Below are 57,671 nucleotides of genomic sequence, written 5' to 3' on the forward strand. Positions count from 1 at the left end.
ATCTCTTCTCGAGGAGGACGCGGGCTGGGACAGGGCGTCCGGCGCGTGCGGCATCTTGCGCGCGAAGGACAGCAGGACGCCGACGGCGGCGAGGGTGAAGGTGAGGGCCGATCCGCCGTAGGAGATGAAGGGCAGCGGCACGCCGATGACCGGGAGCAGTCCCGTGACCATGCCGATGTTGACGAAGGCCTGCCCGATCAGCCAGACGAGGATCGAGCCCATGAGGATGCGCACGAACGGGTCGGTGTAGCGGAGCGCCACGCGGATGGTGGCCACGGCGAGGATGCCGAACAGGAGGATGACCACGGACGTACCGAGGAGCCCGAACTCCTCGCCGATGATCGCGAAGATGAAGTCGTTGTGGGCTTCGGGGATCCAGTTCCACTTCTGCCGGCTCTGGCCGATCCCCACCCCGAACCACCCGCCCGACGCCATGGCGAAGAGCCCGTTGTCGGACTGCAGGCACAGGTCGGCGCCGTCGTCGCAGTTCAGGCCGAGCCATGCGCTGATGCGCCCGCCCCGGTTGGAACTGGTCGCGACCATCAGGAGCGACCCGGCCAGCGCGGCGAGACCCGCGAGGCTGAACAGCTTGAGCGGCGCTCCGGCGAAGAACAGGGCCGCTCCGGCGATCATCATGAGCACCAGGCCGGTGCCGAGGTCCCCGCCGATCAGGACGAGCCCGATAGGCAGCCCGCCGAGCGGCAGGGCCGGGATCATGGCGTGCTTCCAGTCCCGGATGAGCGCCTTCTTGCGTTCGAGCACGGAGGCGAACCACAGGGCCAGGGCGAGCTTCGTCGGCTCCGACGGCTGGAAGGTCTGGCTGCCGATCTGGATCCAGTTCTTGTTGCCGTTGATCTCGACGCCGATCACGAGTACGAGGATCAGCAGCACGATGGCGATCCCGAGGCTCGGCCAGGCCAGCGCCTTGTACGCGCGGGGGCCGAGCCGCGAGAGCACGAGCATCAGCACGAGTCCGGCGCTGGCCCAGACGGCCTGCTTCAGGAAGAGGTCGAACGTGTCCTTGCCCTCGGAGATGGCCTCCACCGAGGACGCCGAGAGGACCATCATGAGCCCGATGGCGGTGAGCGCGAGGGCTGCGCCGAGGATGAGGTAGTAGCTGGACCCCGAGGGGGCGCGGTCGGAGCCCTCCAGGAACACCCAGCCCCGCCTGAGGCGCGCCCGCAGGCTCTTCGCGGACCGGTCCTCGGGTGCCGTGGCACGCGGGACGGCCGTCGTGCTGCCGGCCTTGACGGTGTGGGCCTTGGCTGCGGCACTCGTCGCGGCGGGCACGCGACCGGCCCCGGTGGACGGCCCGACGGGGCGGCCGGCCTCGGAGGTACGCGCCGGCCGGACGGAGGGCTTGCGTCCTCCCGGACGGGTGGGCGTAGTCGCCATCAGGACTCCTTCGGGGTCGTCCCCTGGCCGCCGCGTGCTCCGACGGCAGCCATGAAGGCGGCTCCACGGTGCGCGTAGGAGGAGAACTGGTCCATCGATGCGGCGGCCGGCGCCATCAGCACGGTGTCACCGTCCCGGGCGAGGCGCGAGGCCTCGGCGACGGCCCACTGCATCAGGGCGTCGCCGGTGACCGGGTCGGGTGACCCGCCGTCGTGCCCGTGTCCAGTCTGGGTGCTGGGGTGCAGGGAGACCGGGACGTCGGGTGCGTGTCGGCCGAGTGCGCCCTGGAGCGGCGTCGGGTCCGCGCCGAGCAGGACGACGGCCCGGAGCCGCTGCGCATGGTCGGTGACGAGCTCGTCGTAGGAGACGCCCTTGGACAGTCCGCCCGCGATCCACACGACCGACTGGAAGGAGGCGAGGGACGCGGAGGCCGCGTGCGGGTTGGTGGCCTTCGAATCGTTGATCCAGAGCACGCCGTCCTCGTTCGCGACCACCTGGATGCGGTGGTCCCCGGGCTGGAAGGCGCGGATGCCGTCGCGCACCGCCGCTGCCGGGATGCCGGCTGCGCGGACGAGGGCCGCCGCGGCCAGGGCATTGGCGACCAGGTGGCGCGGGACGACCTCACCGAGTTCGCTGATGGACGCGAGTTCGGCGGCGGAGTCCTTGCGCTGTTCGATGAAGGCGCGGTCGACGAGCAGGTCCTCGACGACGCCCATCATGCTGACGGACGGCATGCCGGTGGTGAAGCCGACGGCGCGGCAGCCCTCGACGACGTCGGCCTCCTCGACCATGGCCTCGGTCTCGCGCTGCTCGACGTTGTAGACGCAGGCGACCCTCGTCCTCTCGTAGACCGACGCCTTCGCCGCGAGGTACGCCTCGTAGCTGCCGTGCCAGTCGACGTGGTCCTCGGCGATGTTGAGGCAGACGCTCGCGAGGGGGGAGACGGAGTGCGCCCAGTGCAGCTGGAAGCTGGACAGCTCGACCGCGAGGAAGTCGTAGCCCTGCGGGTCGCGGATGACGTCGAGGATGGGCGTGCCGACGTTGCCCGCGGCGACCGCCCGCTTGCCCGCGGCGAGGAGCATCGACTCGGTGAGGCCGACGGTGGTGGTCTTCCCGTTCGTCCCGGTGATCGTCAGCCACTCGGCGGTGGGGCGTCCTTCGCGGATGCGCACGCGCCACGCCAGTTCGACGTCGCCCCAGATCGGCACCCCGGAGGCAGCGGCCTCGGCGAGCAGCGGCTGGGTGGGACGCCACCCGGGCGAGGTCACGACGAGGTCGGGCCGCTCGCCGTCGACGAGCGGCAGGACGGCGGCGTGCCCGGCGCCGAGCAGGACGTCCCGGGCGCCGACGATCCGCAGCGTGTCCGCCTTCGCCTCGTTCTCCGGCGTCGCACCGGCGTCGACGACGACGACGGCGGCGCCGAGTTCGATCAGGGTGTCCGCGGCGGAGAAGCCGGAGGCTCCGATGCCGGCGACGACGACCCTCAGGTCCGCCCAGTCGGAGTCCCAGGTGGTCAGGTCCCTCAGGCGGGGGGTCTCCCACGTGTTGGCGGCCACGCCGTCCGTGCCGCTCATCCCACGACCCATTCCGCGTAGAAGATCCCGAGGGCCGCGGCCACGAAGAGTCCGGCGAGGATCCAGAACCGGACGACGACCGTGACCTCCTGCCAGCCCTTGAGTTCGAAGTGGTGCTGCAGCGGCGCCATCTTGAAGACGCGCTTGCCGCCGGAGAGCTTGAAGTAGCCCACCTGGATGATGACGGAGAGCGTGATCATCACGAACAGCCCGGCCAGGATCACGAGGAGCAGTTCGGTGCGGGAGAGGATCGCGAAACCGGCGATTGCCCCGCCGATCGCGAGGGATCCGGTGTCGCCCATGAAGATCTTCGCGGGCGACGTGTTCCACCACAGGAAGCCGACGAGGGCGCCGCTCATCGCCCCGGCGATCAGCGCCAGGTCCAGGGGGTCGCGAACCTCGTAGCAGACGCTCCCGGCCCCGGGCGCGCCGCAGCTCTGGTTGCTCTGCCAGATGCCGATGAGCATGTACGCGCCGAAGACGAGGATGGACGCGCCGGCGGCGAGTCCGTCCAGGCCGTCGGCGAGATTCACGCCGTTGCTGGCACCGGTGATGATCAGGTTGGACCAGATGACGAAGAGGATGGCACCGAGGACGGTCCCCGCGAAGGCGAGGTCGATCGGCGTGTCACGGATGAAGGAGATGGCCGTCGACGCCGGCGTCCTCCCCTCCCCGTTCGGGAACCGGAGCGCGAGGACACCGAAGATCACGCCGACGGCGGTCTGCCCCGTGATCTTGGCCGGCGCGCTCAGGCCGAGGCTGCGCTGCTTGGAGATCTTGATGTAGTCGTCCGCGAACCCCACGAGCCCCATGCCCGTGGCGAGGAAGAGCAGCAGCAGGCCGGAGGCGCTGGGCCCGCCGACGGGCGATCCGACAGCCATCATCAGCAGGTGCGTCAGGAAGTAGGCGATCACCACCGATCCGACGATCACGGCACCACCCATGGTCGGCGTCCCGCGCTTGGTGTGGTGGGCGGTGGGCCCGTCGTCGCGGATGAACTGGCCGTAGCCCTTGTTCACGAGGAGCCGGATGAACAGGGGGGTGCCGGCGAAGGCGAGGATGAGCGCCGTGGCCGAGCCTATGAGGATTGCTATCACGGCTGCTGGGCCTTTCCGGAGGCGTCGGGTCCGCTGCCCGCCTCGAGATCTGCGGGAGGGTGGCCCGAGGGGCCGCGGGGCGCATCGGGGAGGGCGCCCTCGGGCGCTTCGGGTGACTGGTTCCGGGCGACCCGGTCGCCGAGGAAACGCAGGCCGGCGCCGTTCGAGGACTTGAAGAGCACGATGTCGTCGGGCGCGAGCTCCGCCCGGAGCATCAGCTCCGCGGCCTCGACGTCGTCCACGTGCGTGGCCTCGCTCCCCCAGGAGCCCTCGAGCACGGCGCCGTTGAACAGCGCGCGCGTGTTGGGTCCGACGCAGACGAGCTTCGAGATGTTGAGCCGGACCACGACGCGGCCGAGGAGGTCGTGCTCCTCGATCGAGCGCTCACCCAGCTCGAGCATCTCGCCGAGGACCGCCCAGGTGCGGCGGGAGCCCGAGCGCCCGAGTTCCGCGAGCGTCCGCAGGGCGGCGCGCATGGATTCGGGATTGGCGTTGTAGGCGTCGTTGATGACGGTCACGCCGTCGGCGCGTTCGGTGCGTTCCATCCGCCAGCGGCTCGCGGCCGCCTGCGTGCGGAGGCTGGCGGCGATGACCGAGGGTGCGCAGCCGACCTCGTACGCGGCGGTCGCCGCGGCCAGCAGGTTGGTGGTGTGGTGCAGGCCGAGCAGCGGCGAGACGACGTCGTGCTCGCTGCCGTCCGGGAAGACGAGGGTGAAGGACGGGCTTCCCTCCGCCGTCGTCGTGCTGTTGCGCGCGCGCACCACGTCGGCGCCGTCCGCCGTGAAATCGTCCGACGACGTGAAGAACGCCCTCCGCGCGACCGTGCGGCCCTGCATGGCGAGCACGCGCTCGTCGTCGGCGTTGATGATCGCGGTGCCGGCGCCGGACAGCGCCTCGACGAGTTCGCCCTTGGCCCGGGCGATGTTCTCGACCCCGCCGAACTCGCCGGCGTGGGCCGAACCGACACCGAGGACGACGCCGACGTCGGGCTGCACGAGCGACGCGAGGTAGGCGATGTGGCCGGGCTTGGTGGCGCCCATCTCGATGACGAGGTACCGGGTGTCCCACCCGGCCTCGAAGACGGTCAGGGGGACGCCGACCTCGCCGTTGTAGGAGCCGCGGGGCGCGACCGTGGGCCCCTCGGCGGCGAGGATGCCGGCGAGGAGGTCCTTGGTGGTCGTCTTGCCTGCCGAGCCGGTGATGCCGATGACGGTCAGCTCGCCCGAGGCGCGGAGCCGGCGGACGGTCTCGGCTGCGAGGGCGCCCATGGCGAGGACGGCGTCCGGGACGACGACGGAGGGGAACGGGCTGCCGTCCGGTCCCGTGACCTCGTGCTCGGCCAGCGCGAGGACGGCGCCGCGCTCGAAGGCGGGACCGATGAACAGGTGCCCGTCGGACTCCTCGCCGGGCTTGGCGACGAAGAGGGACCCGGGCACGCACTCCCGCGAGTCGGTCGCCGCGGAGGTGACGGTGGTGGCCGGGAGGGACGGATCGGTGCCGACGAGGACACCGCCTGTGAGTGCCGCGATCTCGGCTGCGCGAAATTCAATCATGACGGTTCAGGACTCTATCCCGGCCGGTGAAAGCCCAGAGAATCCGTGCCTTGTCAACGCGGATCGCAGCTCCACGCGGTCGTCGAGGGACAGGTTGACGCCCTTCACTTCCTGCCAGACCTCGTGGCCGCGGCCCGCGATGATGACGGTGTCGGAGGGACGCGCCAGGGCGACGGCGCGGTCGATCGCCTCCGCCCGCGGGAAGACCTCCAGTACCTCGCAGGCCAGTCCCTCGTCCCGGACCGCCGCGTCGGCGCCCTCACGGACGGCGCGGCGGATGACGGCGTCGTCCTCGTCGTGGGGGTCGTCGTCGGTCACGATGAGGATGTCGGCCAGGCGTGCTCCCACGGCCCCCATGACGGGGCGCTTGGACTCGTCGCGCTGCCCGGTCGCGCCGAACACCGCGATGACCCGGCCACCGGGACGCCGTACCGAGGCCAGCGTGCGTTCGAGCGCATCGGGGTTGTGGGCGAAGTCCACGATCGCGGCGGGCTCCTCCCCGATGAGCTGCATGCGGCCGGGGACCTCGGTGGTGAACGGGTCGGACGCGTCGAGTGCGCGCTGGACGTCCGCCACGGGGACACCCGAGGCGAGGACCATGACGGTCGCGAGGGCCGCGTTGGACACGTTGAACGTGCCCGGCAGGCCGCTGCGGACCCGCAGCTCCTCGCCGGTGCGTCCGCGGAGCACGAACACGTGACCGAGCCCGCTGGGTTCGACGTCGCGGACCGTCCAGTCCGCGGGTACGCCGCCGGGGGGATCGGAGGAGACGGACGGCCCGGAGGAGGCTGCTGCGTCGGTGCTCAGGGTGAGGACGGGCACGTCGGCGGAGTCCGCGAGCCTGCGCCCCCAGACGTCGTCGACGAGGACGACGGCACGGCGGCAGCGAGCCGCGGTGAAGAGCGTCTCCTTGACCGCGAAGTAGTCCTCCATGGTGCCGTGGAGGTCGAGGTGGTCCTGGGTCAGGTTGGTGAACCCGGCGACGTCGAACCGGACGCCGTCGACGCGCCCGAACTCGAGTGCGTGGGAGGAGACCTCCATCGAGGCCGCGCCGAGGCCGCGCTCGCGCATCAGGGCGAGGAGCGAGTGCACCTGCGGCGATTCCGGCGTGGTGAGCGCGCTGGGGATGGCCTCGCGGCCCGCCCGGATCTCGATCGTGCCGATGAGTCCGGTGGACCGGCCGAGAGCCTCGAGGAGGGCGTTCACGAAGTAGGTGGACGTCGTCTTGCCGTTCGTCCCGGTGATCCCGAACAGGGTCGGCGCCGGGGTGCCCTCCTCGGGCTGGCTGTCGAAGATGACGCGCGCGAGGGGGCCCACGGCGCGGCGGGGATCCGGCACGACGACGACGGGGGGAAGGGCCTGGCCTGCCGCTGCCGCGCTGTCGGTCGCACGAAGCGCGCCGGCGGCGTCCGTCAGGATCGCGGTCGCACCCGCCCGGACCGCCTGCCCGGCGAAGTCGGCACCGTGCCGTGCCGCGCCGGGCAGGGCTGCGTACACGTCACCGGCGAGCACCGCGCGCGAGTCGAGGGTGATGCCGGTGACGGTGGGGAGGTCCGGGGGGACGGAGGGTCCGGCCGGCGCACCGATGGCGGCGAGGGCCGCCGACAGGCTGATCGGGTGGGGGGCATGCGGCCGCATCAGGGAAGCGGGGCTCCCCTGCGGCGTGTTCGGGTGCACGGTGCTCTGGCCTCCGGGTCAGTATTCGACCGGGTAGATGTCCGGCTTGGTCGTCGAGGCGGGGACGTTGTTGGAGTTGAGGACCTGCTTCATGACCTTCTGGAAGGACTCGCCCGGAATCAAGTAGTACAGGTCTCCCTTGGGCCGCTGGAGCGTGATGACCACGACGTACTTCGGGTCCTCGATGGGCGCGATCCCGGCGTAGGACAGAGTGTAGCCGTCGTATCCGCCCGTGGCGCTGGGGGCTTCGGCCGTCCCGGTCTTTGATCCGACGCGGTACTGCTCGAGCTCTCCCGACTTGCCCGAGCCCTCCTCCGTCACGGTCTCGAGCATCTTCCGCATCTCGGCCGCCGTCCCGTCGGAGACGACCTCGGTGCCCTCGTCCTGGGGCACCTCGTGCTCCGTGCCGTCCGGGTCGATGTAGGCGTCGATGAGGCGGGGCTCGAGGCGCACGCCGTCGTTCGCGATCGTCTGGTAGACCATCGCGGTGTGCAGGGCGGTCTGGGTGAGGCCCTGCCCGAAGAGGACCGTGTACTGCTGGCGTTCGTCCCACTTGTCAGGGGTCGTGAGGAGCCCCTGATTCTCCTCGCCGAGGCCCGTGCCGAGCGGCTCCCCGATGCCGAACTTCTTGAGCCAGTCGTAGCGCTCCTGCTTCGTCAGCTTCTGGCCGATCTGCACGGTGCCGGTGTTCATCGACTTGGCCAGGACGCCGGCCGCGGTGCGGTGCTCGGTGCCGTGCTCGGAGGAGTCCTTGAAGGTCTGGTCGTCGACCGTGTACCGGTTCTCCAGGACGAACCTGGAGGTGGGCTCGATGAGGTCCTGCTCGAGCGCACCGGCCAGGGTGATGACCTTCGTCGTCGACCCGGGCTCGAAGGACGCGCTCACGGAGTTCGGGCTGCGCCTGTCGGCGGGCGTCGCCTCCGGGTCGTTCGGGTCGAGGGTCGTGGATTCCGCCATGGCGCGGATGGCGCCGGTCTTCGCCTCGACGACGACGATATTGCCCCACTCGGCGTTGTAGTCCTTCACCTGCGAGGCGATGGTCTGCTGCGCGAACCACTGCAGGTCCTGGTCGATGGTGAGCCGGACGCCCTGGCCGTCGACGGCCGGGACGTCCTCGTTGGTCGCGTACGGGATCCGGATGCCGTCACCGCCGATCTCGAAGGTGCGGCTTCCCGCCTCGCCGGTCAGCTGGTCGTCGAGGGACACCTCGAGGCCGGACCGCGGCTGGCCGTCGGTGCCCACGTAGCCGATGATCGATCCGGCCACGGGCCCTGCCGGGTAGGTGCGGACGCTCGTCTCGTCGGCGTACACGCCGGGGACCTTCACGGCCAGCGCGCGGTTCTTCACGTCCGGCGTCACGGACTTCACCACGTAGTTGAACGTCTTCTCGCCCAGCACCGACGCCCTGAGCGTCTCCTCGTCGAGATCGAGGACGGCGGCCAGTTCGGAGAGTCCCTGGTCCATGGGGATGATCTCCCACTCCTCCGTCTCCTCGTTGTAGCGCCGGAAGTCGTCGACGGCGCTCAACCGCTGGTCCACCACCACGTCGTAGCGCTCGACGCTCCGGGCGAAGTACTTGCCGTTCATGTCGACGATCGAGCCCCGGACGGGCTGCACCGCCGTGGTGGTGAGTCGCTTCGACAGCCCGGCCTGCGCCATGCCGTTGAGGTCGAGTGCCTGGAGCTGGAACAGGCGGACGCCGAGGACCATCAGCAGCACCAGGACGAAGGCGAGGCCCACACGGAGCCGGGTCGAGCCGAGGGCCAGGCGGAGGCTGTCGGGGCTGCCGGTGCGTGCAGGGGTCACGGAGGATTCCTTGTCGATCAGAACATGCGGGGACGAGGCGGGCGCGGGGCGACCGCCTGCTACCGGTCGGAGCCGAGCTGCTCCGGTGCGGGGATGGTCGCCGCAGCGGCGTCCTCCGGGCCGTCCGCGGCCACGTCACCGGGGACAGCGGCCTCCTCCGCCGGGGCGGCCGGCTCCTCGACGACGTCGACGGGAGGAGCGACGACGGCAGCGGGGGCGGGCTGCTCGGTGACGAGGCGGGGGGCGGAGATGAGGACCTCGGGCTTGGGCCCTTCCGTCGCGGGCTCCGGGGTGCCCGTCACCTTCCTCGCATCCAGCTCGATGGTCCCGAACGTCGGGGAGGAGACCATGCCGAGTTTCGTGGCGGCGGCCGCGAGGTTCTGCGGTGCCTCCTTGCCCTCGATCTCGAGCACCAGGGCATCGTTCTGCTGGCTCAGTGCGACCTGCTGGTTGCGGAGCTGCACGAGTTCGTACTGGGTCCCCGACACGGAGATGTTCAGCATCAGCACGGCGGCGAGCGCGGCCCCGAGGAGGAGCAGACTGAAGACGGCGAAGGGCACCCGACGGCGGGCGGGCCGCGCGGGGACCACGGAGAGCGGCGTGCGCGGCTTCTGCAGGGCCCCGGCATCCCCGGGCGTGCCTCCTACCAGCCGGTCCGGGGCGACGGCGAGGGCGCCGTGCCCGGCGAAGGCAGTGGCGCGGTGTCGCTTCTCAGCAGTCAATACCTGGCTCATCTGGTCTTCCTGTCGACGGGTCCTGCTGTGATGCGTTCAACCGCGCGGAGCTTGGCGGATGCTGCGCGGGGGTTCTCTTCGATCTCCGCTGCGGTCGGCGCTTCGGTGCCGCGCGTCAGCGAGCGGAGGTACGCCTTGTGCTGGTCGAGTTCCACAGGGAACCCGACGGGTGCCGAGGATTTCGTGCCCGCGGTGAAGGCGGCCTTCACGATGCGGTCCTCGAGGGAGTGGTAGGACATCGCGACGACCCGGCCGCCCACGACGACGGCGTCGATGGCGGCGGGTACGGCCCGCTCCAGGACGGAGAGCTCCTGGTTGACCTCGATCCGCAGGGCCTGGAACGTCCGCTTGGCGGGGTGTCCCCCGGTCCGGGCCGCTGCCGCCGGCACCACGCCGCGGATGACCTCGACGAGCTGGGAGGTGGTGTGCAGGGGTGCCGCCTCGCGAGCGCGCACGATCGCCGAGGCGATCCGTCCGGCGAACTTCTCCTCGCCCCAGGTGCGGATGATGCGCAGGAGGTCGTCGGAGGTGTAGGTGTTGACCACGTCGGCGGCCGTGATGCCGCTGCTGGTGTCCATGCGCATGTCGAGGGGCGCGTCGTAGGAGTAGGCGAAACCGCGGTCCCGCTCGTCGAGCTGCAGGGAGGAGACACCCAGATCGAACAGGACGCCGTCGACGCCCTCGATGCCGAGGTCGTCGAGCACCTCCGGCAGTTCGTCGTACACGGCGTGGACCAGGTCCATGCGGTCCGCGTAGGGGGCGAGGCGCTCCCCCGCGAGCCCGAGCGCCTCGGTGTCGCGGTCGATCCCAACGAGGTGGGCGCCCGGGAAGCGCTCGAGCATGGTCTCGGCGTGCCCGCCCATGCCGAGCGTGGCGTCGATGACGACGGGACGCCGTCCTGCGGCCTCGGCCGAAGCGACGGACGGGGCGATGAGGGAGACGCAGCGTTCGCGGAGGACGGGAACATGTCGCTCACCCGTCGGCCGGTCTCCGCCCATGCGTCCTCTCCCTCCTGCAGTTCGCCATACATCGTCTCGGTGTTCCTGCAGGCTGGCGGGCGGGGGTGTCATGCTCTTGAGTCAGACCCCCATCCGGCCGGATGGTCCTCGCCTGGCTCCGGGGAAGTGGAGCCAGGAGGCGGACCGTGTCCGGCGGCTGGAGATCTCATCCAAGAGATGGCGCCCACCCGCGTCGTACGTTCTGCTTCTTCGTGCCTGTCGTGCTGGTGCTGCTCGGTTCAGATGATGCCCGGGAACGCGTCCTCGTCCGTCTCGGAGAAGGCGGTCTCCTTCTCCGTCAGGTAGGACTCCCAGGCGTCGGCCGCCCAGATCTCGGCGCGGCTTCCCGCACCGATGACCGCGAGCTCCCGATCCAGACCCGCGTAGGTCCTGAGCGCCGGCGGGATCGTGATCCTGCCCTGCTTGTCGGGGACCTCGTCCGAGGCTCCCGACAGGAAGATGCGGTTGTAGTCCCTCGCCTGGCGTGACGAGATGGGCGCCGCCCGCATCTGTTCGTGCACTCTTTCGAACTCGGTCATGCTGAACACGTAGATGCAGCGTTCCTGGCCCCTTGTGAGGACCAGCCCCTCACTCAATTCCTCACGGAATTTCGCAGGGAGAATGAGCCTGCCTTTTTCGTCGAGGCGGGGAGTGTGAGTTCCGAGGAACATCCCTGACCGCCTGTTCTGAGTCCGCCAAGCCCAGCTTCTGCTGCCTTGCTCTTATGTTCCCCACTTTACTCCACAACTCTCCCCGGTCAATGCAACCGGGGCGCGGCGCGCCGTACCCGAGGGTGTGTCGGGGAGCCGGAGCCCGCGCCATTACTGGGGATATGCACCCTGCAGGATGCGGGGAGCGAAGTGGAGGGTGAACGGCCGCTCTCCGGCATGGGCCCTCCCGGTGCGGAGCGCGGGAAAAGGCAGGCCGAATGTACCGCGGCGGGATGACGGGCCATCGTGGCCCGCCGTCGACGGCAATCAATTGCCTTCAAGACGGCAGTTAATTGCCCTTAACGGGAAAGGAACCCGCCGTGGCGGGTTCCTTTCCTTCGACTGCCGGGTCCGGTCCGTCCGGTCCCGCAGGGAAATCTAGGTCTGGTCGCGCTTGCGCTCGTCCCACTTGTCCTCGAGGCTCGACATGAATCCGCTCTTCCCGGCAGGAGGGGCCTTCGACGGCTTGCCCTGCGGCTGGCCGGCGTCGGCCTGCCTGGACTTCGTGGTGGCGAAGTACACCCCGGCTCCCATGATCAGGAACCCGGCCACACCGACGATGGTGAGCTGGTAGACGATGCCCGCGAGGAGGACGAGGATGCCCGCGATCGTGATGAGCGAGCCGATGACCAGCCGTCGGGTGGACATCGATTTCCGGGTGTCCGAGGCCATCGAGTGCGCGAACTTGGGATCGTCGGCGTGCAGCTGCTGTTCGAGCTGATCAAGCAACCTCTGCTCGTGTTCCGAGAGTGCCATGACCGCCTCCTTGATGTGGATACCAACGTTCCCGTACCCGACCAACGACCAGCACGCGGACCGGGTTCCCGGCGGAGGGGTCGTGAACCTCGGGCTCCGGAGGACGGAATGACGTACAGGACGGCAGGCGGGCTGCCTGATTAAAGACTAGTTTGCTACGCGGTGCGTGCAAAGTCACAATGCGGAGTTGATCGGGCTGTTCGCCGGATGCTACCCGGCCCGGATCACCGACCGGACCGGTCGTGCGGGAAGGGCGCGCCGCGGCCCCCCGGCGTCCCGGGACGCCCCGGTGGACCTCCGCGGTCGCCGGTGTCAGGGCCCCTCCCCGGCGGTTCTCCCCCGCCGGTCCCCTGCCGGTCGGGGCGGGCCCCGGCCTTCGGGCGGAGCAGGCCCGCGGGCACCACACCCGCGTCGCCGAACTTCCGGTTCACGTCGTCGAGCGCCCGCTCGGCGATCCGCCAGTTGTCGTCCCTGCGGTCGATGGTCAGCTGCGTCGAACCGTCCCCGCCCGTCTCGAGGGACTCGGCCCGGAGCCCGATGAGCCGGACGGCCATGGGGCGATCACCGAGCGCCGACAGGAGCGCCGTCGCGGCCTGGTACAGGGCGTTCGCGCTGTCGACGGGCTCGTCGAGCTTCTTCGACCGGGTCAGCGTGGAGAAGTCCGCGTAGCGGAGCTTCAGGGCCACTCCCCCGGCGCGGTGGCCCGAGGCGCGCAGCCGGGTCGCCGTGCGGTGGGCCAGCCTCAGCAGTTCCCGGCGGAGGACCTCGGAGTCGTCGATGTCCCGGGAGAAGGTCTCCTCCGCACCGATGCTCTTCTCCGCCCGGGAGACGACCACGCGCCGGGGATCCCGGCCCCAGGCCAGGTGATGGACGTGCTCGCCCGATGTCCCGAGCAGCTTCCTGAGTGTGGCGACCGGCGTGTGCGCGACATCCTCGACGGTCTGGATACCGACCCGGGCCAGGACCTCCTGCGTCTTGGCGCCGACACCCCACAGGGCCGACACCGGCAGGGTGTGGAGATAGGCGACGGTCTGCTCGCCGGGGATGAGCAGGAGTCCGTCGGGCTTCGCCCTGGTGGACGCGATCTTCGCGACGAACTTCGTGGTCGCTGCGCCCACGCTCGCGGTGATGCCGAGGGTCGCATGGATCTCGGCGCGTACCTGCTCGCCGATGTCGCGCGGGCCACCGAGCCGGCGCATGGACCCGGCGACGTCGAGGAAGGCTTCGTCCACGCTCAACTGCTCCACATCGGGCGTGACCGAGCGGAAGATCCTCATCACCTCCCGCGACACCTCCGCGTACCGCCGCTGGTGGGGAGGCAGGATCACGGCCGTGGGACACCGGCGCATGGCGACCGACATCGGCATCGCCGACCGCACACCGAAGCGGCGCGCCTCGTAGGAGGCGGACAGGACCACCGACCGCCCCGACGGGGACCCGACGACGACGGGGACGCCGCGCAGGTGGGGATGGTCCAGCAGTTCGACGGAGACGAAGAAGGCGTCCATGTCGATGTGGAGGATATGGCACTCCGCATGCTCGACCGTCTTCGACCCCTCGTCCCACGACACGCACATATCGTACGCAGTGCCACCGACGTCGGGGGGCCCGTCCCCCGGGCACCGGACGGCGTCGGGCCGTCGTCCGGCGTCGGACGGCGCCGGGCCGTCGTCCGGCGGGCGCGCCCCGGCCGCCGGATAGAGTGGGAGCCTCACGTCCAGTCGACCCGCCCGGGAGATCCATGCTGTCCGCACCCGCCACCCCCGATCAGGACGGCTCCGTTCCCGGGGCGATCTCCGGGGAGCAGGACCGGTTCCGGTCCGCGCTCACCCGCAGCATCGAGGCCTTCCTCGCGGAGCAGCGCGACGTCCTGGCGGACATCTCGGCCGAGTCCCTGCCCCTCATCTCGAGCATCGCCACGCTGACGAGCGGCGGCAAGAGGATGCGCGCCCTCCTGTGCTACTGGGGCTGGCGGGCGGCGGGCGGATCGGCGGCGGCGACGGCGCCCGTCACCGCGGGGACGGCGCTCGAGTTCTTCCAGGCCGCGGCACTCATCCACGACGACATCATCGACCGTTCGGACACCCGCCGCGGACGCCCGAGCGTCCACCGGCAGTTCACGGCCCGGCACGCGGATGCGGGCTGGCATCTGGACCCCGAACGCTTCGGGATCGCCGCAGCCATCCTCGCGGGGGACCTCTGCCTCGCCTTCAGCGAGGAGCTCTTCACGGCGGCGTGCTCCGGCGCCACGGGTACCGCGGCCCGCACCATCTTCAACCGCATGCGCACGGAGGTCATGGCGGGCCAGTACCTGGACCTGCTGGAGGAAGCCGTCGGGCCCGACCAGACGCCCGAGGTCGCCGCGGAACGTGCGCTCAACATCCTCCGCTTCAAGTCCGCGAAGTACTCGATGGAACGGCCCCTCATGCTCGGCGGCGCACTGGCCGGCGCAGACGACCGGCTGCTGTCCGCGTACTCCGCCTTCGCGCTTCCGCTGGGAGAGGCGTTCCAGCTCCGCGACGACGTGCTGGGTGTCTTCGGAGACCCGGAGGTCACCGGCAAACCGGCCGGCGACGACCTCCGCGAGGGCAAGCGCACCTTCCTCATCGCCCGGGCCCTCGGCTCGGGCCGCGACGGCGTCCGCGCCAAGATCAACGCCATGCTCGGCGACACGTCCCTGGACGACGACGCCGTCGGCATGCTGCGGGGGATGATCATCGACACCGGGGCCCTGGCGCACACCGAGCAGCTCATCGCCGGGAAGTCGGAGGCCGCCTTCGCCGCACTGGACCGCCTCGAGGTCGACGACGTATCCCGGCGTGCGCTGCGCCTGCTCGCCGAGGCCGCCGTCACGCGGACCGCCTGACGCCCCGAGCGGCCGGTCCGGACCCTGCCCGGCGAGCGTCGCCCGGATCCGGTCGCTCCGGACCCTGCCAGGCGCTCCGGTCCTGCTTGCCTACCAGGCGGCTGCCTGGGCGCGACGGCGGATCTCCGTCTTCCGTCCCTCCCGCAAGGCATCGATCGGGCGCCCCGGCAGGGATTCGTCCTCGGTGTAGAGCCAGCGGATGATGTCCTCGTCGCCGTACCCGGAGTCCGCGAGGACGACCACCGTGCCCCGCAGGCTGTCGAGGACGGCGCCCTCGACCAGGAAGTCGGCGGGGACGCTGCGGATGTTGCGCTCACCCACACGGACGCTGACGAGCGACCTGTCGCTGATGAGCGAGTGCACGCGGGTGATCGGCAGATCGAGCGCCGCGGCGACGTCAGGGAGGTTCAGCCAGGCAGGGACGAGATGTTCGAGTTCAGTCACCGTCCAAGCGTGCCATGCTCCCGCAGCCAACTCCACCCGGACGCCCCGCAGGGGGCCTGAGGGACCGGGCGGCTCCTCGCGACGGTCGCGACACGGTTCCCGCCGGGATCCGACACGCCGGGGCGGCGCTTCACGCCCCTTCGGTCGCTCTTGTGCTACAGCCTTTTTCGTGTAAATTCACAGGAGTCACACAAGTCACAGTATCAACACGTGACTCAACAGCATCATCAGTACGTGTACGTACCCAGCCGGGAAGCACCACCTCGGGTACGTGCGTCCGCGCGGACTCAGCCGCCAACAGACGAGGAACGAAACATGACTGCCCAGCGATCGAACGCACCGCTGAACGGCACCCGCAGGAAGGCTGCCGGCGCGAGTCGGCGCGGCCTGAATGCTGCCGTGACCACCGCCGCACTGCCCGCGGTGCTTCTCTCTTCCGTCGCCTTCGCCCCCCAGGCGGCGGCGGCACCGACCCAGCAGGCGCCGGCCGTGCGACACCTCACGGGTCCGTCCACGCACCTCCCCGCACGGGCAGTCATCCCCGCCGCCCAGGTGGCCGGCTCCATCCCGGCGCAGAAGGTCACGGTCCCCACGGTGACCGCGCCGAGCGACTACACGATCAGGCCGGGCGACACCGTCGGTGCGATCGCCAAGCGTTTCGGCCTGTCGACGGACGCCGTCCTGAAGCTGAACAGGATGGACGCGCGCACCGTCATCTACCCCGGCCAGAAGATCAGGCTCACCGGCGCCGTACCGGCCGCCAAGCCCGCTCCCGCGCCCGCCGCGCAGCCGGCCGGCGCCACCTACGTGGTCAAGCCGGGCGATACGCTGGGCGCCATCGCCTCCCGTCACGGCGTGAGCCTGCAGGCCCTCCTGACGGCGAACAAACTGTTGATGACCTCGGTCATCCACCCCGGGCAGAAGATCAGCCTGGGCGGCGGCGGAACGCCCGCCCCGGGGAAGCCCGCCCCTGCGCCCTCCCCCGCTCCCGCCCCTGCCGGCGCCACCTACACGGTGAAGCCGGGCGACACGCTCGGCGCCATCGCCTCCCGCAACGGCATCGGACTGGACGCCCTGCTGAAGGCGAACAACCTGGGCATGACGTCGGTCATCCACCCCGGGCAGACGCTGAAGCTCGCAGGGAGCGTGACGACGCAGGCGACCCCGCCGAAGGCACCTGCTCCGGCTCCCGCGCCGGCTGCCAGCTCGTACACGGTCAAGTCCGGCGACACGCTCGGCGCCATCGCGTCCCGCAACGGCGTCGCGCTGTCCGGCCTCCTGGCCGCGAACAGGATGACGATGACCTCCGTGATCCACCCCGGCCAGAAGCTCACGCTCCCCGGGGCAGGGACCACGCCGGCTCCCACGCCCGCTCCTGCTCCTGCTCCCGGCAACCTCGTACCCTCGACGTTCCTGGGCTACCAGTACCCGGACAAGGTGGTCGCCGACGCCAACGCCAACAAGGCGCTGCTCAACTCGATGCCCGCGCCGTCGCAGGCCGAGATGAAGCAGATCGTCGCCGACACCGCACGTTCCATGGGTGTCGACCCCAGCCTCGCGCTCGCCTTCGCGCACCAGGAGTCGGGCTTCAACCAGCGCGCGGTCTCCCCCGCGAACGCGATCGGGACCATGCAGGTGATCCCGTCCTCCGGGCAGTGGGCGAGCGACCTCGTGGGCCGCAAGCTGAACCTGCTGGACCCCTACGACAACGCGACCGCCGGCGTCGCGATCATCCGGTCGCTCGTGCGCACGAGCTCCTCGCTCGACATCGCCATCGCCTCCTACTACCAGGGCCAGTACTCGGTCCAGACGCGGGGCATGTACGAGGACACCAAGCAGTACGTCGCGTCCATCAAGGCCCACCAGAAGAACTTCAAGTAGGGCTCGTCCGGCCGGCGCCGGACCGACCGAGGGGGCAGGACCGCGTGGTGGTCCTGCCCCTGCCGGCGTACCCGATTATCATCGGAGGGTGCACCAGCAACGGAAGGATCCGCTCGAGGGCGCGACCGTCGACGGACGGTACGTCGTCCAGTCGCGGCTGGCCCGCGGCGGGATGTCGACCGTCTACCTGGCCACGGACCGGCGGCTCGACCGCCGCGTGGCCCTCAAGGTCCTGTACCCGCACCTCGCCGACGAGCCCGGATTCGTCGACCGCTTCGAGCAGGAGGCGAAGTCCGCCGCACGCCTGTCGCATCCGCACGTCGTCGGGGTCCTCGACCAGGGCGTCGACGAGGTCGACGGGCAGCCGGTCGCCTACCTGGTGATGGAGTTCGTCGCCGGGCGGACCCTGCGGGAGGTGCTGCGCGAGCACGGGCGGCTCACGCCACGCCATGCGCTGACGCTCGTGGACGCGGTGGTGGAAGGACTCGCCGCGGCGCACGAGGCGGGACTCATCCACCGCGACGTGAAGCCCGAGAACGTCCTGCTCTCCGACGCCGGCACCGTGAAGATCGCCGACTTCGGCCTCGCCCGCGCCGTCTCGGCGAGCACCGGGACGGCGACGCTCGTCGGCACCGTCGCCTACCTGTCCCCCGAACTGGTCCTCGGCCGCCCGGCGGAAGCCCAGAGCGACATCTACTCGACGGGCGTCATGCTCTTCGAGCTCCTGACGGGCCGCCAGCCCTTCACCGGGGAGACCCCCGTCCAGGTCGCCGTACAGCACGCGCAGTCGGAGGTCCCCGCGCCCTCCACCCTCCTGCCCGGCCTGGCCACCGACATCGACGAGCTCGTGCAGTGGTGCACGTCGCGCGACCCCGAGGATCGGCCCGTGGACGGGTCCGCGCTCCTCGGCGAACTCCGGCACATCAGGGCCACCCTCACCGACGGGGAACTGGACTTCGCGCCGGACGGTGCGTCCGCGCCGCTGTCCGGGCAGGACACGCTGACCGCCGCCGTCGTCCCCCGTCTCCGGACCGACGACGCACGCACCGAGGCCCTGCCCCGCAGTGCACCCGGGCGGGATGCGCACGGGCGCACCGAGGTGCTGCCCCGCGCCGCGCTGGAGCACGACACGACCCGGGTCGTCGGCCGGGACCGGAACGTCACGAGGGTCATCGGCGCCATGCCGCAGCAGCCGCCATGGGCCGCGCCCCCGCTCCCCGACACCGCCTCGCCGACCGGGACCGCACCGCGCGCGGACCCGCATGATGCCCGGCATCACGACGTCGGAGCTGGCGACCCCGAGGGGGACGTACCCGACCGCGACGACCTCCGCGGCCGACAGCCGCTCGCGGGACGCGGGCTTCCGCCCCGCCGTCCGGCGGGCAGCAGCGTCCGCCTGCCCTCGAAGAGGCAGCAGGCACGGCAGGCACAGCGGCCGCAGAAGAGTCTCCAGGGCCGGGCCGCCCGCCGCTCGGTGCGTCTCCTGGCGGTCCTGCTGGTCCTCCTGGCGGGTCTCGTGGCCGGTGCGGGCTGGCTCTTCGGAGCAGGCCCCGCGGGCATGGTGTCGCTCCCCGACGTCGCCAACGCCCCCCTCGCGGAAGCACGCGCCGCCCTCGAACGCGAGGGGCTCGCGTCCCTGTCCACGGAGGAGGTGTTCGACGAGCAGGTCCTCGCAGGGCTCGTCATCGCCACCGACCCCGCCGCCGCGTCCCCGATCCGCCGCTTCGAACGCGTCGAGCTCATCGTGTCCAAGGGGCCCGAGTTGTTCGCCGTGCCCGACGTCGTCGGGAGGACGCAGGCCGAGGCCACCGAGGACCTGGTCGCCGCCGGACTCGCCGTCGGAGGAGTCGCCGAGGAGTACAGCGAGTCGGCCGCCGCGGGTGAGGTGCTGCGCCAGTCCCCCGCGACGGGGACGGAACGCCGGCGGGATTCCGCGGTGGACCTCGTCGTGTCCCGCGGGCCGGCTCCGATCACGGTCCCGGACGTCAGGGGCCTCCCGGCGGAGGAGGCCGTCGTCGCGCTCGAACAGGCGGGCCTCGGGGCGGCGGTCGCCGACGCCCGGGAGTACAGCCGGAGCGTGCCCGCGGGCGCCGTCGCGAGCCAGGATCCGTCCGGCACCTCGGGCGCCGGCGTACGGCGGGGAACGACCGTGACGCTGACGCTGTCCCAGGGGCCGCGCCTCGTGAAGGTTCCCAGCGTGTTCTCGCTGCCGGAGGAACGCGCGGTCGCAGCGCTGGAAGCGGAGGGCTTCGCGGTGGAGGTGGACTACACCTTCGGCAGCGCCGTCCTCGGACTCGTGGCCGGGCAGAGTTCCATCGGCGAGGAGCCCGAAGGAACGACCATCCGGATCACGGTCACCTGACCGTCCGGCAGCAGCACGGCAGCGTGCCGGCTCCGCCGGCCCGCCGAACCGGGAGGGCGGCCCCGGGTGACCGCCCTCCCTGCGCGGGACCGTCAGCTCTTCGAGAGCGCTCCGGCGACGAGGAAGGCCATCTCAAGGGACTGCATGTGGTTCAGGCGGGGATCGCACACCGACTCGTAGCGTTCCAGGAAGGCGTCCTGGTCGACCGGGTCGGCGCCGCCAAGGCACTCGGCGACGTCGTCACCCGTCATCTCGACGTGCAGCCCGCCGGGGAAGGTGCCCAGGGCGTTGTGGACCTCGAAGAACCCGCGCACCTCGTCGATGACGTCGTCGAAGTTGCGTGTCTTGTACCCGTTCGGGGACGTCACCGTGTTGCCGTGCATGGGATCGGTGACCCAGAGGACCTGCGCCCCCGACGCCGTGACGCGCTCCACCAGTGCCGGCAGCTTCTCGCGGATGTTCTGTGCGCCCATCCGGGTGATGAACGTGAGCCGGCCCGGCTCGCGGTCGGGATCGAGCTTGTCGATGAGAGCCAGGGCGTCGTCGGCGGAGGTCGAGGGACCGAGCTTCACACCGATCGGGTTCCGCACCCGGGACAGGAAGTCCACGTGCGCGCCGTCGATGTCGCGGGTCCGCTCACCGATCCACAGGAAGTGCGCCGAGGTGTCGTAGGGCAGGGACGTCCGCGAATCGATGCGCGTCAGCGCGCGCTCGTAGTCGAGAAGCAGTGCCTCGTGGCTGGCGAAGAACTCGACGCGCTTCAGCGCCTCGAAGTCGGCGCCGCAGGCGTCCATGAAGCGGACGGCCCGGTCGATCTCGCGGGCCAGCGACTCGTACCGCGAGTGCGCGGGGTTGGCCATGAAGCCCTTGTTCCAGTGGTGCACCAGGCGCAGATCCGCGAAGCCGCCCTGGGTGAACGCCCGGATGAGGTTCAGCGTCGACGCGGACGTGTGGTACGCCTTCACCATGCGGGAGGCGTCGTGTCCGCGGCTCTCGGGCGTGAAGTCGTAGCCGTTGACCATGTCGCCGCGGTAGGCCGGAAGGGTGACGCCGTCGCGTGTCTCATCGTTGGAGGAGCGCGGCTTGGCGAACTGGCCGGCCATGCGTCCCATCTTGATGACGGGGAGCGACGCTCCGTACGTGAGGACGACGGCCATCTGCAGGATCGTCCGCACGCGGGCGCTGATCTTGTCGGCGGTCGCGCCGTCGAACGTCTCCGCGCAGTCGCCGCCCTGGAGGAGGAACGCCTTGCCCTGGGCCGCGGCTGCGAGCCGCTCGCGCAGCACGTCCACCTCGCCGGCGAACACCAGTGGCGGAAGGGTGGACAGTTCCCTGACCGACGCCGCATGGACCCCGGGATCCTGCCACGAGGGCTGCTGGACCGCCGTCATCGAACGCCAGGCGTCGAGGCCGGCCGTGCTGGACGAGGCGGGTTCCGCGGTGCGCGGGAGGACGGGAGCTAGTGAATCGGTCACCGGGCGATTCTACCGGCTGGCATCCCACGACCCGACTCGGCCCGTCATCGCGGACTCCCACCGTGTCATACAGTCCGGCGACCCGCGGCGGGGGATCAGCCCGCGTCGGGCTGCGGGTGCCTGTCCTCCGTGGCGCTCGTCGTCTCACCCGCGGAAGGACCCTTGTCCGCGGCCGCACGGCCGATCTCCGTGACCGTGCCCGGCGCCGGGTTGCCTGTCTCCGGAGAGATCCTGACCGCGGCCCGGCGGGTGTCGGCTCCCGGCTTCGGCGTCTTCCGCCCTGCGGCCTTCTCCGCGGCGAGCCGCTCCTTGACCGTGCTCGCGTACGCGTCCACGTACTCCTGGCCGGACAGACGCATCAGTTCGTACATGATCTCGTCGGTGACCGAGCGCTGGACGAAGCGGTCGTCCTCGAGGCCCTCGTACCGGCTGAAGTCCAGCGGTTCGCCGATGATGATGCCGACGCGGCGGATGTTGGGGATGCGCCGGCCGATGGGCTGGACCTTGTCCGTCCCGATCATCGCCACGGGGATCACGGGCACGCCCGTGGCGAGGACCAGCTTCGCGACGCCCGTCTTGCCGCGGTACAGCCGCCCGTCGGGGCTGCGCGTCCCCTCGGGATAGATCCCGAGGACGCCACCCTCGTTGAGGATGTCCATGCCCGCGGTGAGGGAGGACGACGACGCCGCGCCCCCCGAGCGGTCCATGGGCAGCTGGTTCGAGAGCCGGAAGAAGAGGGCCGTCAGCCTGCCCTTGACGCCCTTCCCCGTGAAGTACTCCGATTTGGCGAGGAAGACGACGGTCCGGGGAACGACGATCGGCAGGAAGATCGAGTCGGAGAAGGACAGGTGGTTGCTGACGATCACCGCCGGTCCCGACGTCGGGACGTTGTCGAGTCCCTTGACCCACGGCCTGAACAGGAGGTTGAGGATCGGACCGACGACGATCCGCTTCATCACCCAATAGAACACGCTGCCAGCCTCCCTGCATGGACGGCGCGGCATTCGGCATGCCGCCCGCTTTTTCATGTGGAAGCCTACTCTAAGGGTGTCGGCGCCACGGACCGCCGGTCGGGCGGGCGTGGAGGGGCGGCGTGCCGTCCCGGCCGGGGGCGGCATCCGCCTCCCGGGCCCGGACCCGCCGGGAGTCCGGGGGCACCCGGGAGGCACCGAGGGGGCACCGGAAGGGATCCGGGGGCCATCGACACGCTGTCAACCGGTTGACGTGGCGGCGCCCGGTGTCCACGATTGAACGAGCACGCCCTCCGACTCCCCGGAAGCCGGGCGGAGATCCTCCGGACCCGGGCCGCAGCACGCGACAGCAGGTACCAACGTATGGGCCCCCGAGGTCAGGAACCGAACGAATCCACCGATGACGCCGTCTGGCAGGACCTCGTCGCGCGCCTGGAGGGGACCTCCGCGGGTCCGTCGTCCGATCTCACCGGGCACGCTCCCGAGGTCCCGCCCGCGGAGACCCCCGGGTTCCCGCCCGACGGCCGGGCCCGGCCGGATGCTCCCGACACGCGGAGCACCGGCGGCGAGGGTCCGACGGACCGTGAGCGCGCCGACGCGATCTTCCGTGACCAGCCGTTCCGCACCACCGGGCCCCGCGATTATGCCGCTCCGGAGGAGGCCGAGGAGGACGGGGGCTTCGTCCCGGAGGAACCCCCACCGCTCGGCTCCGGCGACCCCCTGACGGTCCTCGCCTGGATCGGTGCCGCGGGCGGACCGATCACGCTGCTCCTGTTCGCGATGTTCTGGCGGGACGCGCCCCTGGCCGCCACGCTCGGTGTCCTCGCCCTGTTCCTCGCGGGCGCCGGCTACCTCGTCACCAAGCTGCCCAAGCACCGCGACATCGGGGACGACGGCGCCGAGGTCTAGGGCCCGCGGTGCGGGCGCGGCCCGCCTCCTCAGGTGCCGCTGCGCGAGAGCAGGCGCGACAGGTCGGCCGCCCCGATCAGTCCCGCCTCGGGCCCCAGGGCCGCGCGTTCGATGCGCGCCGCGGGCCGGAAGCCGCGGCCGGTCAGGTTGCGGGCGAAGGCACGCCGTGCCGGCTCGAGCAGGAGCTCGTCCGCCGCGCTGAGCCCCCCGCCGATCACGAAGGTCCCGGGGTCGAGCGCCGCCGCCAGGTTGGCGAGGCCCAGCCCGAGCCACTGTCCGACGTCGTCGACCAGCTCCCGGGACGCAGGATCGCCCTCCATGGCCAGGCGCGTCACGAGCGCACCGGTGATCCCGGTGCCGTCCCCGGGCACGGCGTCGAGGATCGCCTTCGCCACCGGGGAGTTCGCGGCGGCGAGCTCGCGGGCCTCCCTCCCCAGCGCGTTCCCCGAGGCGTACTGCTCCCAGCAGCCGCGGTTGCCGCACTCGCACCGATGCCCCTGGGGGACGATGATCTGGTGCCCGAACTCGCCCGCGACGCCGTGCCGCCCGCGCTCCACCCGTCCGCCCATGATCATGGCTCCGCCGATCCCCGTGCCGAGGGTGACGCAGACCAGGCGGGACTCCCCGCGCCCCGCGCCGAAACGCCACTCGGCCCACGCCGCGGCGTCGGCGTCGTTGACCACGGTCACGCGTCGGCGGAGCAGCTTCTCGAGGTTCCTCCGGAGCGGCTCGTTGCGCCAGGCCAGGTGCGGGCTGAAGAGCACGGTGCTGTTCGAGAGGTCCATCCATCCCGCGGCGCCGATGCCGACCGACCGGATCCGGTACTCCCGGGACAGCTCCTGGACGAGCTCGGTGATGACCGCCTCCACGGCGCGCGGATCCTGCCCGGGCGTCGCCCTGCGTGCCTCGGCGAGGATCCTCCCGCGGACGTCCACGACACCCGCGGCCACCTTCGTGCCACCGATGTCGACGCCCACCGAGAGGCCGCGCCTGGCCGGGTTGGCGAAGGCACCGCGTGCCGTCCGTGTGGCCGGCGCGGTGCCGCGGCCCGCAGGCCAGGCCTCGGCCCGCGGGCGTCGCGCACGCGGCGCGGGCGGGTCGGGAAGAATGGGCATGCGGTCGCTCCTCGGTCCTGTCGGGCGCGCCGGAGCGCCGCCGTTACCGATTCGTACATTACTGGACAGTAATTCGGTCCCCCGAACCGATAGGCTGAAACGACCTCACGGCCGAGGTGATATCGAAGGAGCTATCGTGCGCGACATCAGCGTTCCCGTCCTCGTGGACGTCCCCCGCCAGACCAATACCACCGACCTCGTGGTGCGGCAGGCGGCCAAGCCGTCGAATCCCGCACTGTTCGCCGTGAAGGGCGCAGCGGGCGAGTGGGAGGACATCTCGGCGACGGAGTTCCGGCGCCAGGTCGAGGACATCGCGAAGGGCTTGATCAGTTCCGGGGTGCAGGCCGGGGACCGCGTGGCGATCATGGCCCGGACACGCTATGAGTGGTCCCTCGCGGATTTCGCCATCTGGTTCGCCGGCGCCGTCTCCGTCCCGGTGTACGAGACCTCCTCCCCCGCCCAGGTCGCCTGGATCCTCAGCGACTCGGGCGCCGTCGGGGCGTTCGTCGAATCTGCCCGGCACGAGGACGTGGTCCGCGAGGCCGTGGCGCTCGAGGGCATCACCGGCCTGCACCACGTCTGGCAGTTCGACGGGAACGGACTCGACACCCTCCGCACCGCCGGCGTCGGCACCGACGAGCAGACCCTCGCCGACCGCCGCGCCTATGCCGGGCTCGACGACGTCGCCACGATCATCTACACCTCCGGCACGACGGGAAAGCCGAAGGGGTGCGAACTGACGCACGGCAACTTCGTCGAGCTGTCCGAGAACGCCGCGGCGGCCCTGCCGGAGGTGGCCCGGGAGGGCGGCCAGACGATCATGTTCCTCCCGCTCGCGCACGTCTTCGCACGGTTCATCTCGGTGCTGTGCGTCGCCGCCGGTGCCACGGTGGCCCACACCCCCGACGTGAAGAACCTCCTGCCCGACCTGCAGAGCTACAAGCCGACCTTCATCCTCGCGGTGCCCCGCGTCTTCGAGAAGGTCTACAACAACTCCATGCTCAAGGCCGAGGACGGCGGGAAGGGCAAGATCTTCCATGCCGGCGCGGACGTCGCCATCGCCTGGTCGAAGGCCGAGCAGGCGGGGCGGATCCCGCTGGGCCTCAAGGTCAAGCACGCCGTCTTCGACCGGCTGCTCTACGGCAAGATCCGCACCGCGATGGGCGGCCGCGTGCAGCATGCCGTCTCGGGCGGCGCCCCCCTCGGGGACCGGCTCGGCCACTTCTTCCACGGCATCGGCCTCATGGTGCTCGAGGGCTACGGCCTGACCGAGACGACGGCGCCCATCACGGTCAACACGCCCAAGCGGATCAAGATCGGCACCGTGGGCGCCCCGCTCCCGGGCAACGCGGTGAAGATCGCCGACGACGGCGAGATCCTCGCCCGCGGTGTGTGCGTCATGAAGGGCTACTTCGACCGCCCCGACCTCACCGGGGACGCCTTCGTGGACGGCTGGTTCCGTACGGGCGACATCGGCGAACTGGACGACGACGGCTTCCTGCGCATCACGGGCCGCAAGAAGGAGATCATCGTGACGGCGAGCGGGAAGAACGTCATCCCGGCACTGCTCGAGGACGTCATCCGTTCGAACGCATTGGTCTCGCAGTGCGTCGTCCTCGGCGACCAGCGTCCCTTCATCTCGGCGCTCATCACGCTCGACGAGGAGGCCCTGCCCGGGTGGCTCGACCGGCACCACCTCCCTGCCGGCACCACCATGGCGGAGGCGGCGGGACTCCCGGCGGTCCTCGCCGAGATCCAGGACCTCGTGGACAGCGCCAACACGACCGTGTCCCGCGCGGAGGCCATCAAGGTGTTCCGGGTCGTCCCCACCGACTTCACGGAGACCACCGGGCATCTGACGCCGTCCCTCAAGATCAAGCGCGCCCAGGTGCTGAAGGACTACGCGGACGTCGTCGAGTCCATCTACTCGTCCGCCAGGGTCTAGCCGTCCGACCCGGCCCCGGATGGTCCCGGGGCCGGGGACCTAGTCCGTCTTCAGGCTGAGCAGCGCGTTCTCGACCACCTCTGTCAGCGCCGGATGGATCCAGTACTGCCCGCGGGCCATGGTCTGCGCGTCGAGGCCGAAGGACATGGCCTGGACGATCGGCTGGATGATCATCGATGCCTCGTGGCCGAGGATGTGCGCGCCCAGGATGCGCCCCGTCGCCTGCTCGGCGATGAGCTTCACGAAACCCTCCGTGTCCTCCATGGCCCAGCCGTACGCCGTCGAACCGTAGTGCTGGACCGCCGTCACGATGGGCCTCCCGCTCGTGTCCGCATGGCTGAGCGCCTGCTCCTCCGTCATGCCCACCGACGCGGCCTGCGGGTGCGAGAACACCGCGGCGGGCACGAACCGGTGGTCGCTCGCGCGGAGCGCACCGGGGTGCAGCAGGTTGTGCGCGACGACCTTCGCCTCGTGGTTCGCCACGTGCTTCAGCTGGTAGTCGCTGCTCACGTCCCCCAGGGACCAGAGCCCGGTCACGGGCTCCCCGCCGCGCAGCACGCGCTGGTATCCGTCGACGACGAGACGGCCGTCGTCGTGCAGGTCCAGGCCCGCCTCCCCCGCGCCGAGGGTGTCGGTGTTCGCCGTCCGCCCGACGGCGACGAGCACGGCGTCGACGTCGAGGTCGACAGCCCCTGCCGGCCCGCTCAGGCGGGCGCTGACGCTGCCGTCGTCGTTGGCGGCGATCAGCGTGACGTCGGTGTCCAGCCGGAGGTCCCACTGGCGGGCGGCCTGCTCGGTGAACGCCTCGGAGACGGTCTCGTCGAGGTCGCGCAGCATGCTCCCGGAGCGGACGGCGACGGTCACCCGGGAACCGAAGGCCCCGAACACGTGCGCGAACTCGGCCGCGATGTAGCCGCCGCCGATGATCAGCAGCCGGCCCGGGAGGTCGTCGAGCCGCATGACGGTGTCGGAGGTGTGCACCTGGGGCAGCGTGATGCCGGGGATCTGGGGCAGGACGGCCCGCGACCCGGTGGCGATCACCAGCTGATCGGCGGTGACCTCGTCCCCCGAGGCGGTGCGGAACGACTTCTCCCCCGTGAGCCGGACGTGCTCCTCGACGAGCGTGACGTTCTCGAGCTCGTCCGCGCGGTACGCCCTTCCGCCCGCCGAGATGGCGTCGATCCGGGTGAAGATCCGGTCGCGGATGTCCCGCCAGCGCACCCCGTCCAGGGACAGGTCCACGCCGAGGCGGGATCCCTCCGCGACCGCCGATGCGAGCCCGGCCGTGTGCACGAACATCTTCGTGGGGATGCATCCCACGTTGAGGCAGGTCCCGCCGAAGGTGCCGCCCTCGACGAGGACCACCTTCCGGTCGTCCCACTCGGGCGAGATGAGGGTGTTGCCGGAGCCGGAGCCGATGATCGCGAGGTCGTAGTGGGTCACATCCCGCAGTGTAGCCGCGGTCGGTCGGCGGGCCGCCCTGGGAAGGCCTGGACCTCAGGCCGGGGTGATGGTGAGGAGGAGGTCTCCGCCCTGGGCGGGGGTGGCGTCGGTGAAGGCGATGCGGTCGATGGTGCCGGCGACGGGGGTGGTGATGTTGGCCTCCATCTTCATGGCCTCGATGGTGGCGACGGTGTCGCCGGCGGCGACGATGTCCCCCGCGGTCCGGGTGATGGTGACGGAGCCGGCGAAGGGGGCCGCGATGTGGCCTGGGGTTGCGGGGTCGGCTTTCTCGGCGGCCTTCACGTCGCTGGTGATCGCCCTGTCACGGACGGTCACGGGCCGCATCTGTCCGTTGAGGGTGCACATGACGGTGCGCATGCCATTCTCGTCGGGGTCGGACACGGCTTCGAGGGTCGCGATGAGCCGGACGCCCTTCTCGAGCTCGATGACGTGCTCGGTGCCGGGCTGCAGTCCGTAGAGGTAGTCCGCGGTGCCCAGGAGGGACACGTCGCCGTAGGTGTCACGGGTGGACTGGAAGTCCTTCGTGGGTCCGGCGAACAGCAGGGTGTTCAGCGCGGTGCGGCGCTCCGCGGGCGTCCCGGCGAGGCGCGCCTCGTCGTCGGCGGTGAGCTCGACGTCGCGGGGTTTGAGTTCGCGGCCCTTGAGGGCCTTGGTGCGGAATGGTTCGGGCCACCCGCCGGGCGGGTTGCCGAGGTCCCCGTTGAGGAACCCGATGACGGAGTCGGGGACGTCGAAGTCCTGCGGGTTCTCCTCGAACGCCGCCGGGTCGGCGTTCGCGCCGACCAGGGCCAGGGCGAGGTCGCCGACGACCTTGGAGGACGGGGTGACCTTCACGAGCCGGCCGAGGATCCGGTCCGCGGCCGTGTACATGTCCTCGATCGCCTCGAACCTCTCGCCCAGGCCCAGGGCGATGGCCTGCTGGCGGAGGTTGGAGAGCTGCCCGCCGGGGATCTCGTGCCGGTAGACGCGCCCCGTGGGGCCGGGCAGCCCGGACTCGAACGGCGCGTACATGCGCCGCACCGCCTCCCAGTACGGTTCCAGGGCGCACACGTTCGAAAGGTCCAGGCCCGTGTCCCGGGGGGTGTGGGCCAAGGCCGCGACGAGCGCGGACGCCGAGGGCTGGCTGGTGGTGCCGGCCAGGGCGGCGCTGGCGACGTCGACCGCGTCGACGCCGGCGTCGACGGCGGCGAGCAGGGTCGCGAGCTGCCCGCCGGCGGTGTCGTGGGTGTGCAGGTGCACGGGCAGCTCGAAGCGGTCGCGCAGGGCGGTCACCAGCCTGGCGGCGGCGGCCGGGCGGAGCAGGCCGGCCATGTCCTTGATCGCCAGGATGTGCGCCCCGGCGTCGACGATGCGCTGGGCGAGGTCGAGGTAGTAGTCCAGGGTGTAGAGGGTCTCGGCCGGGTCGAGCATGTCGGAGGTGTAGCACAGCGCCACCTCCGCGACGGCCGTCCCGGTCTCCCGGACCGCCCGGATCGCCGGTTCCATCTGGGAGACGTCGTTGAGGGCGTCGAAGATCCGGAAGATGTCGATGCCCGACGCCGCGGCCTCGGCGACGAACGCCGTCGTGACGGCCTCCGGGTAGGGGGTGTAGCCGACGGTGTTCCGTCCCCGCAGGAGCATCTGCAGGCAGATGTCCGGGACCTCGCGGCGCAGCGTGTCCAGGCGTTCCCACGGGTCCTCGCCCAGGAACCGCAGCGCGACGTCGTAGGTCGCACCACCCCACGCCTCGACCGACAGCAGGCCCGGTGTCAGGGCCGACACGCTCGCGCCGACCGCGGCGAGGTCGCGGGTCCGCACCCGGGTGGCGAGCAGCGACTGGTGGGCGTCACGGAACGTGGTGTCCGTGACCGCGACGGCGGTCTGCTCCCGCAGCGCCCGCGCGAAACCCTCCGGCCCCAGCTCCAGCAACCGCTGACGGCTGCCCGCGGGTGACGGCTCGTCGCCGGAGCCCTCGGGGAGGGCGGGGAGTTTCTCGCGGGGGTCCAGGTGTGCCGGGCGGGCCCCGTGGGGCTGGTTCACGGTCACGTCCGCGAGCCAGGTCAGCAGCTTGGTGCCGCGGTCGGCCGGGACGCGGGCGGTGAGCAGTTCGGGGCGTTCGTCGATGAACGACGTCGCGACGTTCCCGGCGATGAAGTCCGGGTCGTCCAGGACCGCCTGCAGGAAGGAGATGTTCGTCGAGACGCCGCGGACCCTGAACTCGGCCAGGGCGCGCCGTGCCCTTGCCACGGCCGCCGGGTAGTCCCGGCCGCGGCAGGTGAGCTTGACGAGCATGGAGTCGAAGTGCGGGCTGATCTCCGCCCCCGCGTACACCGTCCCGCCGTCGAGGCGGACACCCGCCCCGCCCGCAGACCGGTAGGCCGAGATCCGGCCCACGTCGGGCCGGAAGCCGTTCGCGGGGTCCTCCGTGGTGATCCGCGACTGCAGGGCCGCCCCGCGCACGTACACGGTGTCCTGGGACAGGCCCAGGTCCGCGAGGGTCTCTCCCGCGGCGATGCGCAGCTGCGCCTGGACGAGGTCGACGTCGGTGACCTCCTCGGTGACCGTGTGCTCGACCTGGATGCGCGGGTTCATCTCGATGAACACGTGCTGGCCGGCGCGTTCCCCGACCGTGTCCACGAGGAACTCCACCGTGCCTGCGTTCACGTACCCGAGGGCCGTCGCGAACTTCACCGCGTCGCGGTGCAGGGCCTGCCGGATCCCCTCGTCGAGGTTCGGCGCCGGCGCGATCTCGATGACCTTCTGATGCCGGCGCTGCAGCGAACAATCCCGCTCGAACAGGTGCATCACGTTCCCGTCCGCGTCCGCGAGGATCTGCACCTCGATGTGCCGCGGCCGCAGCACCGCCTGCTCCAGGAACATGGTCGGATCGCCGAACGCGGACTCCGCCTCGCGCATCGCCGCCTCCAGCGCCTCCGGCAGCGCCTCCCGCGTGTCCACGCGCCGCATACCACGCCCGCCGCCCCCGGCCACGGCCTTCGCGAACACCGGGAACCCGATCTCGTCCGCCGCGGCGATGAGCTCCGCCACGTCCGCGCTCGGACGGGATGAGGCGAGGACCGGGATGCCCGCCGCACGCGCCGCGTCCAGGGCCTTGACCTTGTTCCCCGCGAGTTCCAGGACGTCCGCGGGCGGGCCCACGAACGTGATCCCGGCCTCCGCCGCGGCCCTCGCCAGGCCCGGGTTCTCCGACAGGAACCCGTACCCCGGGTAGATCGCGTCGCAGCCCGCCTCGCGGGCCACCCGGATGATCTCCTCGATGTCCAGGTACGCCCGGACGGGGTGGCCCTCCTCCCCGATCAGGTACGCCTCGTCCGCCTTCTGCCGGTGGATCGAGTTACGGTCCTCCTGCGGGAACACCGCGACCGTCTTCGCGCCCACCTCGTACCCGGCACGGAAAGCCCGGATCGCGATCTCTCCACGATTGGCTACCAGAATCTTCGAGAACATCGCACTCCTGCATCCTTGCCGGTCGGGTCCTTGTCGCTGGACTGATCCTACCCGGCAGTCGAATCTCGTCCATGGCACGCCGGGATCGGATGGCAGGGGACGCCGCGGCCTCCGGGACGTCCCGCCGTCGCGGGTCGGTGGCGTCACCCTATGATTGGTCGGGGATTCATCGGACAGCCGCGTGCCCCGGCGGCAGCCAGCGTTAGGTAGAGGTTCAACACGTGCAGGTAGTGAGCATCAGCAGTCTCAAAGGCGGCGTGGGCAAGACGTCGGTCACCCTGGGGCTGGCCTCGGCCGCACTGGCAGCGGGCATCCGCACGCTCGTCGTCGACCTCGACCCGCATGCCGATGCGACCACCGGGCTCGGTGTCCGCCCCTCCGGGCAGACCGACGTCGGGCGCCTCCTGAAGGACGCGAGGCGCGGCGATCTCGCCGCCAACGTCGTACCGAGCGGCTGGGTGGCGACGGCCGCGAGGCAGTCCCGCGGCGGGTCCGCCACGCTCGACGTGGCCATGGGATCGGCCCATTCCGGCATCTACGACAGGCCCGACCTCGGGCGCCGTGACCAGCGGCGGCTGTCCAGGCTGCTCTCCCGCGTGGAGGGCTACAGCCTCGTCCTGATCGACTGCCCGCCCTCCCTCAACGGCCTGACCCGCATCGCGTGGACCGCGAGCAACAGGGTCCTGCTCGTGGCCGAACCGGCCCTGTTCTCGGTGGCCGGGACGGAGCGGACCATGCGCGCGCTCGACCTGTTCCGCCAGGAGTTCGCGCCCGGCCTGCAGACCGCCGGCATCGTGGCGAACCGTGTGCGCCCGGCGTCCGTCGAGCACTCGTTCCGCCTCCGGGAGATGCGGCAGATGTTCGGCGACCTGCTGCTGAGCCCGGCCATCCCCGACCAGGCCGACTGGCAGCAGATCCAGGGCGCGGCCCATTCCGTGCACCACTGGCCCGGCGCCGCCGCGCAGCAGTCGGCGGCGTACTTCGACGAACTGCTCAGGAGCGTGACGGATGCGAACAGGATGCGGGACCGCAGCGCCAGGCGCTGAACGGGAGAGGACGCGGCCGGGAGGTTCGCGGAAGGCCGGCGGGTCGAGCCCGCGGAGGGGTTAGCTGATCTTGCGGGTGGCGCGGCGCTTGCTGAGCTCGTCGCCGGGGAAGTCCTGGTCGGTCGCGTGCTCGCTGGGCAGGGCGGCGAGGCTTCCCTCCACCTCGCGCCACACACGGCCGACGGCGATGCCGAACACGCCCTGCCCGCCCTGGACGAGGTCGATGACCTCGTCGGCCGAGGTGCACTCGTAGACGCTGGCGCCGTCGCTCATGAGGGTGATCTGGGCCAGGTCCTCGACGCCCCGCTCGCGCAGGTGCTCGACGGCGGTGCGGATCTGCTGGAGCGAGACCCCCGTGTCCAGGAGGCGTTTGACGACCTTGAGGACGAGGATGTCCCGGAACCCGTACAGGCGGTGCGTGCCGGAGCCGGAGGCGCCGCGGACGGCGGGCTCGACGAGCCCGGTGCGGGCCCAGTAGTCGAGCTGGCGGTAGGTGATGCCGGCGGCCTTGCAGGCCGTGGGTCCGCGGTAGCCGGCGTCCTCGTCGAGGACGGGGAGGTCTTCGGTGAACAGTAAGCCCTGGGCGCTTGCTGGGATGCCAGCGCCTGCCGGGCTGGTTGCCTTGCCGGCGTCACCCTTCGGACTCACGTGCTGCCTCCTCGTAGGGTTCCCGGGGAATTTGCTCGACAGGGCTGAACCTCAGGATGTGCACTCAAGTGTGCCCCGAGCCCCCCACGCACGCAACGGGAACTGTATTCTTCGACGTTAGATCGCGCGAGGGTCGAGGTCAAAGAGGCTGCCCCGCAACGGTCGGCGTGTCGTCGGCGGCTCGCCCTGACGGCGCTGGAACCGTCGTCCTGCCCACCGCCCGCGGTGCCGGGGCTCAGCGCTCGAAGTCCTCCGGCTCGACGTCGGCGAGGAACTCCCGGAACTGCAGGACCTCCTTCTCGGCCGTCTCCTCCGTGTCGCCCTCCTCCGTGTCCTCGGCGTCCGCGTCCGCGATCTCCACGCCGGCGACCGCCAGGACCTCGTCCGCGCAGTAGATGGGGCACGGCACGCGCAGGGCGACCGCCAGGGCGTCGGAGGCACGGGAACTCACCGTCACGCCGTCGCTGAAGACGAGCTGGGCGTGGTAGACGGTGTCCTCCACGGACGTGATGCGTACCTCGGTGATCCGCTTGCCGGCGGCTGCCACGACGTCGACCAGGAGGTCGTGCGTCATGGGACGCGGCGGCACGATGCCCTGCTGCACGAAGGCGATGGCACTGGCCTCGGGTGCCCCGATCCAGATGGGCAGGTGCCGCTCCCCCGAGGCCTCCCGCAGGAGGACCAGCGGCTGGTTGGACGGCAGCTCGATCCGAACGCCCACCACTTCTACTTCGATCACGGGAAGCCGCCTAACTGTCCATGCGGGCGATGTGGCTGTGCACCAGTGCGCTGTGCAGGCCCAGGCACAGTTCGCTGATCTCCCGGGCGGTCTCCGCGGCCCGCGCCTTCGACGCGACGTCCTTGCGGGATGCCACGGGCGCGACGACGCGCTCCACGAGCCCCAGTTCGCGGTCGGCGGCTGCGCGGAAGGGCCTCAGGTGCCGCGGCTCGATGCCGTGGCCCTCGAGTTGCAGGCAGGCCTTCGTGATCTTCAGGGCATGCTCGTCGAACCGGTTGTCCACGGCGGTGATGAGCCCGAAGCTCACGAGGTCGTCGACGAGCCTGCGCGGCGCTCCGGCCTCCGCGGCCAGTGTCTCGGCGGTCAGCCGCCGGCCGTGCCCGCTCAGTTCCCGGGAGAGCTGGTCGGAGACGATGCGGGGCGCGAGGGTCATCCCGCCCGGCAGGGAGGCAGGCCGCTCGCCGCGGTCGATCGCGTCGACGTAGTCCTTGATCACCTTCAGCGGCAGGTACTGGTCACGCTGCAGGGCGAGGACGAAGCGCAGGCGCTCGACGTCGTGCGCCGCGTACTTGCGGTAGCCGGCGCGCGTCCGCTGCGGGGAGATCAGGCCCTTCTCCTCCAGGAAGCGGATCTTCGACGCCGTCACCTGCGGGAACTCCTCCGCCAGCCCACGCAGGACCTCGCCGATGTTCAGGACACCGGCGGAACCTGGAGCGGCGCCGGCCGGGTGGCGGGCGGAGGAGGAGGCAGGCATGGACCGGGCTAGGCCTGTGCTGCCGTGGGCTGCGTGGACTGACCTGTCGTGGTGCGGGCGGCATAGAACGTCAGGCGGAACTTGCCGATCTGCACCTCGTTGCCGTTGCGCAGCGTGACGCTGTCCACCCGGTCGTTGTTGACGTACGTCCCATTGAGGCTGCGCGTGTCCACCACGATGAAGCCGTTGGGCGTCCGGCGGAACTCGGCGTGCTGGCGGGACACGGTCACGTCGTCCAGGAAGATGTCCGCGTTGGGGTGGCGTCCGGCCTTCGTGATCTCCTCGTCGAGGAGGAAGCGAGCCCCTGCGTTCGGTCCCGAGTGGGCGATCAGCAGCGCCGAACCGGCGGGCAGCGCGGCGACGGACGCCTGCTCCTCACGCGTCAGATGACGCTCCAGCTCGCTCAGGGCCGCCAGCGGCGGCATCCCGATCGTCGTTGTCTCAGGAGACGTCATGTGCGGCTCTTCTCCATTCACGCCAGGATTCACGTTGGACACCATCGGACTTTCCTCCCCTACTGCGTGGCACGGCTGAACGACTGCGATCCATGCCATCCCCGCTGCCTTCGCGGGGTAGGACTAGCCTACCTGCTGGGAGTAGTCGGCTGAACTCAGGAGCCCCTGCACGACGGACGGATCGGACACCTTGATCTCGAGGAGCCAGCCCTCGCCGTAGGGGTCGGAATTGATGAGCGAGGGATCGTCGTCGAGCGCCTCGTTGCGGGCGACGACCTGGCCGGTGACCGGGGCGTAGATGTCGCTGACGCTCTTCGTGGATTCGACCTCGCCGATCACGTCGGCTCCGGTGACGTCCGTGCCCTCCTCGGGCATCTGCACGTAGACCACGTCACCGAGGGCGTCCTGGGCGAAGTCGGTGATGCCGACGCGCACCGTCCCGTCGACGGCGAGCTCGCTGACCCACTCGTGCTCCGCGGTGTAGTAGAGGCCGTCGGGAATGTTGCTCATGGTTGCCTTTCGAACGCGCGGTCGTCGTCGGCGGCACCAGGGCCGTCCGGTACGGGTACTGGTCGAGTATAGGCATATCGGGAGGGCGCGTGATGCGCCTCTCACGCCGTCCGGGACCCCTCCGCGGGGCCGCTCCCGGGAATGCGAAAGGCCCGCTCCCGCCGGCGGAAAGCCGGTGAGAACGGGCCCTGCAGTGTCGGGATGACAGGATTTGAACCTGCGACCCCTTGACCCCCAGTCAAGTGCGCTACCAAGCTGCGCCACATCCCGATCGACCTGCTCGGCAGGCCAAACCACTCGGATAACGATACAGCATTCGCCGGGCGGATCCGCACACTGCCGGAGGTGTCAGCGCTTGCGGCTCCGCTTCTCGCGGACGCGCATGCTGACCTCGATGGGCGTGCCCTCGAAGCCGAACGTCTCCCGCAGGCGGCGCGTGATGAAGCGGCGGTAGCCGGGGTCGAGGAAGCCGGTGGTGAACAGCACGAACCGCGGCGGGCGGCTCGAGGCCTGCGTGCCGAAGAGGATGCGTGGCTGCTTCCCGCCGCGCACGGGGTGCGGGTGGGCGGCCACGAGCTCGCCGAGGAACGCATTGAGGCGGCCCGTGGGGATGCGTCGGTCCCAGGACTCGAGTGCGACGTCGAGCGCAGGCACCAGGCGGTCCTTGTGCCAGCCGGTGAGCGCCGAGATGTTCACGCGCGGCGCCCATTCCACGTGCGCGAGATCCTGCTCGATCTCACGCTCGAGGTACCGGCGACGCTCGTCGTCGAGCAGGTCCCACTTGTTGAACGCGAGCACGATGGCCCGTCCGGATTCGATCGCGAGGTTCAGGATGCGGATGTCCTGCTCGCTCAGCACCTCGTCGACGGCGAGGAGCACGACGGCGACCTCGGCCTTCTCGAGGGCGGACTGGGTCCGCAGCGACGCGTAGAAGTCCGCGCCCTGCTGCATGTGCACGCGGCGGCGGATGCCCGCCGTGTCGACGAAGCGCCAGGTGCGCCCGCCGAGCTCGATCATCTCGTCCACGGGGTCGCGCGTGGTGCCGGCCAGCGGGTCGACGACGACGCGGTCGGAGCCCGCGAGCTTGTTGAGCAGGGAGGACTTCCCCACGTTGGGGCGGCCGATCAGCGCGACGCGCCGGGGGCCGCCGGACCGCTCGATGCCGCCGTGCTCGGAGAACTCGGGGAGGATCTCGTTGACCTGGTCCAGCATGTCCGCGGTGCCGCGCCCGTGCAGGGCGGACACCGGCCAGGGCTGCCCGAAGCCGAGCCCCCACAGCGCGGAGGCGTCGGCCTCGTTCTGGATGTCGTCCACCTTGTTGGCCACGAGGATGACGGGCCGCTTCTTGCGGCGCAGCATGCGCACCACGGCCTCGTCGGTGGCGGTGGCACCGACGGTCGCGTCGACGACGAACAGCACCGCATCGGCCATGTCGACGGCGATCTCGGCCTGGTCGGCGACGCGTGCGGCGATGCCCTTGGCGTCCTGCTCCCAGCCACCGGTGTCCACGAGCGTGAAGTTCCGGCCGGACCACTGCGCCGGGTAGGACACCCGGTCACGCGTCACGCCGGGCGTGTCCTCGACGACGGCCTCGCGGCGTCCGAGGATCCTGTTCACCAGCGTGGACTTGCCGACGTTGGGGCGGCCGACGATGGCGAGCACGGGGTTGAGGCGCCCCTCCGCCTCGTCGACGTACTCCTCGTCCTGCCGGGCGAGGAGCGCGGCGTCCTCCTCGTCGAGCTCGTAGTCCTCGAGGCCGGCGCGCAGGGAGGCGGCACGCTGCTCGGCCTCGGCGTCGTCGAGGGTGTCCAGCAGCGCGCTGACCTGGTCCTCGCCCGTGGGCTCGTAGTCCTCGCCCGTTCCTGTGTCGGGTGCATCCGGCGAAAGGTTCTCGCTCATTGTTCTGTCCTTCGGTTGGGGCCGTCTCCCGACGGCGGTCCTGGTGGGCGCGGGGCCCTGAGTCGTTGACGTGCTGGTCCGGCTAGTGCGCCACGGTGCGCACGATGCCGAGGACCGCCGAGACGGTCTGCTCGAAGTCGAGGTCTGAGGAGTCGAGCGTGACGACGCCGTCGGCGGCCTGCTGGAAGTTCACGACGGCGGAGTCCTTCGCGTCCCGCTCCGTGACCTGGCGCCGGAGCTGGGCGTCGGACTGGGTGCCGCCGAGCTGGTCGCCGCGGCGTCGCAGCCGGGCCTCCTCGCTGGCCGTGAGGAGGATGCGCACCTCGGCGTCGGGGGCGACGACGGTGGTGATGTCACGCCCCTCCGCGACGATCCGGTGGCCGGCGCCGGCGATGAGCGCACGCTGGCGCCGGATCAGTTCGGCGCGGGCGCCCAGGGTCGTGGCGACGGCGCTCACCGCGGAGGAGACCTCCGGCTCGCGGATGGCGGACGTGACGTCGTCTCCCGCGATGGTGACCGATTCGCGGTCGGGGCTCGTGCTGATGAAGAGCTCGATGTCCCGTGCCGCGGCCTCCACGGCGGCGCCGTCGTGCAGGTCGGTCCCCGTCGCGATGCAGTGCAGCGTGACCGCCCGGTACATCGCCCCCGTGTCCAGGTAGGCCGCGCGGAGGCGGCGGGCGACCTCCCTGCTCACGCTCGACTTGCCGGATCCGGACGGGCCGTCGATGGCCACGACGAGGGATTTGCCGAGGCGGAACCCGGAGTAGGGGGACGGCGACGCCGTCCCGACGGAGCGCTGCGTGGTCCCTGCTGAAGCCTGCGTCACTGCACTACCTTCCAGCCCCGCTGCGTGAGGGACTCCGTCAATTCCTGCAGCCTGCCGGGCAGGACCGAGAGTTCGGCGAGGCCCAGCTCGCGTCCCGGTGAGTGTTCGAGCCTGAAGTCCTCGACGTTGATACCGGTGTGCCCGATCTCCGTCAGGAGCTTGGCGATCTGACCCGGCACGTCGTCGACGAGCACGGTCAGCCGCGCGAAGGAGTTTGGCGGCGTGCCGTGCTTGCCGGGGACGCGGGCCTGGCCCGCGTTCCCCTCGGACATCAGCTGGGCCATGTCGAGCCGCGCGCCGCCGGCCGTCGGGTCCTCGAGGGTGCCGATCAGCCGGTTCAGGTCGTCCCGCACCCCGTAGAGGATCTCCACGAGCCGGCCGGCGTTGGCGGACAGGATCTGGACCCACAGCCGGGGGTCGCTCGCCGCGATGCGCGTGACGTCCCGCAGCCCGTTGCCGGCGAGCGAGAGGGCCCGCGGCGGGGAGTCTTGCAGCCTGCTCGCGACGAGCGACGACACGACCTGCGGCAGGTGGGAGATCAGGGCGACGGCCTCGTCGTGTTCCTCGGCGGTCATGCGCGCGGGTACGGCACCGAGATCGACGGCGAGCGATTCCGCGCGGCGGACGGCCTCCGGGGCACTGCCGGCATGGGCGCAGAGCACCCAGGGAGCACCGGTGAAGAGCTCTGCGCGTGCCGCGACGGGACCGGACTTCTCGCGGCCCGCCATCGGATGGGTCCCCACGTAGCGGGGCGCATGCTCCGCCATGCCGGGAGTCGCGACGAGCTCGTGCAGGATCGCCTCCTTCACGCTGCAGATGTCCACGACGACGGCCCGCGGATGGGCCCGCAGGGCCTCGGCGACGACGCGTGCCGTGACGTCGGGCGGGGTCGCGACGACCACGAGTTCCGGGGACAGGTCCTCCCCCGCGGCCTGCGCGTCGCCGTGGAGCCGTCCGGCGCCGATGTCACGGGCGACCGCCTCCGTGGAGGGGGAACTGTCGGACAGGACGACGTCGATCCCGCGGGCGCGCAGGCCCAGCCCGATGCTCGCTCCCAGCAGGCCCGCCCCGATGATGAGGACGGGGCCCGTGAGGTGCGTGCCCTGGTCCGTGCGTGTGGTCATCGGCTAGAGGCCCACCGATGCCATCAGGTGCCCGACCTCCTGGCGCCCGAGCACGCGGATGCTGCCCTGGCGCTGGTCCCCGATCCGGATGGGGCCCACCTGGGTGCGCACAAGGCGCTCGACGGGGTGGCCGACGGCGTCGAACAGCCGGCGGACGATGCGGTTGCGGCCCGAGTGCAGGACTACCTCGACGAGGATGTGCCCGGGCGTGGAGTCGACGAGCTTGAAGGAGTCGACCTGCGCGAGGCCGTCCTCGAGCTCGATGCCCTCCTTCATCTGCGCACCGATGCCCTGCGCCATGGGGCCGCGGACCTGCACGAGGTAGGTCTTGGGGACCTCGTAGGACGGGTGCGTCAGCCGGTTGGTGAGTTCCCCGTCGTTGGTGAGCAGGAGCAGGCCCTCCGTCTCGGCGTCGAGCCGGCCCACATGGAAGAGCCGCTCGCTCTTGTCCTTGTTCTTCAGGAAGTCGCTGATGCAGCGGCGTCCCTCGGGGTCCTCCATGGTGGAGACGACGCCGCGGGGCTTGTTGAACACGTAGTACTTCAGGTGCTCGTTGAGCTGGAGCCGGATGCCGTCCACGTGGATGGCGGCCTCGGCGGGATCGACGCGCACGCCGAGTTCCGTCACGACGGTCCCGTCGACCTCCACGCGCCCGTCGAGGATCATCTCCTCGCACACGCGGCGCGATGCCACGCCCGCGAGGGCCATGATCTTCTGCAGGCGCACGCCCTCCGGATTGTGGACGTCGATCTCGTCCGCGGGACGGCTCGCACGCTTGGGCTTCGGCGCACGGACCGGGCCGAGGTTCTGGCCGAAGCGCTCGCGCCCGAAGGCCTTGGCTCCCGGCGGGGTCGGGCGTCCTCCGCCCTGTGCCCCGCCCTGTCCGCCGGAGCGCGCTCCCGGAGCCGCACCGGGCCGGCCGGGCTTGCTCCCTGGACGTCCTCCGGTCTTGGCGCCGAACCGGCCGGCAGGCGTACCGGCGGACGGGCGCCCTGCGGCTGCGCGGGCGCGGCCCTCGGCGGACTCGCGACGGTCGCCGCCTGCTGACGGGCGGCCCTCGCCGGAGCGGCCACCGGCGCGCTCACCGCGGTCGGAGAACGGGCGGCCCTCACCGGATGCGCGACGGTCGCCCCCTGCGAACGGGCGGCCCTCACCGGAACGGCCTGCGCCGCCCTGCCCGGGACGGCCACCGGTGCGCTCACCGCGGTCGGAGAACGGGCGGCCCTCACCGGATGCGCGACGGTCGCCGCCTGCTGACGGGCGGCCCTCGCCGGAACGGCCTGCGCCGCCCTGCCCGGAACTGCTGCGGGGTGAGGTCCCCCGGCCGCGGGCAGCGTCGGATGGACGGCCCGTCGACCCGCCGCGGCGCGGCGTGTTGCGTCCGGAACCGGATCCTGGCGGCTGTGTCATGTGGAGAAGTCCTTCGTGTAGGTCGTGCTCAGTACGTCGTTTCGTCATACTCCCCGAGGCTTTCGAGCCCTGGCAGGTGGGGAGCGATCCGGGGCAATTCGTCGACGCTGCCCAACCCCAATCTTTCCAGAAACAGGGAAGTGGTCCCATAGAGGACCGCTCCGGTCTCCGGATCGGTCTCCATCTCGACAACGAGGCCGCGCTGGAGCAGGGTACGGACCACGGAGTCGACGGTGACGCCCCGGATGGCGGAGACCCGGGCTCGGGACACGGGCTGGCGGTACGCGATGACCGTCAGGGTCTCGAGTGCTGCCTGCGAGAGCCGCGCGGACTGACCGTCGAGGACGAAGTCTGCGACGACGGAGGCGAAGTGCTTCCGGGAGAAGATGCGCCACCCGCCGGCGATGTTCCGCAGTTCGAAACCGCGTGGCGATGCGGGTTCGGTGCCCTGGGCGCCTGAGCCAGTATAGCCGTCGTACTCGTGCTGCAGTCCCACGAGGACGTCGTGCACCTGTCCGACGGGCCGGTCCAGCGCCGCCGCGAGCTGTCCGTCGGTCACGGGCCGGTCGGTGACCATGAGGATGGCCTCGACGGCACCACGGAGGCCTCCCGGCATCGCCTCGAGGGGAACGGCGTGCGTCGTCCCGGCGGACTCCCCGTCGGCCGGCTCCACGTCGGCGGCCCCTCCCGCATCGGTCTCATCCATGGAGCGCTCCTCCGCTGTGCACGAGGTCGGTGCCCGCGAGGTCGTTCACCGGATCGGCGGTCCACCGCTCGTCGTCCGCGCTCCAGCTCACCAGCAGCTCCGACAGCGGTGCCTGCTGGTCGAAGGAGACGGCGCCGTCCCGGAAGAGCTCCAGCAGGGCGAGGAACCGCACCACGAGCACCATCCGCGATCCGGCGTCCTCGGTCAGCTGCCGGAAGGAGAGAGGGCCTCTGCTCCGCAGCAGGTCCTGCACCACCAGCGCTTGGTCGCGCACGCTGACGGGCGGCGCGTGCAGGTGGCCGATCGCCACCTCGGCCGGCTGCTCCTGGCGCGGGGCGAGCAGCCTCGCCGCGAGCGCGGCGAGGTCCGCCGGGAAATGCTTCCAGACGAGCTCGGGCAGCAGGCTCGTGAAGGAGGGTTCGAGCGGTACGTCGCGTGCGTAGCGGGTGTCCTCCTCCTCGAGCCGGGCCGCGAGCCGGCGGGCCATCTCCTTGAAGGCCCTGTACTGCAGGAGCCGGGCGAACAGGAGATCACGCGCTTCCAGGAGGGCGATGTCCTCCTCGTCCTCGACGGCACCGGCCGGCAGCAGGCGGGCCGCCTTCAGGTCGAGGAGCGTGGCGGCGACCACGAGGAACTCGCTCGCCTCGTCGAGCCTCCACTCCCCCTCCGCGGCCTGGATGCGGCGGATGTGCGCGATGAACTCGTCCGTCACCTGCGCCAGGGCGATCTCCGTGATGTCGAGTTCGCGCCGCGAGATGAGGTTCAGCAGCAGGTCGAAGGGTCCGCTGAAGTTGGCCAGCTGCACCTCGAAGACCGTCTGGTCCGCCACTAGGGGTACCGGGCGGACCCGGAGGGGACGGGCACTAGGGCGCTCCGCCCCTGCTGATGAGCTCCCTCGCGAGACTGCGGTAGGCATCGGCGCCCGAGTGGTTCGCGGCGTAGGACGTGATGGGCTCGGCGGCCACGGTCGCGTCCGCGAACTTGATGGTGCGCTTGATGACGGTCTCGAAGACCTTGTCCCCGAAGGCCTCGACGAGGCGCGCGATCACTTCCCGGCTGTGCAGGGTCCTCGCGTCGTACATGGTCGCCAGCACGCCGTCGATCTGCAGCCGCGGGTTGAGGCGGTCCTGGACCTTCTCGATCGTCTCGACCAGCAGTGCCACAGCGCGCAGCGCGAAGAACTCGCAGATGAGCGGGATGATGACGCCGTGCGCGGCCGTGAGGGCGTTAACCGTGAGGAGCCCGAGGGACGGCTGGCAGTCGATGAGGATGACGTCGTAGTCGTCCGACACCTTCCGGAGCGCCCGGTCGAGGACCTGCTCGCGGGCGACCTCGTTGACCAGCTGCACCTCGGCCGCGGAGAGGTCGATGTTGGCGGGCAGCAGGTCGATGTTCTCGATCGCGGTGTGCTGGATGGCGTCCTGGATGGACACCTTGCGGTCCATCAGCACGTTGTACACCGTCACGTCGAGCTCGTGGGGGTTGGTGCCGAGGCCCGCGGACAGCGCGCCCTGGGGGTCGAAGTCCACGAGGAGCACCTTGCGGCCCGCTTCGGCGAGCGCCGCCCCGAGGTTGATGGTCGACGTCGTCTTCCCCACTCCACCCTTCTGGTTGACCATCGCGATCACCCTCGCCGGGCCGTGCGACTCGAGGATCCGGGGTTCAGGGAACTCCGTCACAGGGCGGCCGGTGGGGCCGAATCCCGCGTCCACTGCGCTGGGCAGAGTTGTGGAACCCTGTTCACTACTCACGTATTTCTCCACGCTTCCATCGAATTCGGTGCGGCCGGTCGCTGAACGGTGTCCGAGCGGCTTTTCTTCTAGTCAACGGTACAACGCCGGTGCCGACGGCCGCGAAGCGGGATGCCGGACGGTGCCGAGCCTTGAGCCTCCACCTGAGGTAGAACCTTCGCTCCGATCCACCCGACCGGGGCGGCCCGCTCAGGAACGGACGACCGGGAACGGACGACCGGGAACGGACGACGGCGGCGGACCTGTGTCCAGGGTTGCCGCCGTCGTCGGCTCGACGTGCTCGGTTCCCGAGCGTCAGTGGGCGCTGGTGCCGCGGACCGCCGCGTCGGTCCTCGCCTCGGCGCCGGCCTCGACGTCGTCGTTGTCGAAGCGGTGATCGGTGGCCATCGTGGCCTCGTCGAAGGGCAGGCGTCCCTCGAGGACCTCGTCCACGCGGGCCCGGTCGATCTCCTTGGTCCAGGTGCCGATGAGCACGGTGGCCACGGCGTTCCCGGTGAAGTTCGTCAGTGCACGCGCCTCGGACATGAAGCGGTCGATGCCGACGATCAGGCCGACACCGTCCACCAGGTCGGGGCGGTGCGACTGGAGGCCGCCGGCGAGGGTCGCCAGGCCGGCACCCGTGACGCCTGCGGCACCCTTCGAGGCGATGATCATGAAGATCAGCAGGGAGATCTGCTCACCCAGGGCCAGCGGCTTTCCGAGCGCCTCGGCGACGAAGAGCGCCGCCATGGTGAGGTAGATCGCCGTGCCGTCAAGGTTGAACGAATAACCCGTGGGGACGGTGATGCCGACGACGGGCTTGGAGACACCGACGTGCTCCATCTTCGCGATCAGGCGGGGCAGTGCCGCCTCGGAGGAGGAGGTGCTGAAGATCAGCAGGTACTCCCGGCCCAGGTACTTCATCAGCTTGAAGATGTTGACGCCGGTCACGATCTTCAGGAGTCCGCCCAGGATGACGACGATGAACAGGGCGCAGGTGATGTAGAAGGCGATCATGAGGGTCGCCATGCTGATGATCGCCTGCACGCCGGTCTCCCCGACGACGGCGGCGATGGCACCGAAGGCGCCGATCGGCGCCAGCCACATGATCATGATGAGGATGCGGAACACGAGGGCTTGGATGTGGCCGATGCCGCGGAGGATCGGCGTACCGGCGGAGCCCATCTTCTGCAGCGCGAAGCCGACGAGCAGTGCGACGAACAGGGTCTGCAGGATGCTGGGTCCGGTCAGGGCGGACAGGAGCGTGGTCGGGATGATGCTCAGCAGGAATCCGACGGTGCCCTCGGGTGCGCCCTCGGCGGTGGCGGGGAGCTCGTACGTCGACGATGAGATGTCCAGGCCTTCGCCCGGGTTGATGAGGTTGCCGACCACGAGGCCGATGCCGAGCGCGAAGGTCGACATGACCATGAAGTAGCCGAGGGCGAGGCCGCCGACCTTGCCCACCGTCGCCGCCTTCGCGATGGACCCGACGCCCAGCACGATGGTGCAGAAGATGATCGGGGCGATCATCATCTTGATGAGGTTGATGAACCCGGTCCCGATCGGCTTGAGCGCCTTGGCGAACTCGGGAGCGGCGAGGCCCAGGATCGCGCCGAGGACGACGGCGACGATGACCGCGATGTAGAGGAAGTGGGTCTTGTCGACCCTCTTGCGGGGTTGCGCGGGTCCGGTCTCGGACCGCGACGATGCGATGGCCATGTGTTCTCCTTGGTGTCCGCTGCCCGGGGGCGCCGGCGGCGAAGGTCGTTCTTCGCCGGAGGGGTCTCACCAGGAGCGTAGTGTTGTTGTGATCCTCTTCATCATGGCAGTGGGAGTGACCGGGATCACCATTGAGTTCATACTGGTCACGGTCCCGCTAACCTGCACGTCGCTCCCGTGGCGGGCCGACGGGAACAGGAAGGAGCGGGATCGCCGCGTGCGTCGATGGAGTCTTGCCCGACAGTTCTTCCTCACCCAGCTCGTGTTCATCCTGGTGCTCTCGGCCTCCCTGTCCGTCATCCTGTACGTCGACGCCGCGCAGGGCGTCAACGACGCCGCGGCCGAGCGGATGGTCGCGGTCTCCACCGCCATCGCCCTCGAGCCGGCCGTCCTCGACGCCGTGCAGGGGCCCGATCCCTCCGCCACGCTGCAGCCCTACGCCGTCGACGTGATGGACCGCCTGGGCGTGGACTTCATCACCATCATGGGCACGGACCGCACCCGGTTCACGCACCGCAACCCGGAGCAGATCGGCAGGCCGTACATCGGCTCGGTCGCGGAGGCCCTCGCCGGACGGACGCACACCGAGACCTACGCGGGGACCCTCGGCCCGTCGATCCGGTCGATCGTGCCGGTGGTGGACGACGGCGGGACGGTGCGGGCGATGGTCGCCTCGGGGATCACCGTGGACCGTGCCGCGATCGCCCGCAATGCGCAGTTGCCCCTCGTCGCGCTGATCGCACTGGGCTCCCTGGCGCTGGGGGCCCTCGCCTCGTTCCTGCTGAGCCGGCGCCTCCGGCGGGCGACGCTGGGCATGGGACCGGCGGAACTGTCCCGCACGTTCGTGTTCTACGACTCCGTCCTGCATTCCGTGCGGGAGGGACTGCTCCTGACCGACGCCGCCGGTCGCCTCGTCCTCTACAACGACGAGGCAGCACGCCTCCTCGAACTGGACGGGAAGCAGCACCCGGTCCCGGCGTCGCGTCTCGCCGTGCCGCGGTCCCTGCGGGAACTCCTCGCGTCGGGTCGGCGCGCGCACGACGAGGTGCATCTCACCGCCAGCCGGGTACTCGTGGTGAACCAGGAGCCGGCCGTCCCGCCCGCCCCGGCACGGCGCGGCACCCACCAGCAGGCGGCGCTCGGCACGGTGACGACGCTGCGCGACCACACGGAGATCGAGGCGCTGACCGGACAGGTCCAGACGATGCGTACCCTCACCGACGCGCTGCGCTCGCAGACGCACGAGCACGCCAACCGGCTCCACACGATCGTCTCGCTGGTGGAGCTCGGACGGAACGCCGACGCCCTCGAGTTCGCCACCCGGGACCTGCAGCAGTCGCAGCGCCTCACCGACGAGGTGGTCGGCGCGATCGACGAACCGTTCATCGCGGCCCTCCTGGTGGGCAAGGCGGCCCAGGCGAACGAGCGCGGGATCGAACTGACGACCGACATCGCCGCCGATGCGCAGGCGGGTTCGCTCAATCCGGTCGATGTGGTGACGATCATCGGCAACCTGCTCGACAACGCGTTCGACGAGGCCGCCGCCTCCGCCGAACCGCGGGTGGTCCTCACGGTGCGCAGGACCGGCGGGGACGCGACCGCAGGGCTCGAGATCGTGGTGGAGGACAGCGGCAACGGGCTGCCCGACTCGGAGAAGGCCAAGGTGTTCGCGTTCGGCTACAGCACGAAGGCGGACGCGGCGGAGGGCTCCGGACGGGGCATCGGGCTCGCCCTCGTCCGGCAGGCCGTCGAGCGCTTCGGCGGGTCGATCGAGGTGACGGACACCGACGACGGCGGCGCGCGCTTCTCGGTGCGCCTCCCCCTGCCCGGCGCCGCGGGCCGCCCCGGGCCGGACGGCACGTCGGCAGGCACGTCACCGGGCACGTCACCGGGCACGTCGATCGGCACCGGGTCGGCCGCGGCGCAGGGCGCCGAGGGCGGGGCCAGGCCATGAGCGCCATCCGGGTCCTCGTCGTGGAGGACGACCCGGTCGCCGCGGACGCCCACGCGGAGTACGTCCGGCGGCTCGAGGGGTTCGAACTGGTGGGGATCGCCCGGAGCGGCGCGGAACTCGCGTCCTTCCTCCACCTGGCCGGCGGGGCCCGGAGGGAGGCGCCCGCCGCCGTCGACCTCATGCTGCTGGACATGAACCTCCCGGACGCCCACGGCCTGGACATCGTCCGCCGGGTGCGTGGCCTCGGGCTGCCCCTGGACATCGTCGCGATCACGGCCGTGCGGGACCTGCAGGTGGTCCGCTCGGCCATCTCCTCGGGGATCGTCCAGTACCTCATCAAGCCGTTCACCTACTCGGCGTTCAGCGAGAAGCTCGGTGCCTACCGCGACTTCCGCCGGAACCTGGTGGAGCAGGCGTCCACCACCACCCAGGCGGAGGTCGACTCGGCCTTCGCCTCGCTGCGCCCGGCGACGGCCGCCCTGCTGCCGAAGGGACTCTCGGCGGAGACACTGCGCACCGTGTCGCGGCTCCTCAAGGAGCTCCCCGCTCCCACCTCGGCCGTCGAGGTGTCGGAGGCCCTGTCCATGTCGAGGGTCACGGCGCGGCGCTATCTCGAGTACCTCGCCGACCAGCAGTCGGTCCAGCGCACGCCCCGGTACGGGACGCGGGGGCGCCCCGAGTTCGAGTACAGCTGGGCACGCAACGCCGCGGACCACTAGCGCCCGGGCGGATCACCCGTCGGCCGGCCGTCCGTCCGTCGCCTCGCGCAGCAGGGGTTCCAGCGCCTCGAGCACCGAGGGGTCCTCGATGGTGGAGGGGACGGCGTAGGCGGTGCCCGCCGCCATCTGCCGCATCGTCTTCCGCAGGATCTTCCCGGACCGCGTCTTCGGCAGCGCCTCGACGACGACGGCGGACCGGAAGTCGGCCACGGGCCCGATCGTGCGGCGGACCATCGCCACGAGCTCGGCCTGGAGCGTCGCCGGGTCGATGGAGACACCCGCCTTCAGGACCACGTAGCCGCTCGCGCGCTGTCCCTTGACGGGGTCCGGCAGCCCGAGGACCGCGCACTCGGCCACGGCCGGGTGCCGGGCGACCACCTGTTCGATCGCGCCCGTCGAGAGCCGGTGGCCCGCCACGTTGATGACGTCGTCGGTGCGGCCCATCACGAACAGGTAGCCGTCCTCGTCCAGGTACCCGGAGTCGCCGCTCGTGTAGAAGCCCTCGACGTCGCTGAGGTACGCGGCACGGTAGCGGTCGTCGCTGCCCCACAGGGTCGTCAGGGTGCCGGGCGGCAGCGGGAGGCGGAGGGCGATGCTCCCCTCGGTCCCGGCCGGCACCGGTGAACCACCCGGGTCGAGGATGACGACGTCGAACCCGGGCGAGGGCAGGGACGGTGAGCCGGCCTTCAGCGGGACGCCGCCCAGTCCGCGCGGGTTCGCGCAGATCGGCCACCCGGTCTCCGTCTGCCACCAGTTGTCGACGACGGGCACACCGAGGACCTCGCCGATCCACTCCGAGGTCCCGGTGTCGAGCCGCTCCCCGGCCGAGAAGAGCGTCTCCAGCGAGGAGAGGTCGTGGGCGCGGACGGCCGCGCCGGCAGGGTCCGCCCGCCGGACGGAGCGCAGGGCGGTCGGCGCGGTGAACAGCACCTTGACGCGGTGCTGTTCGATGAGCCGTCCGAAGGCCCCGGCGTCGGGGGTGCCCACGGGCTTCCCTTCGTACAGGACGGTCGTGGCGCCTGCCAGGAGCGGCCCGTAGACGATGTAGGAGTGGCCGACCACCCAGCCGACGTCGGACGCCGTCAGCATCGTGTCTCCCGGTCCCACGCCGAAGATCGCCCGCATGGACCAGGTGAGCGCGACGGCGTGCCCGCCGTTGTCGCGCACCACGCCCTTCGGGGAGCCGGTGGTGCCGGAGGTGTAGAGGATGTAGAGCGGGTCGGTGGCGGCGACCTCCACGGGCGGGACGGCGTCGGCGGTGGAGACGGCCGCGTCCCAGTCCAGCCACCGCGTCCCCGGTTCCCGGTACCCTGCGACGCCGTGGGCGAACCCCCCGCGCGCCTTCACGACGACGGGCGTCCCGGTGCTGTCGGCGAGCGCGAGCGCCTCCTGGACGGCCGGGAGGTATTCGACGCGCCGGCCCGGTTCGATGCCGCCGTCCGCCGTCACGACCGCCGAGGGCCGGGCGTCCTTGATGCGCGCAGCCAGTTCGGCGGCGGCGAAGCCACCGAAGACCACGGAGTGGACCGCGCCGATCCGGGCGCAGGCGAGCATGGCCACGACGGCCTCGGGGATCATCGGCAGGTAGACGAGGACCCTGTCGCCCCGACCGACGCCGAGGCCTGCGAGCATTCCCGCGAAGACGGCGACCTCGTCGCGGAGCTCGGAGTACGTGAGGGTGCGGGAGGTGCCGAGCATCGCGGAGTCGTAGACGAGTGCCGCCTGGCCGCCCCGGCCGGCCTCGACGTGGCGGTCGAGGGCGTTGTAGCTCGTGTTGAGGGAGGCACCGGGGAACCAGCGGTGCAGCGGGGCGTCCGGGCCGCCCGCGGCGACAGCGGGTGGGTCCGCCCAGTCGACCGCGCGCGCGGCGTCCAGCCAGAACCGCTCCGGGTCCGCGAGGCTCTCGGCGTGCAGCCGTCGGTAGTCCTGTCCGGGGAGAGTCCCGGGCCCGGCCCCGTGTCCTTCAGCCATGATCGCCCCTCGTCGCGCGTGGTTGGTGAGCATCAGTATCCCCCATCTCGCACTGTATACATTTGGGTCGTCATTCCGGCTTCACCGCGGCTTTTCCTTGTATCTGGGCCTGCCTGTGCATACATTGGATCGGATACCGCACCGCGACAGCGGGCGGACCAGCAGCACCGCGGACGGGGAGGCAACGGGATGAGGGCCAGTGATCGCGCCTACGCCCTGCTCCGGTCGGACATCGTGGAGTGGCGGCTCGCCCCGGGTGACGTGCTGGCCGAGGTGGAGCAGTCGGCCAGGCTCGGTGTCTCCCGCACCCCCCTCCGCGAGGCGCTCTCCCGGCTCATCGCCGACGGCCTCGCCGCACCGCACGCGGGCCGCGGCGTCGTCGTCTCCGCCATCTCCCTCGAGGCCGTCACCGACGTGTTCGAGGTCCGCCTGCCCCTCGAATGCGCCGCCGTACGGCTCGCGGCCTCCCGCGGGGACCACGGCGTCTTCGCCGCGCTCGCCGGGGAGTTCGCCCTCGCCGGGCGGCTCATCGAGGACGACGGCGGCACCCAGGACGCGTACTACGCGCTCGTCGCCCGACTCGACCAGTGCATCGACGCCGCCGCCGGGAACCGCTACCTGCTGCAGGCGCAGAAGCCGATCCGCACCCACCTCGCGAGGGTCCGCCGCCTCGCGCGGGACAACCCGGAGCGCCTGCTCGCATCCGCGCGGGAGCACGAGCAGATCGCCCTCGCCCTCGCCTCCGGCAATGCCGACCTCGCCGAGGCGTCGATGCGCGTGCACCTCCACCACAGCCTGCAGCACCTGCTCGCCCCGACCATGCGCAAGCACGAGCCCCCGCACAGCTGACCCGGCCCGCACCGGCCCGCACTTCCGCACCAGCCCGTACCAGCCCGCACCAGCCCGCAGTACCGAGAGGAACACCATGGAACTCCATCCCGTCCGCGTCCACCGCAGCGAGGAGAACCTCCCCCGCACCGGCCAGCTCGCCTGGAAGATCGCCGAGGTCGCCGTCGACCCCGTGGAGGTGACACCCGAGGTCGCCGACATGGTCGTCAACCGGATCATCGACAACGCGTCCGTGGCCCTCGCCTCGCTGACGCGGGCGCCCGTCGTCGCCGCCCGCGCCCAGGCGCTGAGCCATCCGGTGTCCGCCCACGGCGCCGGCGCCGCGGTGTTCGGCGTCGACACCCCCGTCTCGGCCGAGTGGGCGGCCTGGGCCAACGGCGTCGCGGTGCGTGAGCTCGACTACCACGACACCTTCCTCGCCGCCGACTACTCGCACCCGGGCGACAACATCCCGCCGATCCTGGCGGCGGCCCAGCACACCGGCGCCTCGGGCCGGGACCTCGTGCGGGCGCTCGCGACGGCCTACGAGGTACAGGTGGACCTCGTGAAGGCCATCTGCCTGCACGAGCACAAGATCGACCACGTCGCGCACCTCGGCCCGTCGGCAGCGGCGGGCATCGGCACCCTGCTGGACCTCGACCCGGAGGTCATCTTCCACGCCGTCGGCCAGGCCCTGCACACGACGACGGCGACCCGCCAGTCGCGCAAGGGCGAGATCTCCACCTGGAAGGCGCACGCGCCCGCCTTCGCGGGCAAGATGGCGGTGGAGGCGGTGGACCGGGCGATGCGCGGCCAGACCTCCCCCACGCCCATCTACGAGGGCGAGGACGGCGTCATCGCCTGGCTCCTCGACGGACCGGAGGCGTCCTACGAGGTGCCCCTGCCGGCCCGGGGCGAAGCGAAGCGCGCCATCCTGGACACGTACACCAAGGAGCACTCCGCCGAGTACCAGGCCCAGGCCTGGATCGACCTCGCCCGGCGCCTGCACGGCTCCCACCCCGAGGTCACGGACCCGCAGAACGTGGCGTCCGTCGTCATCCACACCTCGCACCACACGCACTACGTCATCGGTTCCGGGGCCAACGACCCGCAGAAGTACGACCCCACCGCCTCGCGGGAGACGCTCGACCACTCGATCCCGTACATCTTCACCGTGGCGCTGCAGGACGGCCGCTGGCACCACGAGGACTCCTACGCCCCGGCACGCGCCGCCCGGCCGGACACCGTCGCCCTGTGGCGCAGGGTGACCACCCTCGAGGACCCCGAGTGGACGCGCCGCTACCACTCCCTGGACATCGCCGAGAAGGCGTTCGGCGGCAGGGTCGAGATCACCCTCACGGACGGCACCGTGATCACCGACGAGATCGCGGTGGCGGACGCACACCCCCTCGGTGCGAGGCCGTTCGCCCGCGCGGACTACGTCGCCAAGCTGCGGATGCTGGCCGCCGGCGTCGTCGACGACACCGAACTCGACCGCTTCCTGGCCGCCGCCGAGCAGCTGCCCGACCTCCCCGCCGGAGCGCTCGGACAGCTGAACATCGTGGCCCGGCCCGGCGTCATCGATGCGGCCGGCGCGCCGCAGGGACTCCTGTAGGGGGCGGCGTGCTGTATTCGAGCATCACCCCCGAGCAGAAGCGCCGGAACCTCAGGGAGGCACTGGCCTCGGACCGGATCCAGCAGTTCCCGGGCGCGTTCAATCCCCTGTCCGCCCGCCTCATCGGCGACAAGGGCTTCGACGGCGTCTACATCTCCGGCGCCGTGATCGCCGCCGACCTCGGCCTGCCGGACATCGGCCTCACCACCCTGACGGAGGTCGCGCACCGCGCCGGGCAGATCGCCCGCATGACGGACCTGCCGTGCATCGTCGACGCCGACACGGGCTTCGGCGAACCCATGAACGTGGCCCGCAGCGTGCAGGAGCTCGAGAACGCCGGCCTCGCCGGCTGCCACATCGAGGACCAGTTCAACCCGAAGCGGTGCGGCCACCTGGACGGGAAGAACGTCGTCGACCTCGACACGGCGGTGAAGCGCATCCGCGCCGCGGCCGATGCGCGCCGCGACCCGAACTTCCTCATCATGGCCCGCACCGACATCCGGGGTACCGACACCCTTGCGGCAGCGCAGGAGCGGTCACGGGCACTCGTCGAGGCAGGCGCGGATGCCGTCTTCCCCGAGGCCATGCGGAGCCTCGACGAGTTCAGGGCCATCCGCGACGCCGTCGACGTGCCGATCCTCGCGAACATGACCGAGTTCGGCAAGAGCGACCTGTTCACGGTGGAGCAGCTGCAGGAGGTGGGCGTCACCCTGGTGATCTACCCCGTGACGCTGCTGCGCAGTGCGATGGGCGCGGCCGAGCGTACGCTGGACTCGATCAGGGCCCACGGCACGCAGGAAGCGGCAGTGGCCGACATGCAGACGCGTGGCCGCCTCTACGAACTGGTGGACTACGAGGGATACAACCGCTTCGACTCCTCCGTGTTCGACTTCGAGGTGCCGGGCGGCGTCCGGACGGGCGAACCCGCATCCGACGGACCGAACGCAGAGAGGGAACAGTCGTGACAGAACCGGAGATCCACAAGGGGCTCGCAGGGGTCGTGGTGGACACCACCGCGATCTCGAAGGTCAATCCAGACACCAATTCGCTGCTCTACCGGGGCTACCCGGTCCAGGAACTGGCCGGTCACCGCGACTTCGAGGAGATCGCCTACCTCCTGTGGAACGGCGAACTGCCCGACGCCGACGAGCGGGCGGGTTTCGACGCGTTCGAGCGCGCGCACCGCGCGCTCCCGGACAACGTCGTCGCGGCCATCGACCTCCTGCCGCTGACCGCGCACCCGATGGACGTGGCACGCACCGCGGTGTCCGTGCTGGGAGCGAACCACCCCCTGGCCGGGGACAACTCGCCGGAAGCGGACAGGGAGAAGGCCGCGGCGCTCCTCGCGGTCTTCCCCGCCGTCGTCGCCTACGACCAGCGGCGCCGCCGCGGGCAGGCCCGTGTGGAACCCCGGGAGGACCTCGGCTACTCGGCGAACTTCCTGTGGATGACCTTCGGCGAGGAGGCGCCCGCGGAGGTGGTCCACGCGTTCGACGTGTCGATGGTCCTGTACGCGGAGCACTCCTTCAATGCGTCGACCTTCACGGCGCGCGTCATCACCTCGACCCTCTCGGACCTGCACTCGGCGGTCACCGGTGCGATCGGCGCCCTCAAGGGAGCACTGCACGGCGGCGCGAACGAGGCCGTCATGCACACCTTCGAGGAGATCGGCATCCGCGAGGACGAGACCCGCGAGGAGGCGGCCGCCCGCGCGAAGGCCTGGATGGAGGACGCCCTGGCCGCGAAGAAGAAGGTCATGGGCTTCGGCCACCGCGTGTACAAGCACGGCGACTCCCGCGTCCCCACGATGAAGTCGGCGCTCGACGCCATGATCGAGTACTACGGGCGCGGCGAGATCCTCGGCCTGTACACGGGGCTGGAGTCGGCGATGGACGAGGCCAAGGGGATCAAGCCCAACCTCGACTACCCCGCCGGGCCCACCTACCACCTCATGGGCTTCGACACCGAGATGTTCACGCCCCTCTTCATCGCCGCCCGCATCACCGGCTGGACGGCGCACATCATGGAGCAGGCGGCCTCGAACTCGCTGATCAGGCCCCTCAGCCTCTACGACGGACCCGACGAGCGGCACGTGGGCGAGGGCTGACACCCGGGGGTCCAGGCACGTCCAGGCACGTCCAGGCACGTCCAGGCACGTCCAGGCAGGGGGTCGGCGTCTCACCGCACGACGGCGCCGGCCACACCCTCGTTGTCGGCGTCCATCACGATGGAGGCGTCGATCCTGCGCCCCTCGAGGACGGACGGCACCCAGGAGGGCGCGTCCTGCCACATGGCGTCCCACGGGAGCGCGTCGACCGGGTACCAGCGGGGTTCGATCTCCTCGCTGGTACCCGGCGTCGCTGTGCCGGCCCCGGCCGTGAAGAGGAACGCCAGCATGTTCCAGGCCGGCCGGGCCGGGAAGGACCACGTGATGCGGCCTGCGTCGTCCACGTCGCCCGGTGCGAGCTCTATCCCGCTCTCCTCGGCGACCTCGCGCACCGCGGCGTCCAGGGCGGATTCCTGCCCGTCGATCTTGCCGCCGAGCGCGACCACCCTGCCGCTGCCGAAGCCGGTGCGCTTCAGTCCGAGGAGCACCTCCCGGGATGCCCCGCCCTGACCGCAGGTCCTGAACAGGAAGCACAGGACGACGCAGCGGAAGGACACGCCGTCGACGGTCACCCACTCGCCCGGCCGCACCGCGTCGACGGGCGCTCCCGCCGGTTCAGGCGCGGGCACGGGGATGTGCGGCTGCATAGACTTCCCGCAGGGTGTCGGCGGTGACGAGCGTGTACACCTGGGTGGTCGTGACGGAGGCGTGCCCGAGGAGTTCCTGCACCACGCGGACGTCAGCACCCCCCTCGAGCAGGTGTGTGGCGAAGGAGTGCCGCAGCGTGTGGGGCGAGACGTCACGCGCGACCTCAGCACGTTCCGTCGCGGTCTTCAGGATGGTCCAGGCGCTCTGGCGGCTCAGGCGGCCGCCCCGCGCGTTGAGGAAGAGGGCCGGGCTGCCCTTGCCCTTCGCCGCGAGGGCCGGGCGGCCCCGGACGAGGTAGGCGTCGACGGCCCTCGCGGCGTACGACCCCACGGGGACCAGGCGCTCCTTGGACCCCTTGCCCGTCAGCCGCACGACTGCGGGTCCGTCCGGCGCCTCACTGACGGAGACGTCGTCGATGTCGAGGCCGACGGCCTCGCTGATCCTCGCGCCCGTCGAGTACAGGAACTCGAGCAGCGCGCGGTCGCGCTGCCCGGACGGGGTGGCGGTGTCGACGGACTCGAGGATGCGCACCACGTCGGCGACCGGGATGGCCTTCGGGAGCCGCTGCCCCGTCATGGGCGGGTGGACGTCCCGGGCCGGATCGCCCTCGGTGATCCCCTCCAGTGCCCAGAACCGGTGCAGACCGCGGACCGCGACGACGGTGCGGGCCGCGGACCGCGGGCTCAGGGCCGTGAGTCCGTCCTCCCCCGAGGCCACCGCCTGCGCGAAGGCCGAGACGTCGTGCCGTGTGATGGCCGGGGCGTCCGGGACACCCCGCGCGTCGAGGAACGCCTCGTAGCGCCGGAGGTCACGCCCGTAGGCCGAGAGCGTGTTCACGGACAGCCCCCGCTCGACGGACATGTGCCGCAGGTAGTCCCGGATGAGGGGGGACAGCGGCCCGCCGCCGACGGGCTCCGGTCCCGTCACGTCAGCCCTCGAGCACGGCGCCGCGTGGCCATGTCGCGTGCTGGCTCGGGTGCTCGGGCCAGGGGGTCGTCGCGGGGCGGAGGTCGACGAAGCCGTTCTCGCGTGCCACGCGCGCGGCGAGGATCGCCGCGACCGCCGAGGGGCTGTGGATGCGTCCTTCGAGCACCGCGTCCACCGCGGCATCGAGGTCCACCCACTGCAGCTCGATCTCGGCTTCCTCGTGGGTGCGCGTGTGCCGGTCGGCCTCGGGGACGTCGCCGATGCCGCGGGCCAGGTACACGCGGAGGGCTTCGGAGGACGAACCCGGTGACAGGAACAGGTCGACGAGGACGTGCCACTGCCGGGCGGTGAGGTCGGCCTCCTCCGCGAGCTCACGGGCGGCGGCGTCCACGAACTCCTCGCCGTCCTCGTCGAGGAGGCCAGCGGGGATCTCCCAGAGCGCCATCCGGACCGGATGGCGGTACTGGCGCAGCAGGAGGACCTGCCCTTCGTCGTTCAGCACCAGCACCGCCACCGCTCCCGGATGCCGGATGAAGTCCCGCGTGATGGCCTCGCCGCCGTCGGTCAGGCTGAACTGTTCACTGACCACGTCCCAGACGCGCCCCTCGTAGACCGTCGTGGTCCCGAGGAGCCGGCGTGGGCTCTGCTCGTCGCCGAACGCGTCGCCTCCCGGCCCGGGCAGTCCCATGCTCAGCCCTTCGCGCCACGGCGCTCGAGCGCCGCCTTGACGAGGCCCGCGAACAGCGGGTGCGGGCGCGTGGGGCGGGAGCTCAGCTCGGGGTGGGCCTGGGTCGAGACGTAGTAGGGGTGCACGTCCTTCGGCAGTTCGGCGAACTCGACGAGCTCGCCGTCCGTCGTCGTCCCGGAGAAGACGAGGCCCGCATCAGCGATCTGCTCGCGGAACTCGTTGTTCACCTCGTAGCGGTGGCGGTGCCGTTCGAAGACCGTCGTCCTGCCGTAGGTCCCGGCGACGACGGAGCCCTCCTGGAGCTTCGCCTCCCAGCGGCCCAGGCGCATCGTGCCGCCCATGTCGCCCTCACCGGCCACGATGTGGAGCTGCTCGGCCATGGTCGCGATGACGGGGTACTTCGTGTCCGGCTCGAACTCGCTCGACGACGCACCCTCGAGCCCCACGACGTTCCGCGCGTACTCGATGACCATGCACTGCAGCCCGAGGCACAGGCCGAGCGTCGGGATCCCGTTCTCGCGGGTGTAGGTCAGCGCCCCGAGCTTGCCCTCGAGGCCGCGGATACCGAACCCGCCGGGGATGCAGACGGCGTCGACACCCGCGAGGGCCTTCTTCGCGCCCTCCGGTGTCTGGCACTCGTCGGACGGGACCCACTTGATGGTGACCTTCGCCTTGTTCGCGAAGCCGCCCGCGCGGAGCGCCTCGGTCACGGACAGGTAGGCGTCGGGGAGGTCGATGTACTTGCCGACCAGCGCCACCTCGATCTGGTGCTTGGGGTTGTGGACGGCCTCGAGCAGCTTGTTCCACTTGGTCCAGTTGACGTCCTTGAACTTCAGGTCGAGCGCCTGGACGATGTAGGCGTCGAGGCCCTGGGCATGGAGGGTCTTCGGGATGTCGTAGATGCTCGGCGCGTCGGCGGCGTTCACCACGGCGTCGATGTCGACGTCGCACATGCGGCCGATCTTCTCGCGCATCGCGGTCGGGACCTCGCGGTCGGAGCGGATGACGATGGCGTCCGGCTGGATACCGATCGAGCGCAGCATGGCCACGGAGTGCTGCGTGGGCTTGGTCTTCAGCTCCTGCGACGGGCCGATGTACGGCACGAGGGAGACGTGGAGGAAGAACACGTTGTTCCGGCCCACGTCCTGGCGGACCTGACGGGCCGATTCGAGGAACGGCTGCGATTCGATGTCACCGACGGTGCCGCCGATCTCGGTGATGATGACGTCCGGCGCCTTCTTGCCCGGCACGGCCTCGGCCGGCAGGCGCATGCGCCGCTTGATCTCGTCCGTGATGTGGGGGATGACCTGCACGGTGTCGCCGAGGTATTCCCCGCGGCGCTCCTTCGCGATGACGGTCGAGTACACCTGGCCGGTCGTCACGTTCGCCGACCCGTCCAGGTTCTCGTCGAGGAACCGCTCGTAGTGGCCGATGTCGAGGTCCGTCTCGGCGCCGTCGTCGGTCACGAA

General features: G+C 71.0%; 47 protein-coding genes and 1 tRNA gene (2 of these 48 cut by a window edge). 12 read left to right on the top strand and 36 right to left on the bottom strand.

Annotated features, from left to right (window positions below; translation table 11 throughout):
• From ftsW to dinB, 11 genes are all read right to left on the bottom strand, one after another.
• Positions 1-1,395 carry the 5' portion of a putative lipid II flippase FtsW gene (ftsW, locus tag ACX80K_RS04295; protein ID WP_459270603.1) on the bottom strand. Its footprint begins 15 nt before the window's first position, so 1,395 of the gene's 1,410 nt are visible here — the first part of the coding sequence; it begins with the start codon at positions 1,393-1,395; its stop codon lies beyond the left edge, outside the window.
• Positions 1,395-2,969 (bottom strand): UDP-N-acetylmuramoyl-L-alanine--D-glutamate ligase, encoded by a 1,575-nt coding sequence (gene murD, locus ACX80K_RS04300; RefSeq protein WP_459270604.1) that lies wholly within the window; start codon positions 2,967-2,969, stop codon positions 1,395-1,397. The genes ftsW and murD overlap by 1 nt, the downstream gene beginning before the upstream one ends.
• The gene (gene mraY, locus ACX80K_RS04305) at positions 2,966-4,066 is read right to left on the bottom strand and encodes a phospho-N-acetylmuramoyl-pentapeptide-transferase (protein WP_459270605.1); all 1,101 of its coding nucleotides are present in this window, start codon (positions 4,064-4,066) and stop codon (positions 2,966-2,968) included. Before mraY ends, murD begins: the two co-directional genes overlap by 4 nt.
• A complete protein-coding gene (locus tag ACX80K_RS04310; protein ID WP_459270606.1) occupies positions 4,063-5,619 on the bottom strand; it encodes a UDP-N-acetylmuramoyl-tripeptide--D-alanyl-D-alanine ligase in 1,557 nt (518 codons plus the stop codon). Before ACX80K_RS04310 ends, mraY begins: the two co-directional genes overlap by 4 nt.
• 6 nt (positions 5,620-5,625) lie before the next feature.
• On the bottom strand, positions 5,626-7,257 hold the full coding sequence (locus ACX80K_RS04315; protein WP_459270607.1) for a UDP-N-acetylmuramoyl-L-alanyl-D-glutamate--2,6-diaminopimelate ligase: 1,632 nt from the start codon (positions 7,255-7,257) through the stop codon (positions 5,626-5,628).
• Positions 7,258-7,314: 57 nt separating this feature from the next.
• Positions 7,315-9,102, bottom strand: a complete 1,788-nt coding sequence (locus ACX80K_RS04320) for a peptidoglycan D,D-transpeptidase FtsI family protein (RefSeq protein ID WP_459270608.1) — start codon at positions 9,100-9,102, stop codon at positions 7,315-7,317.
• 59 nt (positions 9,103-9,161) lie between these two features.
• Positions 9,162-9,836: a hypothetical protein gene (locus tag ACX80K_RS04325; protein ID WP_459270609.1), complete on the bottom strand. Its 675-nt coding sequence runs from the start codon at positions 9,834-9,836 to the stop codon at positions 9,162-9,164.
• On the bottom strand, positions 9,833-10,834 hold the full coding sequence (gene rsmH / locus ACX80K_RS04330; protein ID WP_459270610.1) for a 16S rRNA (cytosine(1402)-N(4))-methyltransferase RsmH: 1,002 nt from the start codon (positions 10,832-10,834) through the stop codon (positions 9,833-9,835). Before rsmH ends, ACX80K_RS04325 begins: the two co-directional genes overlap by 4 nt.
• A 239-nt stretch (positions 10,835-11,073) precedes the next feature.
• Positions 11,074-11,505, bottom strand: a complete 432-nt coding sequence (mraZ, locus tag ACX80K_RS04335; RefSeq protein ID WP_104179396.1) for a division/cell wall cluster transcriptional repressor MraZ — start codon at positions 11,503-11,505, stop codon at positions 11,074-11,076.
• A gap of 417 nt (positions 11,506-11,922) precedes the next feature.
• Positions 11,923-12,300 (bottom strand): DUF3040 domain-containing protein, encoded by a 378-nt coding sequence (locus ACX80K_RS04340; RefSeq protein WP_459270611.1) that lies wholly within the window; start codon positions 12,298-12,300, stop codon positions 11,923-11,925.
• A gap of 224 nt (positions 12,301-12,524) precedes the next feature.
• Positions 12,525-13,877, bottom strand: a complete 1,353-nt coding sequence (gene dinB, locus ACX80K_RS04345) for a DNA polymerase IV (protein WP_459270688.1) — start codon at positions 13,875-13,877, stop codon at positions 12,525-12,527.
• A 164-nt stretch (positions 13,878-14,041) separates the two neighbouring features.
• Between dinB and ACX80K_RS04350 the strand changes: the two genes are divergently transcribed.
• Positions 14,042-15,166 (top strand): polyprenyl synthetase family protein, encoded by a 1,125-nt coding sequence (locus ACX80K_RS04350; RefSeq protein ID WP_459270612.1) that lies wholly within the window; start codon positions 14,042-14,044, stop codon positions 15,164-15,166.
• A gap of 90 nt (positions 15,167-15,256) precedes the next feature.
• On the opposite strand, the gene ACX80K_RS04355 is transcribed toward ACX80K_RS04350, so the two are convergent.
• Positions 15,257-15,610, bottom strand: a complete 354-nt coding sequence (locus ACX80K_RS04355; RefSeq protein WP_459270613.1) for an Rv2175c family DNA-binding protein — start codon at positions 15,608-15,610, stop codon at positions 15,257-15,259.
• Positions 15,611-15,925: 315 nt separating this feature from the next.
• On the opposite strand from ACX80K_RS04355, the gene ACX80K_RS04360 reads away from it, so the two are divergent.
• Positions 15,926-17,491 (top strand): LysM peptidoglycan-binding domain-containing protein, encoded by a 1,566-nt coding sequence (locus ACX80K_RS04360; RefSeq protein WP_459270614.1) that lies wholly within the window; start codon positions 15,926-15,928, stop codon positions 17,489-17,491.
• Positions 17,492-17,579: 88 nt separating this feature from the next.
• Positions 17,580-19,853, top strand: coding sequence for a protein kinase domain-containing protein (locus ACX80K_RS04365; RefSeq protein ID WP_459270615.1), 2,274 nt, complete (start codon positions 17,580-17,582; stop codon positions 19,851-19,853).
• A 92-nt stretch (positions 19,854-19,945) separates the two neighbouring features.
• Here ACX80K_RS04365 and ACX80K_RS04370 read toward each other — a convergent pair whose 3' ends face one another.
• Positions 19,946-21,328, bottom strand: coding sequence for a class II 3-deoxy-7-phosphoheptulonate synthase (locus ACX80K_RS04370; RefSeq protein WP_459270616.1), 1,383 nt, complete (start codon positions 21,326-21,328; stop codon positions 19,946-19,948).
• Positions 21,329-21,423: 95 nt separating this feature from the next.
• Positions 21,424-22,299, bottom strand: a complete 876-nt coding sequence (locus ACX80K_RS04375) for a lysophospholipid acyltransferase family protein (protein ID WP_459270617.1) — start codon at positions 22,297-22,299, stop codon at positions 21,424-21,426.
• Positions 22,300-22,662: 363 nt separating this feature from the next.
• Here ACX80K_RS04375 and ACX80K_RS04380 point away from each other — a divergent pair, with 363 nt between their 5' ends.
• On the top strand, positions 22,663-23,208 hold the full coding sequence (locus ACX80K_RS04380) for a hypothetical protein (protein ID WP_459270618.1): 546 nt from the start codon (positions 22,663-22,665) through the stop codon (positions 23,206-23,208).
• A gap of 29 nt (positions 23,209-23,237) precedes the next feature.
• Here the strand turns inward: ACX80K_RS04380 and ACX80K_RS04385 are convergent, their stop codons facing one another.
• Positions 23,238-24,323, bottom strand: a complete 1,086-nt coding sequence (locus tag ACX80K_RS04385) for an ROK family glucokinase (RefSeq protein ID WP_459270619.1) — start codon at positions 24,321-24,323, stop codon at positions 23,238-23,240.
• A gap of 136 nt (positions 24,324-24,459) precedes the next feature.
• On the opposite strand from ACX80K_RS04385, the gene ACX80K_RS04390 reads away from it, so the two are divergent.
• Positions 24,460-26,268 carry an AMP-dependent synthetase/ligase gene (locus tag ACX80K_RS04390; protein ID WP_459270620.1) on the top strand — a complete coding sequence of 603 codons (1,809 nt, stop codon included), beginning with the start codon at positions 24,460-24,462 and terminating at the stop codon, positions 26,266-26,268.
• 39 nt (positions 26,269-26,307) lie between these two features.
• Here the strand turns inward: ACX80K_RS04390 and ACX80K_RS04395 are convergent, their stop codons facing one another.
• Both ACX80K_RS04395 and ACX80K_RS04400 read right to left on the bottom strand, forming a co-directional pair.
• Positions 26,308-27,711 (bottom strand): mycothione reductase, encoded by a 1,404-nt coding sequence (locus ACX80K_RS04395; RefSeq protein WP_459270621.1) that lies wholly within the window; start codon positions 27,709-27,711, stop codon positions 26,308-26,310.
• A gap of 54 nt (positions 27,712-27,765) precedes the next feature.
• Positions 27,766-31,179, bottom strand: coding sequence for a pyruvate carboxylase (locus ACX80K_RS04400; RefSeq protein WP_459270622.1), 3,414 nt, complete (start codon positions 31,177-31,179; stop codon positions 27,766-27,768).
• Positions 31,180-31,400: 221 nt separating this feature from the next.
• On the opposite strand from ACX80K_RS04400, the gene ACX80K_RS04405 reads away from it, so the two are divergent.
• Positions 31,401-32,225, top strand: a complete 825-nt coding sequence (locus ACX80K_RS04405) for a ParA family protein (RefSeq protein ID WP_459270623.1) — start codon at positions 31,401-31,403, stop codon at positions 32,223-32,225.
• A gap of 60 nt (positions 32,226-32,285) precedes the next feature.
• Here the strand turns inward: ACX80K_RS04405 and ACX80K_RS04410 are convergent, their stop codons facing one another.
• The 14 genes from ACX80K_RS04410 to ACX80K_RS04475 form a co-directional block, all read right to left on the bottom strand.
• Entirely contained in the window at positions 32,286-32,873 is a 588-nt protein-coding gene (locus tag ACX80K_RS04410) for a MerR family transcriptional regulator (protein WP_459270624.1), read from the bottom strand.
• 235 nt (positions 32,874-33,108) lie between these two features.
• Positions 33,109-33,612, bottom strand: a complete 504-nt coding sequence (locus ACX80K_RS04415) for a bifunctional nuclease family protein (protein ID WP_459270625.1) — start codon at positions 33,610-33,612, stop codon at positions 33,109-33,111.
• 10 nt (positions 33,613-33,622) lie between these two features.
• Positions 33,623-34,366, bottom strand: coding sequence for a transcriptional regulator FtsR (gene ftsR, locus ACX80K_RS04420; protein ID WP_459270626.1), 744 nt, complete (start codon positions 34,364-34,366; stop codon positions 33,623-33,625).
• 8 nt (positions 34,367-34,374) lie between these two features.
• Entirely contained in the window at positions 34,375-34,821 is a 447-nt protein-coding gene (locus tag ACX80K_RS04425; protein WP_459270627.1) for an FHA domain-containing protein, read from the bottom strand.
• Between the two features lie 123 nt (positions 34,822-34,944).
• Positions 34,945-35,331 carry a glycine cleavage system protein GcvH gene (gcvH, locus tag ACX80K_RS04430; protein ID WP_104182228.1) on the bottom strand — a complete coding sequence of 129 codons (387 nt, stop codon included), beginning with the start codon at positions 35,329-35,331 and terminating at the stop codon, positions 34,945-34,947.
• A gap of 196 nt (positions 35,332-35,527) precedes the next feature.
• A tRNA-Pro gene (locus ACX80K_RS04435) sits at positions 35,528-35,601 on the bottom strand.
• Between the two features lie 78 nt (positions 35,602-35,679).
• The gene (gene der / locus ACX80K_RS04440; RefSeq protein ID WP_459270628.1) at positions 35,680-37,230 is read right to left on the bottom strand and encodes a ribosome biogenesis GTPase Der; all 1,551 of its coding nucleotides are present in this window, start codon (positions 37,228-37,230) and stop codon (positions 35,680-35,682) included.
• 82 nt (positions 37,231-37,312) lie between these two features.
• A complete protein-coding gene (gene cmk, locus ACX80K_RS04445; protein WP_459270689.1) occupies positions 37,313-37,963 on the bottom strand; it encodes a (d)CMP kinase in 651 nt (216 codons plus the stop codon).
• An 89-nt stretch (positions 37,964-38,052) separates the two neighbouring features.
• Positions 38,053-39,180 (bottom strand): prephenate dehydrogenase, encoded by a 1,128-nt coding sequence (locus ACX80K_RS04450; RefSeq protein ID WP_459270629.1) that lies wholly within the window; start codon positions 39,178-39,180, stop codon positions 38,053-38,055.
• A gap of 3 nt (positions 39,181-39,183) precedes the next feature.
• On the bottom strand, positions 39,184-40,590 hold the full coding sequence (locus ACX80K_RS04455; protein ID WP_459270630.1) for a pseudouridine synthase: 1,407 nt from the start codon (positions 40,588-40,590) through the stop codon (positions 39,184-39,186).
• A gap of 28 nt (positions 40,591-40,618) precedes the next feature.
• Complete coding sequence (gene scpB / locus ACX80K_RS04460) at positions 40,619-41,296, bottom strand: SMC-Scp complex subunit ScpB (RefSeq protein ID WP_459270631.1); 678 nt, start codon at positions 41,294-41,296, stop codon at positions 40,619-40,621.
• Entirely contained in the window at positions 41,289-42,125 is an 837-nt protein-coding gene (locus tag ACX80K_RS04465) for a segregation and condensation protein A (protein ID WP_459270632.1), read from the bottom strand. The genes scpB and ACX80K_RS04465 overlap by 8 nt, the downstream gene beginning before the upstream one ends.
• A 34-nt stretch (positions 42,126-42,159) precedes the next feature.
• Complete coding sequence (locus ACX80K_RS04470) at positions 42,160-43,047, bottom strand: ParA family protein (protein WP_104182236.1); 888 nt, start codon at positions 43,045-43,047, stop codon at positions 42,160-42,162.
• Between the two features lie 294 nt (positions 43,048-43,341).
• Positions 43,342-44,745, bottom strand: a complete 1,404-nt coding sequence (locus tag ACX80K_RS04475; RefSeq protein ID WP_459270633.1) for a cation:dicarboxylate symporter family transporter — start codon at positions 44,743-44,745, stop codon at positions 43,342-43,344.
• Between the two features lie 217 nt (positions 44,746-44,962).
• Between ACX80K_RS04475 and ACX80K_RS04480 the strand changes: the two genes are divergently transcribed.
• A complete protein-coding gene (locus ACX80K_RS04480) occupies positions 44,963-46,699 on the top strand; it encodes a sensor histidine kinase (RefSeq protein WP_459270634.1) in 1,737 nt (578 codons plus the stop codon).
• Positions 46,696-47,418, top strand: a complete 723-nt coding sequence (locus ACX80K_RS04485) for a response regulator (protein ID WP_459270635.1) — start codon at positions 46,696-46,698, stop codon at positions 47,416-47,418. Before ACX80K_RS04480 ends, ACX80K_RS04485 begins: the two co-directional genes overlap by 4 nt.
• Before the next feature lie 12 nt (positions 47,419-47,430).
• On the opposite strand, the gene ACX80K_RS04490 is transcribed toward ACX80K_RS04485, so the two are convergent.
• The gene (locus ACX80K_RS04490) at positions 47,431-49,389 is read right to left on the bottom strand and encodes an AMP-binding protein (protein ID WP_459270636.1); all 1,959 of its coding nucleotides are present in this window, start codon (positions 49,387-49,389) and stop codon (positions 47,431-47,433) included.
• 189 nt (positions 49,390-49,578) lie between these two features.
• Here ACX80K_RS04490 and ACX80K_RS04495 point away from each other — a divergent pair, with 189 nt between their 5' ends.
• From ACX80K_RS04495 to ACX80K_RS04510, 4 genes are all read left to right on the top strand, one after another.
• A complete protein-coding gene (locus tag ACX80K_RS04495; protein WP_459270637.1) occupies positions 49,579-50,238 on the top strand; it encodes a GntR family transcriptional regulator in 660 nt (219 codons plus the stop codon).
• Positions 50,239-50,314: 76 nt separating this feature from the next.
• The gene (locus ACX80K_RS04500; protein WP_459270638.1) at positions 50,315-51,832 is read left to right on the top strand and encodes an MmgE/PrpD family protein; all 1,518 of its coding nucleotides are present in this window, start codon (positions 50,315-50,317) and stop codon (positions 51,830-51,832) included.
• 8 nt (positions 51,833-51,840) lie between these two features.
• Positions 51,841-52,797 carry a methylisocitrate lyase gene (gene prpB, locus ACX80K_RS04505; RefSeq protein WP_459270639.1) on the top strand — a complete coding sequence of 319 codons (957 nt, stop codon included), beginning with the start codon at positions 51,841-51,843 and terminating at the stop codon, positions 52,795-52,797.
• A complete protein-coding gene (locus tag ACX80K_RS04510; protein WP_459270640.1) occupies positions 52,794-53,939 on the top strand; it encodes a bifunctional 2-methylcitrate synthase/citrate synthase in 1,146 nt (381 codons plus the stop codon). The genes prpB and ACX80K_RS04510 overlap by 4 nt, the downstream gene beginning before the upstream one ends.
• Before the next feature lie 71 nt (positions 53,940-54,010).
• Here the strand turns inward: ACX80K_RS04510 and ACX80K_RS04515 are convergent, their stop codons facing one another.
• The 4 genes in view from ACX80K_RS04515 to ACX80K_RS04530 are tightly spaced (at most 2 nt apart) and all read right to left on the bottom strand, a layout consistent with a single transcriptional unit that may run on beyond the window.
• Positions 54,011-54,586 (bottom strand): 8-oxo-dGTP diphosphatase, encoded by a 576-nt coding sequence (locus ACX80K_RS04515; RefSeq protein ID WP_459270641.1) that lies wholly within the window; start codon positions 54,584-54,586, stop codon positions 54,011-54,013.
• Positions 54,555-55,514 (bottom strand): site-specific tyrosine recombinase XerD, encoded by a 960-nt coding sequence (xerD, locus tag ACX80K_RS04520; RefSeq protein WP_459270642.1) that lies wholly within the window; start codon positions 55,512-55,514, stop codon positions 54,555-54,557. Before xerD ends, ACX80K_RS04515 begins: the two co-directional genes overlap by 32 nt.
• Position 55,515: 1 nt before the next feature.
• The gene (locus tag ACX80K_RS04525) at positions 55,516-56,202 is read right to left on the bottom strand and encodes an NUDIX domain-containing protein (protein ID WP_459270643.1); all 687 of its coding nucleotides are present in this window, start codon (positions 56,200-56,202) and stop codon (positions 55,516-55,518) included.
• A 2-nt stretch (positions 56,203-56,204) separates the two neighbouring features.
• Positions 56,205-57,671, bottom strand: partial view of a CTP synthase gene (locus ACX80K_RS04530; protein WP_459270644.1) — the 3' portion only. The gene runs 234 nt beyond the window's last position; 1,467 of the gene's 1,701 nt are visible here — the last part of the coding sequence; its start codon lies beyond the right edge, outside the window; the stop codon is at positions 56,205-56,207.

It is taken from the genome of Arthrobacter sorbitolis (genome assembly GCF_054510995.1).

Excerpts from the sequence above, each read along its gene's own strand:
- ACX80K_RS04485 (WP_459270635.1), top strand. The coding sequence starts at position 46,696 with ATGAGCGCCATCCGGGTCCTCGTCGTGGAGGACGACCCGGTCGCCGCG.
- ACX80K_RS04515 (WP_459270641.1), bottom strand. The coding sequence starts at position 54,586 with ATGCAGCCGCACATCCCCGTGCCCGCGCCTGAACCGGCGGGAGCGCCC.
- ACX80K_RS04450 (WP_459270629.1), bottom strand. The coding sequence starts at position 39,180 with ATGACCACACGCACGGACCAGGGCACGCACCTCACGGGCCCCGTCCTC.
- ACX80K_RS04525 (WP_459270643.1), bottom strand. The coding sequence starts at position 56,202 with ATGGGACTGCCCGGGCCGGGAGGCGACGCGTTCGGCGACGAGCAGAGC.
- ACX80K_RS04425 (WP_459270627.1), bottom strand. The coding sequence starts at position 34,821 with ATGACGTCTCCTGAGACAACGACGATCGGGATGCCGCCGCTGGCGGCC.
- ACX80K_RS04490 (WP_459270636.1), bottom strand. The coding sequence starts at position 49,389 with ATGGCTGAAGGACACGGGGCCGGGCCCGGGACTCTCCCCGGACAGGAC.
- ACX80K_RS04360 (WP_459270614.1), top strand. The coding sequence starts at position 15,926 with ATGACTGCCCAGCGATCGAACGCACCGCTGAACGGCACCCGCAGGAAG.
- ACX80K_RS04400 (WP_459270622.1), bottom strand. The coding sequence starts at position 31,179 with ATGTTCTCGAAGATTCTGGTAGCCAATCGTGGAGAGATCGCGATCCGG.
- ACX80K_RS04350 (WP_459270612.1), top strand. The coding sequence starts at position 14,042 with ATGCTGTCCGCACCCGCCACCCCCGATCAGGACGGCTCCGTTCCCGGG.
- ACX80K_RS04315 (WP_459270607.1), bottom strand. The coding sequence starts at position 7,257 with ATGCGGCCGCATGCCCCCCACCCGATCAGCCTGTCGGCGGCCCTCGCC.
- ACX80K_RS04385 (WP_459270619.1), bottom strand. The coding sequence starts at position 24,323 with ATGCCCATTCTTCCCGACCCGCCCGCGCCGCGTGCGCGACGCCCGCGG.
- dinB (WP_459270688.1), bottom strand. The coding sequence starts at position 13,877 with ATGTGCGTGTCGTGGGACGAGGGGTCGAAGACGGTCGAGCATGCGGAG.
- der (WP_459270628.1), bottom strand. The coding sequence starts at position 37,230 with ATGAGCGAGAACCTTTCGCCGGATGCACCCGACACAGGAACGGGCGAG.
- ACX80K_RS04455 (WP_459270630.1), bottom strand. The coding sequence starts at position 40,590 with ATGACACAGCCGCCAGGATCCGGTTCCGGACGCAACACGCCGCGCCGC.
- ACX80K_RS04340 (WP_459270611.1), bottom strand. The coding sequence starts at position 12,300 with ATGGCACTCTCGGAACACGAGCAGAGGTTGCTTGATCAGCTCGAACAG.
- rsmH (WP_459270610.1), bottom strand. The coding sequence starts at position 10,834 with ATGGGCGGAGACCGGCCGACGGGTGAGCGACATGTTCCCGTCCTCCGC.
- ACX80K_RS04495 (WP_459270637.1), top strand. The coding sequence starts at position 49,579 with ATGAGGGCCAGTGATCGCGCCTACGCCCTGCTCCGGTCGGACATCGTG.
- murD (WP_459270604.1), bottom strand. The coding sequence starts at position 2,969 with ATGAGCGGCACGGACGGCGTGGCCGCCAACACGTGGGAGACCCCCCGC.
- ACX80K_RS04310 (WP_459270606.1), bottom strand. The coding sequence starts at position 5,619 with ATGATTGAATTTCGCGCAGCCGAGATCGCGGCACTCACAGGCGGTGTC.
- ftsR (WP_459270626.1), bottom strand. The coding sequence starts at position 34,366 with ATGCCTGCCTCCTCCTCCGCCCGCCACCCGGCCGGCGCCGCTCCAGGT.
- ACX80K_RS04500 (WP_459270638.1), top strand. The coding sequence starts at position 50,315 with ATGGAACTCCATCCCGTCCGCGTCCACCGCAGCGAGGAGAACCTCCCC.
- ACX80K_RS04475 (WP_459270633.1), bottom strand. The coding sequence starts at position 44,745 with ATGGCCATCGCATCGTCGCGGTCCGAGACCGGACCCGCGCAACCCCGC.
- mraZ (WP_104179396.1), bottom strand. The coding sequence starts at position 11,505 with ATGTTCCTCGGAACTCACACTCCCCGCCTCGACGAAAAAGGCAGGCTC.
- scpB (WP_459270631.1), bottom strand. The coding sequence starts at position 41,296 with ATGGATGAGACCGATGCGGGAGGGGCCGCCGACGTGGAGCCGGCCGAC.
- gcvH (WP_104182228.1), bottom strand. The coding sequence starts at position 35,331 with ATGAGCAACATTCCCGACGGCCTCTACTACACCGCGGAGCACGAGTGG.
- ACX80K_RS04325 (WP_459270609.1), bottom strand. The coding sequence starts at position 9,836 with ATGAGCCAGGTATTGACTGCTGAGAAGCGACACCGCGCCACTGCCTTC.
- ACX80K_RS04380 (WP_459270618.1), top strand. The coding sequence starts at position 22,663 with ATGGGCCCCCGAGGTCAGGAACCGAACGAATCCACCGATGACGCCGTC.